General features: G+C 50.4%; 51 protein-coding genes, 2 tRNA genes and 1 other annotated feature (1 of these 54 running past the window's edge). Of the genes, 1 reads left to right on the plus strand and 52 read right to left on the minus strand.

What is annotated here, in order from left to right; translation table 11 throughout:
• Positions 1–94: 94 nt before the first annotated feature.
• The 21 genes from PXY01_RS23250 to lspA form a co-directional block, all read right to left on the minus strand.
• A complete protein-coding gene (locus tag PXY01_RS23250) occupies positions 95–505 on the minus strand; it encodes a Fic family protein (RefSeq protein ID WP_127568043.1) in 411 nt (136 codons plus the stop codon).
• Positions 489–755 (minus strand): Fic family protein, encoded by a 267-nt coding sequence (locus PXY01_RS03570; RefSeq protein WP_127567404.1) that lies wholly within the window; start codon positions 753–755, stop codon positions 489–491. Before PXY01_RS03570 ends, PXY01_RS23250 begins: the two co-directional genes overlap by 17 nt.
• Before the next feature lie 1,117 nt (positions 756–1,872).
• Positions 1,873–2,820 carry a tyrosine-type recombinase/integrase gene (locus PXY01_RS03575; RefSeq protein ID WP_218028206.1) on the minus strand — a complete coding sequence of 316 codons (948 nt, stop codon included), beginning with the start codon at positions 2,818–2,820 and terminating at the stop codon, positions 1,873–1,875.
• A gap of 155 nt (positions 2,821–2,975) precedes the next feature.
• Positions 2,976–3,064 (minus strand) — tRNA-Leu (locus tag PXY01_RS03580).
• Positions 3,065–3,085: 21 nt separating this feature from the next.
• Positions 3,086–3,162: transfer RNA gene (locus tag PXY01_RS03585), tRNA-Ile, on the minus strand.
• Positions 3,163–3,295: 133 nt separating this feature from the next.
• Positions 3,296–3,463, minus strand: a complete 168-nt coding sequence (locus PXY01_RS22260) for a hypothetical protein (protein ID WP_164744297.1) — start codon at positions 3,461–3,463, stop codon at positions 3,296–3,298.
• A gap of 249 nt (positions 3,464–3,712) precedes the next feature.
• A complete protein-coding gene (locus PXY01_RS03590) occupies positions 3,713–5,278 on the minus strand; it encodes an ABC transporter substrate-binding protein (RefSeq protein ID WP_127567406.1) in 1,566 nt (521 codons plus the stop codon).
• Between the two features lie 5 nt (positions 5,279–5,283).
• Entirely contained in the window at positions 5,284–6,162 is an 879-nt protein-coding gene (locus PXY01_RS03595; protein WP_127567408.1) for an ABC transporter ATP-binding protein, read from the minus strand.
• Between the two features lie 3 nt (positions 6,163–6,165).
• Positions 6,166–9,030: an ABC transporter permease gene (locus PXY01_RS03600; RefSeq protein ID WP_127567410.1), complete on the minus strand. Its 2,865-nt coding sequence runs from the start codon at positions 9,028–9,030 to the stop codon at positions 6,166–6,168.
• 3 nt (positions 9,031–9,033) lie between these two features.
• Complete coding sequence (locus PXY01_RS03605; protein ID WP_127567412.1) at positions 9,034–10,116, minus strand: efflux RND transporter periplasmic adaptor subunit; 1,083 nt, start codon at positions 10,114–10,116, stop codon at positions 9,034–9,036.
• Positions 10,082–10,924 carry an ABC transporter ATP-binding protein gene (locus PXY01_RS03610; RefSeq protein WP_127567414.1) on the minus strand — a complete coding sequence of 281 codons (843 nt, stop codon included), beginning with the start codon at positions 10,922–10,924 and terminating at the stop codon, positions 10,082–10,084. Before PXY01_RS03610 ends, PXY01_RS03605 begins: the two co-directional genes overlap by 35 nt.
• Positions 10,925–11,260: 336 nt before the next feature.
• Positions 11,261–11,908 (minus strand): orotate phosphoribosyltransferase, encoded by a 648-nt coding sequence (gene pyrE, locus PXY01_RS03615; protein WP_127567415.1) that lies wholly within the window; start codon positions 11,906–11,908, stop codon positions 11,261–11,263.
• Complete coding sequence (pyrF, locus tag PXY01_RS03620; RefSeq protein WP_127567417.1) at positions 11,905–12,642, minus strand: orotidine-5'-phosphate decarboxylase; 738 nt, start codon at positions 12,640–12,642, stop codon at positions 11,905–11,907. Before pyrF ends, pyrE begins: the two co-directional genes overlap by 4 nt.
• A gap of 140 nt (positions 12,643–12,782) precedes the next feature.
• The gene (carB, locus tag PXY01_RS03625; protein ID WP_127567419.1) at positions 12,783–15,995 is read right to left on the minus strand and encodes a carbamoyl-phosphate synthase large subunit; all 3,213 of its coding nucleotides are present in this window, start codon (positions 15,993–15,995) and stop codon (positions 12,783–12,785) included.
• Positions 15,982–17,127, minus strand: coding sequence for a glutamine-hydrolyzing carbamoyl-phosphate synthase small subunit (gene carA, locus PXY01_RS03630; protein ID WP_127567421.1), 1,146 nt, complete (start codon positions 17,125–17,127; stop codon positions 15,982–15,984). Before carA ends, carB begins: the two co-directional genes overlap by 14 nt.
• Positions 17,128–17,187: 60 nt before the next feature.
• Complete coding sequence (gene pyrC, locus PXY01_RS03635; RefSeq protein WP_127567423.1) at positions 17,188–18,477, minus strand: dihydroorotase; 1,290 nt, start codon at positions 18,475–18,477, stop codon at positions 17,188–17,190.
• 50 nt (positions 18,478–18,527) lie between these two features.
• Positions 18,528–19,427: an aspartate carbamoyltransferase catalytic subunit gene (locus PXY01_RS03640; protein ID WP_127567425.1), complete on the minus strand. Its 900-nt coding sequence runs from the start codon at positions 19,425–19,427 to the stop codon at positions 18,528–18,530.
• A gap of 65 nt (positions 19,428–19,492) precedes the next feature.
• A complete protein-coding gene (gene pyrR, locus PXY01_RS03645) occupies positions 19,493–20,035 on the minus strand; it encodes a bifunctional pyr operon transcriptional regulator/uracil phosphoribosyltransferase PyrR (protein WP_281277868.1) in 543 nt (180 codons plus the stop codon).
• A 393-nt stretch (positions 20,036–20,428) separates the two neighbouring features.
• A complete protein-coding gene (locus PXY01_RS03650) occupies positions 20,429–21,664 on the minus strand; it encodes an LL-diaminopimelate aminotransferase (RefSeq protein ID WP_127567427.1) in 1,236 nt (411 codons plus the stop codon).
• 131 nt (positions 21,665–21,795) lie between these two features.
• Positions 21,796–22,764 carry an RluA family pseudouridine synthase gene (locus tag PXY01_RS03655; RefSeq protein ID WP_127568049.1) on the minus strand — a complete coding sequence of 323 codons (969 nt, stop codon included), beginning with the start codon at positions 22,762–22,764 and terminating at the stop codon, positions 21,796–21,798.
• Positions 22,765–22,793: 29 nt separating this feature from the next.
• Positions 22,794–23,330 (minus strand): signal peptidase II, encoded by a 537-nt coding sequence (gene lspA, locus PXY01_RS03660; protein WP_127568051.1) that lies wholly within the window; start codon positions 23,328–23,330, stop codon positions 22,794–22,796.
• Between the two features lie 210 nt (positions 23,331–23,540).
• Here lspA and PXY01_RS03665 point away from each other — a divergent pair, with 210 nt between their 5' ends.
• Complete coding sequence (locus PXY01_RS03665; RefSeq protein ID WP_127567429.1) at positions 23,541–24,269, plus strand: TraR/DksA C4-type zinc finger protein; 729 nt, start codon at positions 23,541–23,543, stop codon at positions 24,267–24,269.
• Here PXY01_RS03665 and PXY01_RS03670 read toward each other — a convergent pair.
• The 31 genes from PXY01_RS03670 to rsmH all read right to left on the minus strand — a co-directional run.
• On the minus strand, positions 24,266–24,613 hold the full coding sequence (locus PXY01_RS03670; protein WP_127567431.1) for a DUF5665 domain-containing protein: 348 nt from the start codon (positions 24,611–24,613) through the stop codon (positions 24,266–24,268). The genes PXY01_RS03665 and PXY01_RS03670 overlap by 4 nt on opposite strands.
• Positions 24,614–24,712: 99 nt before the next feature.
• Complete coding sequence (gene ileS, locus PXY01_RS03675) at positions 24,713–27,814, minus strand: isoleucine--tRNA ligase (protein ID WP_127567433.1); 3,102 nt, start codon at positions 27,812–27,814, stop codon at positions 24,713–24,715.
• A gap of 51 nt (positions 27,815–27,865) precedes the next feature.
• Positions 27,866–28,188 (minus strand) — a binding site (T-box leader).
• An 85-nt stretch (positions 28,189–28,273) separates the two neighbouring features.
• The gene (locus PXY01_RS03680; protein WP_127567435.1) at positions 28,274–28,765 is read right to left on the minus strand and encodes a DivIVA domain-containing protein; all 492 of its coding nucleotides are present in this window, start codon (positions 28,763–28,765) and stop codon (positions 28,274–28,276) included.
• 83 nt (positions 28,766–28,848) lie between these two features.
• Entirely contained in the window at positions 28,849–29,637 is a 789-nt protein-coding gene (locus tag PXY01_RS03685; RefSeq protein ID WP_127567437.1) for a YlmH family RNA-binding protein, read from the minus strand.
• Positions 29,638–29,661: 24 nt separating this feature from the next.
• Complete coding sequence (locus PXY01_RS03690; protein WP_127567439.1) at positions 29,662–29,931, minus strand: YggT family protein; 270 nt, start codon at positions 29,929–29,931, stop codon at positions 29,662–29,664.
• 7 nt (positions 29,932–29,938) lie between these two features.
• Entirely contained in the window at positions 29,939–30,406 is a 468-nt protein-coding gene (locus tag PXY01_RS03695) for a cell division protein SepF (protein WP_127567441.1), read from the minus strand.
• Between the two features lie 4 nt (positions 30,407–30,410).
• The gene (locus PXY01_RS03700) at positions 30,411–31,127 is read right to left on the minus strand and encodes a YggS family pyridoxal phosphate-dependent enzyme (protein ID WP_127567443.1); all 717 of its coding nucleotides are present in this window, start codon (positions 31,125–31,127) and stop codon (positions 30,411–30,413) included.
• Positions 31,124–31,999: a peptidoglycan editing factor PgeF gene (gene pgeF, locus PXY01_RS03705; protein ID WP_127567445.1), complete on the minus strand. Its 876-nt coding sequence runs from the start codon at positions 31,997–31,999 to the stop codon at positions 31,124–31,126. Before pgeF ends, PXY01_RS03700 begins: the two co-directional genes overlap by 4 nt.
• Before the next feature lie 130 nt (positions 32,000–32,129).
• The gene (locus PXY01_RS03710; protein WP_127567448.1) at positions 32,130–32,408 is read right to left on the minus strand and encodes a YlmC/YmxH family sporulation protein; all 279 of its coding nucleotides are present in this window, start codon (positions 32,406–32,408) and stop codon (positions 32,130–32,132) included.
• 180 nt (positions 32,409–32,588) lie between these two features.
• Positions 32,589–33,371 carry an RNA polymerase sporulation sigma factor SigG gene (gene sigG / locus PXY01_RS03715; RefSeq protein WP_127567450.1) on the minus strand — a complete coding sequence of 261 codons (783 nt, stop codon included), beginning with the start codon at positions 33,369–33,371 and terminating at the stop codon, positions 32,589–32,591.
• A gap of 197 nt (positions 33,372–33,568) precedes the next feature.
• Positions 33,569–34,771, minus strand: a complete 1,203-nt coding sequence (locus tag PXY01_RS03720) for a hypothetical protein (protein WP_127567452.1) — start codon at positions 34,769–34,771, stop codon at positions 33,569–33,571.
• Positions 34,768–35,595, minus strand: a complete 828-nt coding sequence (locus PXY01_RS03725; protein ID WP_127567454.1) for a hypothetical protein — start codon at positions 35,593–35,595, stop codon at positions 34,768–34,770. The genes PXY01_RS03720 and PXY01_RS03725 overlap by 4 nt, the downstream gene beginning before the upstream one ends.
• Complete coding sequence (locus tag PXY01_RS03730) at positions 35,592–36,281, minus strand: ABC transporter ATP-binding protein (protein WP_127567456.1); 690 nt, start codon at positions 36,279–36,281, stop codon at positions 35,592–35,594. Before PXY01_RS03730 ends, PXY01_RS03725 begins: the two co-directional genes overlap by 4 nt.
• Complete coding sequence (locus PXY01_RS03735) at positions 36,278–36,679, minus strand: GntR family transcriptional regulator (protein WP_127567458.1); 402 nt, start codon at positions 36,677–36,679, stop codon at positions 36,278–36,280. The genes PXY01_RS03730 and PXY01_RS03735 overlap by 4 nt, the downstream gene beginning before the upstream one ends.
• A gap of 237 nt (positions 36,680–36,916) precedes the next feature.
• A complete protein-coding gene (gene sigE / locus PXY01_RS03740) occupies positions 36,917–37,639 on the minus strand; it encodes an RNA polymerase sporulation sigma factor SigE (RefSeq protein WP_127567460.1) in 723 nt (240 codons plus the stop codon).
• A gap of 35 nt (positions 37,640–37,674) precedes the next feature.
• Positions 37,675–38,628, minus strand: a complete 954-nt coding sequence (gene spoIIGA / locus PXY01_RS03745) for a sigma-E processing peptidase SpoIIGA (RefSeq protein WP_127567462.1) — start codon at positions 38,626–38,628, stop codon at positions 37,675–37,677.
• Positions 38,629–38,847: 219 nt separating this feature from the next.
• Positions 38,848–39,978, minus strand: a complete 1,131-nt coding sequence (gene ftsZ / locus PXY01_RS03750; protein WP_127567464.1) for a cell division protein FtsZ — start codon at positions 39,976–39,978, stop codon at positions 38,848–38,850.
• Between the two features lie 15 nt (positions 39,979–39,993).
• Positions 39,994–41,247, minus strand: a complete 1,254-nt coding sequence (gene ftsA, locus PXY01_RS03755; RefSeq protein ID WP_127567466.1) for a cell division protein FtsA — start codon at positions 41,245–41,247, stop codon at positions 39,994–39,996.
• 208 nt (positions 41,248–41,455) lie between these two features.
• Positions 41,456–42,223, minus strand: a complete 768-nt coding sequence (locus PXY01_RS03760; protein ID WP_127567468.1) for a cell division protein FtsQ/DivIB — start codon at positions 42,221–42,223, stop codon at positions 41,456–41,458.
• 182 nt (positions 42,224–42,405) lie between these two features.
• The gene (murA, locus tag PXY01_RS03765) at positions 42,406–43,692 is read right to left on the minus strand and encodes a UDP-N-acetylglucosamine 1-carboxyvinyltransferase (RefSeq protein WP_127567470.1); all 1,287 of its coding nucleotides are present in this window, start codon (positions 43,690–43,692) and stop codon (positions 42,406–42,408) included.
• Between the two features lie 15 nt (positions 43,693–43,707).
• Positions 43,708–44,613 carry a UDP-N-acetylmuramate dehydrogenase gene (gene murB, locus PXY01_RS03770; RefSeq protein WP_127567472.1) on the minus strand — a complete coding sequence of 302 codons (906 nt, stop codon included), beginning with the start codon at positions 44,611–44,613 and terminating at the stop codon, positions 43,708–43,710.
• Between the two features lie 221 nt (positions 44,614–44,834).
• On the minus strand, positions 44,835–45,941 hold the full coding sequence (gene murG, locus PXY01_RS03775) for an undecaprenyldiphospho-muramoylpentapeptide beta-N-acetylglucosaminyltransferase (RefSeq protein ID WP_127567474.1): 1,107 nt from the start codon (positions 45,939–45,941) through the stop codon (positions 44,835–44,837).
• 7 nt (positions 45,942–45,948) lie between these two features.
• Positions 45,949–47,046 carry a stage V sporulation protein E gene (gene spoVE, locus PXY01_RS03780; RefSeq protein WP_127567476.1) on the minus strand — a complete coding sequence of 366 codons (1,098 nt, stop codon included), beginning with the start codon at positions 47,044–47,046 and terminating at the stop codon, positions 45,949–45,951.
• A gap of 46 nt (positions 47,047–47,092) precedes the next feature.
• Entirely contained in the window at positions 47,093–48,550 is a 1,458-nt protein-coding gene (gene murD / locus PXY01_RS03785; RefSeq protein ID WP_127567478.1) for a UDP-N-acetylmuramoyl-L-alanine--D-glutamate ligase, read from the minus strand.
• Positions 48,551–48,651: 101 nt separating this feature from the next.
• Positions 48,652–49,614 carry a phospho-N-acetylmuramoyl-pentapeptide-transferase gene (gene mraY / locus PXY01_RS03790; RefSeq protein ID WP_127567480.1) on the minus strand — a complete coding sequence of 321 codons (963 nt, stop codon included), beginning with the start codon at positions 49,612–49,614 and terminating at the stop codon, positions 48,652–48,654.
• Positions 49,615–49,627: 13 nt separating this feature from the next.
• Positions 49,628–51,058, minus strand: a complete 1,431-nt coding sequence (locus tag PXY01_RS03795) for a UDP-N-acetylmuramoyl-tripeptide--D-alanyl-D-alanine ligase (RefSeq protein WP_127567482.1) — start codon at positions 51,056–51,058, stop codon at positions 49,628–49,630.
• Positions 51,055–52,542 (minus strand): UDP-N-acetylmuramoyl-L-alanyl-D-glutamate--2,6-diaminopimelate ligase, encoded by a 1,488-nt coding sequence (locus PXY01_RS03800; RefSeq protein ID WP_174721796.1) that lies wholly within the window; start codon positions 52,540–52,542, stop codon positions 51,055–51,057. Before PXY01_RS03800 ends, PXY01_RS03795 begins: the two co-directional genes overlap by 4 nt.
• A 163-nt stretch (positions 52,543–52,705) precedes the next feature.
• Positions 52,706–54,664, minus strand: a complete 1,959-nt coding sequence (locus tag PXY01_RS03805) for a stage V sporulation protein D (protein ID WP_127567486.1) — start codon at positions 54,662–54,664, stop codon at positions 52,706–52,708.
• 174 nt (positions 54,665–54,838) lie between these two features.
• The gene (locus PXY01_RS03810; protein ID WP_127567488.1) at positions 54,839–57,034 is read right to left on the minus strand and encodes a penicillin-binding protein; all 2,196 of its coding nucleotides are present in this window, start codon (positions 57,032–57,034) and stop codon (positions 54,839–54,841) included.
• A gap of 9 nt (positions 57,035–57,043) precedes the next feature.
• Positions 57,044–57,457, minus strand: coding sequence for a cell division protein FtsL (gene ftsL, locus PXY01_RS03815; RefSeq protein ID WP_164744298.1), 414 nt, complete (start codon positions 57,455–57,457; stop codon positions 57,044–57,046).
• Between the two features lie 84 nt (positions 57,458–57,541).
• Positions 57,542–57,671: the final stretch of a 16S rRNA (cytosine(1402)-N(4))-methyltransferase RsmH gene (gene rsmH / locus PXY01_RS03820; protein ID WP_127567492.1), read on the minus strand. Its footprint extends 821 nt past the window's final position; only the last 130 of its 951 coding nucleotides appear in the window; its start codon lies beyond the right edge, outside the window; it ends in the stop codon at positions 57,542–57,544.

The following is a 57,671-nucleotide window of genomic DNA, read 5'->3' on the forward strand; positions in this document are numbered from 1 at the left end:
CTTGATAAATCAAGACTTTTCAGTATCCGCTAAATTTAGCTCTACAGGATTAGTAATGTTTCACATTTTATTCATTCAAATCCTGTATGCTTAACTACACCTTGTTCAAAATACAATTCTCATATGTCCAATCAATAATAGCTTGATCATAATTCGTTTCATAGAACTCAGTAAGTAGTACATTCCATTGTTCTAAATGCTTTTCATGATTAATCAAAATACCTTTGCCTTTTTGAAGCAATAAATAATTAGCTGATAATATAGCAGTCCTCTTGTTGCCATCCCAAAACAATTGCTTTCTCATAGCATAGTACATATATTTAATTGCTTTATAGGTTTCAGAGACACTCATTTTCATAATACGTTCGATATCAGCTGCTACATCAGCCCTAACTGGAATAGTAGGCTTATAATTTACTCCACCAATACTAACCTCACCATTACGGATAACGCCCCATTCTAACGCTTCATTGTAAGCAACATAACCATTAATCCTTTCCGCTATCTCTAGCGTAAACGTTCTTGTTTCTTCTAATTAAGTAATTAACAGCATTTCTCATGTTTACGATAACCAAAATTTCATCGGCAGTAACATCATTAACGATATCCCCTTCAACGATTGCTTTAGTTTGAGCGTATGTTGTAGTTACTTTTTCAATTCTTGAAAGCTGATGTATTATATCCATCTTTGAATTTTCAAATACAAGCCTAGCTTCTTGATCAGTCAAATTATATTTATTTTTATTAGGAAACATCTCAGCACCACCCTCTGGACACTTATGTGTGAAGTAGCCGATGATATAGAGGTATAAGTGTTGTGGGCACTAAGTAATTATGTTCACTAATGAATTTGATGGAATTATCGTACTCATCCATTCTAACCACCTCAATAAGTCTATGAAGAATTTGTATCCTCTTGTCTTGTTTGATGGTATCTAACTTCTTAAAAAAAAAGAACTTAGAAGTTCTTCACTAAGTATGTTCATTTCATCAGTCATTTGTTATCAAACCCCTATCGCCATTTACTGTATCATATACTACCCTCACTCCAATATCAATATAATTATCGAACAAAATCAGTAAATTCCCAAAAATAGTTCGTGTTTAGATTTATTACAGTCTAGAATTTTACGTTTATTATAGTGTTGTCTACATCATACACGAACAATAGAAACTAATCCATTTATTCTGATCTAACCAAACCAAGGTACTATTAGATAAAATCATTCTAAACGTGTTGAAGTATATAAAGAGGTATAACAAAAAGCTTGAGGACATAACAATCCTCAAGCTATTATTTTCCGAAACAAATCACCTATAACTATATCTCAAACTCATTCAACGGATTGTGCTTCTCGTTCTCCCCTCTTAGCTCTGAGCCCCACATTGCCACGTAACGCATTGTAGTGGACACATCTGTGTGTCTTTAGCTTCTGAATCGCAAAGGCTGACATACGACTCATAGCTAGCATGTGACAATATGTATGCCTGAACGTATGTGGGCTTACTCTTAGTTCATGTGCTGCCTTAGGCTATCGAATAGCTGTCAGATCGAAAAGTCAGCATCGAAAAAGACTCCCCGGCGCAGAAAGCCAACAATCCGAATTTCACGGCAAAAAAAAAAGACGACCTCTAATAATGAAGGTCACCAATTAAACGAAGATGTTATACATAATAACGTTTCCCTGCTCTGCTCTAAGCAGCTTTATATCGTCCCTAAAGGCTTCTAACCGTTCAGGAATGTATTTTTCCTCCCCGTATACTCCAAAGCCAATTTAACGTGCCTAGAAACTTTTTGAACAAGTCTTGGCGGCGGCATCATCGTCATATTCGATTGCCAAGAATATTGAACGGTTATTCATATTGTAGCTCTCATTTCTTACCAAGGCCACGTAACCGTTTATTTTGTGGAGCAATCCTGTTTACTGGTGATGCCATTGCATGTTGCTCCTTAACATCTCCTGTCGTTAATCTCACATATCGCTTAGTCATGGTCATGTCAACATGTCCGAGCATCATTTGAAGCGCAAAAGCATTCCCTTTGCCACGCAAAAACATGATAGAAAAGGCATGACGTAACGCATAGGGATGAAACTTAGTTCCAAGCTTCTTACAGTACATCTCTACTCTATCTCCCCAAGAATGGCGATTCATTGCATTACCTTCATAGGTACAGAACAATGGTGCTTTCGCTTTCCATTCTTTAGGCCGGACAGCTAACATATCATCAATGGCTTTTGAAGTTTGCGGCGTAATGTGTAATGTTCTAGACATTCTCGTTTTTGCCTTTTCTTTGTCAACGAACAACTCACAAGACTTACTATTGAAGTCACTTTCCATCAAGCTGAATGCTTCCTTCGGACGGATACCACAATCAAGAAAAACTAAGAACAACGCATAGTCGCGCAATCCTGCATATGTGTTCTTATTCGGCAACTGAATAAGGTCAGTCAATACGTTCTCGTCTATATTAACAACCTTGCCTTCATCCTTATGCTTCTTAAACTTAGCCAGTGGGTTTTCTGATAGAACCTCTTGTTCAACACACCATTCAAAGAAACTCCGTAAATACACAAGACGATTATTATAAGTCGCTGGCTTAATCTTTTCTTGACCAAGATGCTCATAAACCGACTGTTGTAATAGTTCATACGAATCCTTTGCAGACGGAAAACGCTTGAACAACAAGTTTACATGTGTCGTGTAATCCAGAATCGTTTGATCGCTAATACCATTTGCTTTTTTCCAGTTCAGAAATTGTATTAACGCCTCATCTAAACTAGTTGGGGCAACCTTCTTAACTTTCATTAATCGAGACAAAATAAAAAACCTCCGTTTCAAAATCTGATCGTTGTCAGATACTGAAAAGGAGGTTCATCAATTTCTTTGCCTTAATCCTGTGTACCAATTTTAACTTTACAGGATTATCACTTTCATAGGTGTTTTCGATTTTGCAAAAACCCTATAAAATCAAGTGGTGCCGAGGACGGGGGTCGAACCCGTACGGTGATCACTCACCGCAGGATTTTAAGTCCTGTGCGTCTGCCAATTCCGCCACCCCGGCACGGGTGAAAACATAAAAAGATGGTGGGCCCTGAGGGACTCGAACCCCCGACCAATCGGTTATGAGCCGACCGCTCTAACCAACTGAGCTAAGGGCCCTCCTAACAGCGAAATCATCATTAGGGATGAATTGCTGAACCGAGACAAAAATTAATATACTATAAACCACTCCATTGCGTCAACCTTTTTTATGGAATGATGAGCAAATCATTTAAAATCAGATAGATAGCCTTCAAGGTACAAACCGAACCCCGTATTTCCCCTTGCGTGAACGGAATACTTCCACCTCAGAAGGGCTTTCGTAGCCATAAATCCACCAGTCATTCTCCATGCGCCGCACTAAGCAGCCAGCCTGAAATTTCGTATCATAAAGCCTTCCCCAGTAGACCCATTTCATCATTTCCGCCTCCTGAGCTGATGTAATAAGTATCATTGTCCATAATGTACCCAGATCCAGCGAAAACAAGCAGACCTAGCCCAATATTAATTCAATACCATCTTACTGTAGTACACTCCCTCTAAACGTCCATAATCGCTCATATTTGCACTCTTCATACCAGACCATATAAAAACAGCCCCCCGACCTGCCGTTCTTTATAACGGCCGTACAGGAGGCTGAAAAAGATTATTTATGAGTCCACTTCATATCTTATCCTTCAACGCTTGCTTCAGTCGAACTAGTAGTTGCTGCTTCCGTCTTGACTGCTTCCTCTTGTGAGATCTTTACGTCAGTCGACGTGCCGCTGCCGCTTTCTACATTCGTCTTGATCCTCGTCAACACTTCATTGCCTTTCGTTTCCCATTCAGCAAGTGCTTCTTTGACTGTCTTCGTTCCTTTGATGACTGCATTGAACAGCTCATCTCCAGGATATTGCGCTTCATAGATACCTGGCTTCGTCCGATACAACGCTTCTTGGTCAGTAGAAGCCGGCGGGGCTGGCTTCAATGTATAGAACGCCGCAGCGTTAAAGTTGACGCTTCCGTCAGCCGGTTTCAAGAACTCTTTGCGGGCTGACAGATCATACTGACTGCGCGACTTAAGCTTCGCCAATTCACGGCTATTGCTAAACTTAACAAACTCCCATGCATCATCCGCATTCTGAGCCTGAGCGTTAATGCCCATAAGCTGATTCAAGGACATATTGCCGCCTACGCCGACCGCTTCTTGGAATTGCGGGAACGTCACGACATCCCATTCGAATGGAGTAAATCCTTTAATGGTATCTGCACTAGCATTCGCCATCTGAATCTCGTTGACGTAGCCATATTCCGCAAGTACCATCGCTGTACGGCCTGACAGAAACCAATCATAATCGAGCGGGTTATAGCCGCCATTCGACGAATTCGACTCATTCACTTTATTAATATCGTCTTGATCCGGCGTAATATCATCTTTGTAAAGCTTAGCGACGGTACTCAGTGCATTTTCCCAGCTGGAGCTGTTAACGAGCATTTTCTCGCCCTTATCGTCCCACATTTTGAGCTGGAGTGCCGACGCATAGTTCGTGACATCATAGATACCGTAGCTGCCTGGCCAGCGCTGGAACATGAAACCATACTTCCGGTCTTTCCCTTCGCCCTTCGCTACACGGCTGGCAAGGTCAATGACATCAGGCCAGAACATATTATCTGTAGGGAACGTTACCCCAGCATCTTGGAACAACTTCTTGTTATAGAAGAGAGCCGAGCTGCTGAACGTAGGAGACAGCGCGTACAAGCTGTCATCGCCTACTTGCTTAATTCCATCAATTACAGTCGGCACATAGTCCGAAATATCGAACTTATCCTTCTGAATGAGCGGATCAAGCTGCTTCAACAGATTGTCTTGAACGAACCGCTTCAAATAGTTGTATTCCATAACGACAACATCAACCGGATTTTCTCCCGTCAGCAGCTTCTTGTACTCTTCATACGGGTCAGGCTCTTCCTTCTGAGGCTCATCCGGATCCCAGCTTTTGAATCGCTGATCATCCTGATTAATCGCAGGAACAATCTCCAGCTCGATATTGGGATGAGAGAATTCGAACATATCCGTATATTGCTGCCGGAAGTACGATTCGCTATCTGTACTGCCATACAAAGTTCCGATCCGAAGCACACGCTTCTCCGTCGAACTGCTCTTGTCTCCGCTGCTGCACGCAGCTAATGCTGGCACAATCATCGTTAATGCGACCGAAGTCACTGCCACACGTTTCATCCATACTTTATTCTTCATTGTCATTAACCCTCCAGTGATTTTGGCGGCATGATCACGATGCGCTCACCGTCGAACTCAATTGTCGCCTTATCTTTGATGCCTAGCGCTGACAAATACTCCTTCGGAACCTGAAGCCGTCCTACTCGGTCAACGACCACATAAGCTTCATGAACCTGCTGCAAGGCGCTGGCCCCTACAGCCATCATCTCTTCATCGAGATTCGGATTTCGCTTAATAAACTCAGTACTGGTCAATCCGTCACGAATCGCCACGACACGGTCCACCTTGCTCGCAAGCGTCAGATCATGCGTGACGATAACGATTGTGACGCCGAGCTCGCGGTTCATCCGACGAAAAATATCCATAATCATGTCGGACGTCCGCGTATCAACCGAACCTGTCGGTTCATCGGCCAGCAGCATCTTCGGTCGATTAGACAGCGAGATCGCAATCGCGACCCGCTGCTGCTCGCCCCCGGACAGCTGCTGCAGCTTGTTATGCATCCGATCCTTGAGACCGACCCACTCAAGCAGCTGCTTCGCATATGCGCGGTCCAGCTTGCCTCTTAGAATCATCGGCATCTCGACGTTCTCAAGTGCCGTTAAATACGGAAGCAGGTTTCTCGCATTGTTCTGCCAGATGAAGCCTACCGTATCCCGTTTGTATTCGACCAGCTGCTCCTCGGTAATTTTAAGCAAATCCCAGCCGCCGACCGAGACCGAACCGGCCGACGGCCGATCCAGTCCCCCCAATATATTCAGCAGCGTCGACTTGCCGCTACCGCTGTTACCGATGATCGCCATCATCTCGCCATCTTCGACGCGCAAGTTCAAGCCTTGCAGAGCAACGACCTCGAGATCATCCGTTTTATAAATTTTGACTAAGCCTTCACAATTGATCATCGATTAACGCTCCTCTCCCATTTTGACTGCTTGATGCACACGCAGCCTGCGAATATGTAGGAGCAGCAGCATTGCACCGATTAGCATCATGACCGTTACGACACCATACAGCTGATTCGTATCCTGCGAGTCGAATACAACGCGGAACGGCGGCACCGAATTGGCGACGTTATCCGTCGTCTGCAGGAATGGCAGAAACAGCTTACTTGCAATCTTGCCAATCGCGATACCTAGACCAATCGACAAGCCCGCCGTGAACAACTGTTCTAACAGCAGCATACCGGTCAACTGGATACGCGATAAGCCCATTGCCCGAAGTACACCGAACTGAACGACCCGGCCAGAAAGATTAAAGAACCAGTATAGAACATATCCGGTAAGCGAAATAATAATCGAGACGAGGAAGCCGAGACTCAATATACCAAATACACCGCCTCGAGTCGGGTGCTTCGATTGCGTAAGCAGTTCTGTCCTCGCATCCTTCACATCTGCAAGCTCGATGCCTTTCTGCTGGAGCTCTGTCATAATTGGACCGACCAAAGCATTCGGCTCCATCTTCAGCCAGACGTCATATGGTATGATTGGAACCTGATCATAAATATAGTCCAGGTTCGCAATGACGAACGGCGATTGATCCGGATATTGACTCGGCCAGTACGGCAGAATACCTGCAACAGCGAACTCGATCATTCCATCTGTCAAACCGACTTGTATCGTATCTCCAAGCTTCAACTGATATTTGTCTGCGACACTCGATGGAATGATAGCCGCTTGCTCGAACAATCCAAGATTGTTCAAGTAGTAGAACGGATGGACTGGATACAGATCGCTTCCGAACCAAGCCACCTTAGAGAAGTCGACGTTGTCGATTCCCATCAATGTGCCTTGACCGATAGACTTATTCGCGACAACCACATTGCCTTTGGTCTGCAAGACGCGGGCAGCGGCTTCGACGCCTTCCAGCTCCTTAAATACTTGGAACGGCGGCTCTGTATAGTTGATGCGAGATGGAAGATTGCTGCCGCCTCCCTGACCACCCTGTCCTCCCTGACCACCATTCTGTCTGCCGCCGTTAGACTTGGTCAAATCGATTTCAGGCGAACCGGTCCATACCGTCTGCATAATGACGTCCGTGCCAAACTTATAAAGCGTTCGCTCCGTCGAGTTCAAATCAATCGTACGTGCCGCAGAAGCATTATAAACTCCAAGACCAAGCGTCAGAATGAGTAAGATCATAAGCGGATAATAGCCTTTGGATGATCGTGACAGCTGAGTCAACGTCAAGTAGAGCGGCACCGGTAGCAGCTTGCGGCCCAGCCAATTAAACAGTTTAAGCAGCCATGGGAAAATCCTTAGGAAAAATAGTCCTAATGAAAAGATTGCAATGGCTGGAACGAAGAACAGAAACGGCTGTACGTTAAGTTGATCGGTCGTCATACCTGTCTGGAATGAAATCATCTGACGTTCATTAAATAAATACCAGCCGTACCCGGCGACACCGAGCAGCAGGACATCCAGAAACCAGCGCTGCCATACCGGTTGTCTGTCTGATCTAGCTAATTGCTGCTTGTAGCTTACAATGGACGAGCGGGCATACATGACAGCCGGAATGACGGTCGCCAGAATTGCCATCACTACGGCAGCAACTCCTGCAATTATTGCCTCATTCGAGAATCCAACCGGTATCGACTTCCGATCGACGAAGGTCAGGAAGCCATTCGCCGAGCCAATGCTTTTCGCCATAAACCATCCAAGCATCGGACCAGCAATAAGCGCCAACGCGCCAAGCAGTACTCCTTCGAGCAAATAAATCATAATGATCTGTCTCGTTCGGGCACCGCGGCTTCGCAGTACTGCTATGTCGGACCTCTGCTTATCGAGCGCTTGCCGAGCATTCATAGCGATGAAGTAGAACACCATCGCAATCATTGGTGCAGCCAGCGTGAATAACAGCGTCTGCAGCTGCAAGCTCTGCTTGCGGAATTCAGTTAGCGTCGAAGCGAACGATATTTCGATCTTCGTATCTTTCAGCTTCTGATATAAATCGATATTCAATCGTTCAAGTGTGCGTCCGAGCGGTGATAATTGACTCGTCTTAATCTCTCTAAGGTCGAAGGCATAGTACCAGTTCGCCATATGGAGCGGTACATTGCGCTGCTGCAGCAACCCTTTCACGAATGTATCAGATCCGATCTGGAGCCCGCTCATCATACTCTCCAGCCCTTGATACCAATAAGGGTCGGTATCCATTATCGGTTTGAAAGCCCCGACAATCTTAACCTTCAGCGTCAAATTGAGCCCGCCATATACGGGATACTCGAACTCATCGTCGATATGGATATCGTTACGGTACATCGCTTCTTCCAGCATGACCGCCTCGATCGTATCCCCTTCGCCCAATGATGCATTGTCCTTAAACCAGCGGCCCTGGGTAACCTCAACCTTATCCTTTAAACCGGACATCGTCGTCAGCGACATCTGACGAACACGGCTAGGATCAACCTTCGTAACGTCGACCGGAACAACTTCTGTGCTCCGTATCGAGTAGGTCCGAACCTCAGTCGACACCGGAAACCCGATTCGCTTCGGAACGTCTTCTTGAATATAGGAGTCAACGTCGTTCAATCCGTTCAAATCCGTCTTCGTGCCTGCTGCAGCTTGATTGCGGATCAGCAGAGAGCCGGCTGGCAGCCCTTCGCTCTTCTCCTGCAGCGATTGCGCCACGACGCGCTTAAGTGCACCATCGGTGTACATCGGAATACTCGTCGCGAACGCTACAGCAATGACGAGTCCGACGAATGTGCTGAACGTCAGCCAACGCGTGTTCCACATCTTGCGGAACAAAAAACGAAACAACGGAATTCCCATCGTTTATCGACCTACGACTTTCTGCCCCGGTGTCAATCCTTTCAGGATTTCTGCTTCCGTTGCGGTTTGCTGGCCAACCTCGACATCAACCTCGCGCTTAGTGCCATCGCTTTCCACGACTTGCACATAGTTTCTGGAACCAATGCTGCGTAATGCAGACAATGGAATGACGACCGCGTTCTCCTTGCGATTCACGACAATTTTTACCGACAGCGGCGTTCCGCGCTTCGCTTCTTTCGGCATCGATTCAAGCTCTATAAGCAGGAAATCTTCCGGACGTTCCTCCTTATTTCCTTGGCCGTTCTGACCAAAGTAACCACCGTTATTGTTGTCTTGTTCATCTGAAGGCAGTGGTAGCTGCTTTACAACCCCTTTTACTTCACCAACGCCGTTAATATCCGCTATGACGGGCATGCCAATTGCCACTTGCGCAAGCTCATCCTTGCCCATCTTCGCACCAGCCATTAAATGAGACGTATCTGCTACAATGCAGATCGGATCATAAGCCTTAATCTGATCCCCTTTCTTAACATTCAAGGATACGATCGTGCCGGAGAACGGCGCTCTAATAATGGCTTTATCGATCTCTTCTTGAAGATCGACCAGCGCTTGGCGCTCTTCTTCGAATTGAATGACCGCCTTCTCGAACTCAACAGGGTCCATCTCATCCTTCTGGCGCAGCGTCTGCTTCATCCGAACTTCGCTGCTGCGAATATCTAGCTGCTTCGACCGCAGCTGCTTGCGCAGCTCGTCAACGTCGAGCTCAGCAATCGGATCACCTGCGTTGACGCTCTGACCGTTCTTGACGTACAGCTCCTTCAGCCGCTTGCCATCGAGCGTAAAGAACATCGTCTCTTCCTGCATCGAGAGCATCTTGCCGACGGACGACACTGTCTTCTCCAACGTCGCTGTCGTCACATCGTATTCGGGCTTCTTCGATATCGTCGGCGGCGTAATAGCCGGAAGCACTTCTTCCTCTTGTTCTTCCGGCAGTAAGCCGCATCCTCCCGCTGTCAACAGCGAGACGGACAGCATAACTGCCGCTCCTCTCTTAAATAAACTTCCCGTCCACCATCTCGTAAACATGGTCGGCTACCTCCAAAATCGTAGGATCGTGTGTTGTCATGCATATTGTTACTTGTTCTGCTGCGATGATATTTTGAAATACCGCCATTATTTGCGCCGCCATCTGGGAATCGAGCTCCGCAGTAGGCTCATCCGCCAGCAGCAGCTTCGGCCGATGTGCAATCGCTTTCGCGATCGCCACACGCTGTTGTTCCCCGCCTGACAGCTCGAACGGGCGATGATGCATCCGTTTCTCCAGCCCAACTAGACGGAGACAATGCGCTACGCGATCCTTCCATTCCTTCTTCGGCACTCCAGCCATTCGAAGCGACAGCTCGACGTTCTCCCAAGCAGACAAGAGCGGCATAAGCGCAAACGCCTGAAAGATGAACCCGATATCTCGGCGTCTAATCAACGTTCTATCGCCGTCGCCCAGCTTATGGAAGGGCTTGCCGTCGAACCATATTTCTCCTTTGCTCGGCTGATCCAATCCTCCAAGCATATTAAGCAGCGTCGTCTTACCAGAACCAGAACGACCTCTAAGCATAACGAGCTGATTCGGCACAATTTGCATTGTGATGCCCTTCAGCACATGTAACGGCTGCCCTCCGACCTGAAAGCTCCGCTCGACACCGTTAACTGTCATGAGCGGCTCGCTAGATGCCGGCGACCTTCTTCTCCCTGCCGGTGCGGACGCTGCTGCATTGTTCTCGTCGATCGAAGCTTGCTCAGCTACTGCCTCCGAAGAATCTCCAGCTGCTGTTTCCATTTCAGCCGTTGAACTGCCCGTTTGTTTCGATTTGGTTCTCCACGCGGTCCACAAACCCATAGGCAGGCGGACACCTCCCCCTATCAGTCTTTCATTTTTCTCATTTATACTTTAGACGGCTTTGGTGGAAAAAAAGTTACGGTATTAAAGGAATATTTTTATAAAGAAATTTTTAGGTAAATCTTTTAACGCATTATCTTGATTTATAATAGAAGAGGCCTCTCACAGAAAGCGCATTGCAATCCTGTAAGAAGCCTTAGATCGTCACTCCGAAGCTCGTTATGAAACTTTGAAATAAGCTGCAGCCTACTTCATCCTATGTACGATCTGCTGCGTCCTATATAAAAAAACGCCCGCCAAGGAAGCCTTGCTTCCTTAGCGAACGGCTAATGGACATTATTTGCCGAACGATTGCGGATCTTCACGCCAAGATTGGAGCGCTGCGATATCGGCCTGCTGCACCTTACCGATCTCGACCGCTACTTCAATCAACGCGGAGTAGTTCGACAGCGTTTCAAGCGGAATGCCTGCATTCGCGAACGCTTCCGTAGCTTGAGCGAACTGATAGGAGAAAATAGCGAGCACAGCGTTCACCTTCGCGCCTGCCTCTTGGACAGCAATTGCCGCTTTGAGCGAGCTGCCGCCCGTTGAGATCAAATCTTCGATGACCACAACGTTCTGCCCCTCCGCAATTCGTCCTTCGATTTGGTTTTGTTTGCCGTGACCCTTCGCTTTATCGCGAATATATGCCATCGGAAGACCAAGCTTCTGCGCGACCCAAGCTGCGTGTGGAATGCCTGCCGTAGCAGTACCTGCGATTACTTCCGCATTCGGATAACGTTCGCGGATAATAGCCGCGAAACCGTCTGCGATCAATTCGCGAATTGCCGGATATGCCATCGTCAGCCGGTTATCGCAGTAGATTGGCGATTTCAGGCCGCTCGTCCACGTAAATGGCTCATTCGGCCGAAGCGCTACCGCTTCAATATCCAGCAAACTTTTAGCAATTTCACGTGGCAGCTGCTCTACAGATACCGTCGTCATACACTCATCAGCTCCTCAATTATCGATTCAAGCGCAGCGCGCGGACTAGGCGCCGACGTAATTGGCCTACCAATTACCATATAATCCGTTCCTGCTTTAACTGCATCTCCTGGCGTCATGATGCGCGATTGGTCGCCGATATCTGCACCTGCCGGTCGTATACCAGGCGTAATGGTCTTGAAGCTGCTGCCGCAGGCCGCTTTGATCGCTATAACCTCTTGCGGCGATGCGACAACGCCGTCCAAACCAGCTTCACGTGTAAGCTTCGCATAACGAATGACCGCCTCGTCCACCGGCCCGGCAATCCCAATCTCGTCATTAAGGACCGCTTGGCTCGTACTAGTCAGATGGGTAACGGCGATAACTGTCGGACGCTTCACGCTGGCCCCGCCTGCAAGAGCAGCCTCAACGCCCTCCATCGCTGCTTCCATCATCGCTTTGCCGCCTGCTGCATGAACATTGAATAGATCGACGCCAAGCTTCGTAATGCTGTTCGCTCCGCCTTTAACCGTATTCGGAATATCGTGCATCTTCAAATCAAGAAAAACATTATAACCGCGATCCTTCAGCATCGTTACGAACGCTGGGCCAGCCGCATAATACAGCTGCATCCCTACCTTCATATAACAAGGTATGCCATCCAGCTCACGAAGCAGCTTCTCAGCTGCCGACGCTTCTGGATAGTCAAGCGCGACCATTATGCGTCCAGCCGCTTGCTCTAGTGTCAACCCCATCCGCTTAGCTCCCCTTTCACGTTGCCATCGTAATCCGGCGCAGGCGCCGGACATGGAAGGCGGCCACCCGCCATCTACCTGTCCGACACTTTATAGAAGCGATCGGGCAGGCAGCCGAGCGTTGGCCGCTATCCGTTATCTTATTTGAACACCGGCATCGAACGAGACGAGAAGTTAAGCGTCTCAAGCATGCGGAGCAGTGCGCGTACCGTATCGAGCGACGTCAAGCATACAGCGCCGTTCTCGACTGCTTCGCGACGAATCCGGAAGCCGTCACGCTCTGGCGTCTTGCCTTTCGTCAGCGTATTGACGACGAAGTTCGCTTGACCCGTACGAATGAGGTCGAGAATATTTGGCGTACCTTCGCTCAACTTGTTCACGCGGGTAACACGCAGACCGGCCGCTTCAAGCGCCGCTGCTGTACCGCCCGTTGCAATCAGCTTATAGCCAAGCGCCGCAAAGCCTTCCATCAGCTCTACCGCGTCCTGCTTGTCTTTGTCCGCTACCGTTACGATGATCGCGCCTGTAGTTGGAATTTTCATACCGGCGCCGATCAAGCCTTTGTACAGAGCCTTCTCGTACTGTACGTCACGGCCCATTACTTCACCAGTTGATTTCATCTCCGGCGTCAAAGTCGGATCGACGCGGCGCAGCTTCGCGAACGAGAACACCGGTACTTTGACCGATACATACTCGTCTTCCGGCCACAGTCCGTCCGTATAACCGAGTTCAGACAGCTTCGTGCCAAGAATTGCTTTCGTCGCGAGGTTCGCCATCGGCAGATTCGTTACTTTAGACAAGAACGGAACCGTACGAGACGACCGCGGGTTAACCTCGATTACGTATACTTTCTCTTCGAAGATGACGAACTGAATGTTGACCAGACCGACTACCTGTAGCTCCTTCGCGATATTGATCGTAATATCGATAATTTGCTTCTTGATATCGTCCGACAGCGTTTGCGGCGGATAGACAGCTATTGAGTCACCGGAGTGAACGCCAGCGCGCTCGACATGCTCCATGATGCCCGGAATCAGAACCGTCTCGCCATCGCAGATCGCGTCGACTTCTGCTTCTTTACCCAGCATGTAACGGTCAATGAGAACCGGATGCTCCGGATTAATTTTGACCGCTTCCTTCATGTAGCTTAGCAGCTCCGTATCGGAATATACGATTTCCATTGCGCGACCGCCAAGGACGTACGATGGACGGACGAGCACCGGATAACCAAGTCCTTGTGCTACAGCTACCGCTTCGTCCACGTTTGTAACCGTGCTGCCTTTCGGCTGCGGGATGTTCAGCTTTCGCAGCATCGCTTCGAATTTTTTACGATCCTCGGCTGCATCGATGCTCTCGAGGCTCGAGCCGAGAATGCGTACACCTGCTTTAGCAAGAGGCGCTGCTAGGTTAATAGCCGTCTGGCCGCCAAATTGTACGATAACACCAATTGGCTTCTCTTGCTCAATGACGTTCATGACATCTTCGAAGAACAGCGGCTCGAAGTACAGACGGTCTGAAGTCGAGAAGTCGGTCGATACCGTCTCAGGGTTGTTATTAATAATTACAGCCTCGTAGCCAGCCTTCTGAATCGCCCATACAGCGTGTACAGTCGAGTAGTCGAACTCAATGCCTTGTCCAATACGGATCGGGCCAGAGCCGAGTACAAGAACCTTCTGCTTGTCCGTGTCAGTGACTTCATTCTCTGTCTCGTAGGTCGAGTAGTAATATGGCGTCGTCGCTTCGAATTCCGCTGCGCACGTATCAACCATTTTGTAAACCGGCTTCAAGCCCTGCTCCAGACGCAGCGCGCGAACTTCGTCCTCATGCGTATGCGACTTTGCGCCGCCCTCGCGGCGCAGCTCAGCGATCGAACGGTCAGAGAAGCCTTTGCGCTTCGCTTCGTACAACGTCTCGCGAGACAGCGTCACTTCTTTGCGGATGCGGTCCTCGAACGCGATGATGCCTTCAATTTTGTCAAGGAACCACCAGTCAACCTTCGTTAAATTTTGGATATCAAGCAATGCCCAGCCGCGGCGGAACGCTTCGGCGATCAGGAACATACGCTCATCGTCCGGCTTAATCAGGCGTGCCTTCAGCGTCTCGTCATCCAGTGAGGATGCCTCTTTCAAGCTGAGACGGTGTACGCCGATTTCAAGCGAGCGAACCGCTTTGTGAATCGACTCCTCGAACGTGCGGCCGATTGCCATTACTTCGCCGGTTGCTTTCATCTGCGTACCGAGCTTACGATTAGCCGACGTGAATTTGTCGAACGGCCAACGCGGAATTTTGGATACGATATAGTCAAGCGTAGGCTCGAAGCAAGCATAAGTTTGACCCGTTACCGGGTTCACAATTTCATCCAATGTGTAGCCGACTGCAATCTTCGCCGCCATCTTCGCGATCGGATAGCCCGTCGCTTTGGAAGCAAGCGCCGACGAACGGCTAACGCGCGGGTTAACCTCGATTACATAGTATTGATAGCTGTGCGGATCGAGCGCGAACTGTACGTTACAGCCACCTTCGATATTAAGCGCACGAATAATTTTGAGCGAAGCCGAGCGGAGCATTTGGTACTCGCGGTCGGACAGCGTCTGGCTAGGAGCTACGACGATCGAGTCGCCCGTATGAACGCCTACCGGGTCGAAGTTTTCCATGTTACATACAACGATGCAGTTATCGTTCGCATCGCGCATAACTTCATATTCGACTTCTTTCATGCCGGCGATCGATTTCTCGATCAAGCATTGGCCGATCGGGCTGTAGCGAATACCCGAAGCAACCGTCTCAAGCAGCTCTTCTTCATTCGCACAAATGCCGCCGCCCGTACCACCAAGCGTGTACGCAGGGCGAACGATGATCGGGTAACCGATCTCGTTCGCGAAATCGATCGCTTCTTGAACCGTCGTCACGATTACCGATTCCGGTACCGGCTGCTCCAGCTCACGCATCAGCTCGCGGAACAAGTCGCGGTCCTCGGCACGCTCGATGGCGTCGAGCTGCGTACCGAGCAGCTTCACGCCTTCACGCTCGAGGACACCAGCGCGAGCCAGCTCAACGGCCATATTCAGGCCCGTCTGGCCACCTAGCGTAGGCAGCAAGCCGTCCGGCTTTTCTTTGCGAATAATTTGCGAGACGAAATCGAGCGTAATCGGCTCGATGTAAACTTTATGAGCCATGTTCGTATCGGTCATAATCGTAGCAGGGTTGCTGTTGATCAGAACGACCTCAAAGCCTTCATCCATCAAGGCTTGGCATGCTTGCGTACCGGCATAGTCGAATTCTGCCGCTTGTCCAATTACGATCGGACCGGAGCCGATGACGAGAATTTTTTTCAGTTCATTATTTTTGGGCATACAGCAGTTCTCCCTTCAGCGTCTCCTGAAGCCGTGTCTGAAGCGGCTTTTTCGGTTTTTTCTTTTTGTGGTCACGAATCATGTCCAGGAATTGATCGAACAGGTAGCTCGAATCGAACGGACCTGGCGCCGCCTCCGGATGGTATTGAACCGTAAATACCGGATGTACTTTATGCTTCAAGCCCTCAATCGAGCCGTCGTTGTTATTAATGTGCGTGATTTCAAGGTCCGTACCTTTAATCGACTCTTCCATAACCGTGTAGCCATGGTTCTGGGAAGTAATGTAGCAGCGGTTCGTCGCCAGCTCTTTAACCGGGTGATTGCCGCCGCGATGGCCGAACTTCAGACGAGTCGTGTCAGCGCCGCTTGCCAGCGCGAACAATTGGTGTCCGAGGCAAATGCCGAAGATCGGATATTCACCGATCAGCTGTTTAATCGTCTCAACAGCATGAGGAACATCCTTCGGATCGCCAGGGCCGTTGGACAGCTGGATGCCGTCCGGATTGAGGCGGCGGATTTGGTCTGCTGTCGTATCATGAGGCACAATGATGACGTCGCAGCCGCGCTTGGACAGCTCTTTGACGATACCGCTTTTCGCGCCGAAGTCCATCAGCACGATACGCTCTTTGTTGCCTGGAGCTGAATACAGATGCTTCGTCGACGTGCGGGCTACCTGGTCGCGCAGCAGCGGCGTAATATTCAACCGCTCTTGCAGCTCCTCAATCCGTTCGTTACCGGTCGATAGAATGCCTTTCATCGTACCGAAGTTACGCAGCTTACGAGTCAGCATCCGCGTATCGATATCGCTAATACCGACAATGCCGTATTCCTTCAGCAGACGATCGAGCGAATATTCTCCGCGCCAGTTGGATGGCACAGGCTCGTGGCGGCGTACGACAAAACCGTGAATATATGGACGTACTGACTCAAAGTCATCGCGGGTAATACCATAGTTACCGATCAGCGGATAAGTCATCGTTACGATTTGACCGCAGTACGACGGATCGGACAGCACCTCTTGATAACCGGTAATTCCTGTATTAAATACGACTTCACCTGTCGATTGACCCTCAGCGCCGAACGCGAGGCCTGTGAACAGCGTTCCGTCTTCCAACAACAATCTCGCTTGCATCCGTATCACTCCTTGAAGTGGATAAAATTACATTTAGTTCATTGAATACAAATATGGGTGTTACGCTTTGTTAAATACAACGCTGCCGTTGTAAATCGTCGTCGTCGGCCAGCCATACAGCTTCCAGCCGCCGAATGGCGTATTATTGCTCTTCGAAGCGAATGTTTCAGGACGAACCTCGCGCTCGGTCTCCAGATCGACAACGGTCAAATCGGCTGGCGCACCTACCTCCAAACGGCCCGTAGAGAGGCCGAATACGCGAGCTGGGTCAGATGTCATCCGCTTCAGCAGGAAGCCAAGCGTCCAACGTCCCGTGCGGACGAATTTCGTATACAGCAGCGGGAATGCCGTCTCAAACCCGACGATTCCGAACGGTGCAAGCTGTGGTCCACGCGCTTTCTCCTCAGCGCTGTGTGGAGCATGGTCGGTAACGATGATGTCGATTGTCCCATCCTCTAAGCCTTCGATTACGGCTTGTACGTCGCGTGGCGTACGCAGCGGCGGGTTCATTTTCCAATTCGCATCATCAACGCCTGGAATATCCTCGTCCGACAACACGAGGTGGTGCGGACATACTTCTGCTGTAATATGGACACCGATCGATTTCGCAAGACGAATCAAGCGGACCGATTGCTCCGTACTGACGTGGCAGACATGATAATGGACACCTGTCGCTTCCGCAAGCAGTGCGTCACGGCCGACATGGATCGCTTCCGACTCGTTCGGTATGCCTTTCAGTCCGTGCTTCTTCGCGAAGTTGCCTTCCGATGCCCAAGCGCCTTCGACTAGCGAATCATCCTCACAGTGTGCGATGACCGGCATACCAAGCGAATGTGCAAGCGTCATTGCATTCTTCATCATTTGCGCATTCTGAACACCAACACCGTCGTCTGTAAAGCCGATTGCTCCCGCTTCCTTCAGCGCTGCGAAATCGGTCAGCTCGCGGCCGAGCTCGTTCTTCGTAATCGCGGCGTAAGGCAGTACACGTACGACACCTTCGCGTGCCGCTTTGTCTAGAATGTATTTGACGGTCTCAGCCGTATCCGTTACCGGACGCGTGTTCGGCATGCAGGCAATCGTCGTAAAGCCGCCCGCTGCTGCCGAACGCGTCCCCGTCGCGATATCTTCCTTATATTCAAAGCCGGGATCTCGAAGATGAACGTGCATATCGATGAAGCCTGCGCTTACCAGCTTGCCTGCCGCATCAACGATCTCAGCGCCGGTTGTATCCGGCGTTGTCGCCCCGTCCACGATTTCGGCGATTACGCCGCCTTCCGTACGCACATGCTTCTTCTCAACCGTGCCTGTCTCCTCGTTCCAAACCAAACCGTTCAGTATCCAAATTGCCATTCGTCTTTCGTCTCCCTTCCTTACTGCCCATTCGCCATATGCGATGCTAACTAGCTTAACGCCCGTTCAATAACTGCCATTCGAATCGGTACACCGTTCGACATTTGTGGGAAGATACGCGATTGCGGATGCTCGACTACTTCATCGTCAATCTCTACATTCCGGTTAACCGGTGCAGGATGCATTATAATGGCGTGCGACTGAATCCGCTTGGCACGATCGACTGTCAGTCCATAGCCTTCCCGATATTGCTCAGCAGACTTCATGACGCCGGTTGTATGCCGTTCCAGTTGAACCCGAAGCATCATGACAACGTCGGCGCGGATCGCGTCATCCATCGAAATGTACGGAGCATCCAGCTCTGGCGCCTGCATCTCGCTCGGTGAGCAGAAGCTTACAGTTGCTCCAAACTTACGCAGCGCCCACAGATTGGAACGGGCTACCCGGCTGTGGCGAACGTCACCAATAATCGCAACATTCAATCCTTTAAGCTCGCCGAAATGCTTGCGCATCGTGTACAGGTCGAGCAAGGCTTGCGTTGGATGCTCGTTGTTACCGTCACCTGCGTTGATCAGCGGCACTTTGACGTTCGCCGCAATGCCCTCAAGCATACCAACCGGCTTCAGCCGAATGACGCCTGCGTCAATGCCCATCGATTCCAGCGTCTTTACCGTATCGTATATCGATTCGCCCTTCTCGACGCTCGATGCGGCCGCCGCGAAGTTCATCACTTCGGCGCCAAGTCGTTTCTCCGCCATTTCGAAAGAGAATCTTGTCCGCGTGCTGTTCTCAAAAAACATGTTTGCTACAAATTTGCCCTGCAGCACCGGATTCAGCTTCTCTGGCTGGCTTTCCCAATAAGCCGCACGATCGAGAATCGATACAATCTCCGATGCATCCAAATCTTTCAAGCCCAATAAACTACGCTGCTTTAATGCCGTTGTCGTCATCTTGGCTTGCCTCCTTATATCTCATGCATATTAGCCGCTTATAGACCTGAAACAGACTGGAACGGTTAATGCGTTAGAGTCACCTTATCGCTGCCATCCACTTCCGACAGAAATACTCGAATCTCTTCCTGTCTCGAGGTCGGTACGTTTTTGCCTACATAATCAGGGCGGATCGGAAGCTCACGGTGTCCACGGTCGACCAGCACGCCCAGTTGAATGAGCTCAGGCCTTCCGCAATCCATAACTGCATCCATCGCCGCGCGAATCGTTCTTCCGGTGTACAGCACATCATCGAATAAAATTACTTTACGGCCTTCAACCTTCAGCCGTTCGTCCACCATTCCAGAAGCAGCCCGATCAGCTTTCTTAGCCCGTCGGTCATCTCGGTACGCCGTAATGTCCAGGTCGATCACCTCGACAGGCTTTCCTTCGATCTCTTCGATTAACGAAGCGACCCGCTCAGCCAAGTGAATGCCCCTCGTTCGAATGCCAATCATCAAGCAGTTATCGATACCTTTGTTTTTCTCGACAATTTCATGTGCAATTCGAGTCAACGCTCGGCGAATCGCTGTTTCATCCATTAAAATTCGATGCTGTTCCAACGTCACGGAAGCCTTCCTCCTCTCGCGCTATCGTTTCCTCAATGCAGGCAGGCACAAAAAAAATCCTTGCCATAGGCAAGGATTCAGCACGATAACCCAGCGCAGACCGCAGAGAAGACATGACACCGCTGTGTGGGCATAAGTATAGCCTTACATGCACAGCAGTCTCGTATCTTGCCGGCTGCGAACCGACCGAGAAACTCGTTATCACGCTACCTTGCCAGCCTCTCTGGACTGAATTAAAGGTACAACTTAATTAAAAAAATTATCACACATTCGACACGAGCTGTCAAGTTTATAGACGATTTTCTCGCTTATTCCGACGCCTTCCTAAGGATACAAAAAGCTGCCCCAAAAACCATTCGTGAAATGGCTTGTGGGACAGCTGCTATTCCATCATTAAAACTTAAGATTACGAATACGTTCGATTGCTTTCTCCGTATTCTCACGGCTGCCGAACGCCGTTAGACGGAAATATCCTTGACCGCTTTGACCGAAGCCAACGCCAGGCGTACCGACGATGTTCGCTTCCGCCAGCAGCTTATCAAAGAACGACCACGAATCCATGCCGTTAGGCGTCTTCAGCCAGATGTACGGAGCGTTCACGCCACCGTACACTTCAAGTCCGATCGAAGCGAGACCATCGCGGATAATACGCGCATTCGTCATGTAGTAATCGATCGTCGCTTGAATTTGAGCTTTGCCCTCAGGCGAGTAGATCGCTGCAGCACCGCGCTGCGTAACGTACGATACACCGTTAAATTTCGTCGTATGACGACGGTTCCACAGATCGTTAATGAGCAGCTCATTGCCGTCTTGATCGTAGCCTTTCAGCTCGCGAGGAACGACGGTGTAAGCACAGCGGATACCCGTAAAGCCTGCCGTCTTCGAGAAGCTGCGGAATTCAATCGCTACTTCCTTCGCGCCCTCAATCTCATAGATGCTGCGCGGTACGTCCGCCTCTTGAATGAACGCCTCATACGCTGAATCGTACAAAATGATGCATTTGTTCGCTTTCGCATAATCGACCCAACGCTTCAGTTCTTCCTTCGACAGCGTCATACCCGTCGGATTGTTCGGGTAGCACAGATAAATAATGTCAACCTTGCGCTTCGGCAGCTCCGGCGTAAAATTGTTCTCCGCCGTACATTCGAGATATTCGATATTATCATAACGGTTCGTATCTTTATTAAACTTGCCGGAACGGCCTGCCATTACATTCGTATCCACATAAACCGGATATACCGGGTCTTGTACCGCTACGATCGCGTCTTGGCTGAAAATTTCTTGAATGTTGCCGACATCGCACTTGGAGCCATCGGATAAAAACACTTCATTCAATTGAATGTCAACGCCGCGCGCTTTATAGTCGTTATCGATAATAGCTTGAATAAGGAAATCATATCCTTGTTCAGGTCCGTATCCGCGGAACGTTCCTGGCTGAGCCATCTCGTCCACCGCTGCATGCATCGCTTGAATGACCGCCTCCGGCAATCCGCGCGTTACGTCGCCAATACCGAGGCTAATAATCTCGGCATTCGGATTTTCTTGCATAAATTTCGTGCGGCGTCTTGCCACCTCGGAAAATAAATAGCTGCCCTGCAGTTCCAAATAGTTCTGATTAATTTGCGTCATCGCTTGATCACCTTTCCGTGACAGCCGCGGGAGATGGGCCCCCGAACCGATAGTAGTTATGTAATCAGCATAGCTTATACTACGCTCTCACATAAATATACGATTACGCAAAAAATTTGTACTATTTCACCTTATCGCTGCCGAAGGCTGTGGAGAACATGCTCCATATCCGCAGGGATCGGAGCTTCAAATTCCAAATATTCGCCCGTTCTCGGATGCTTGAAGCCAAGCACAGCTGCATGCAGTGCTTGCCCGTTCAGATCGACAGTCTTGCTCCGGCCATACATCGGATCGCCGGCAAGAGGATGCCCGATATATTTCATATGAACGCGGATTTGGTGCGTACGCCCGGTCTCGAGCTGCAGCTCAAGCAGCGTATAATCGCCAAAACGTTCAATGACGGAGAAATGCGTTACGGCATGCTTGCTGTTCTTATCTGTAACCGTGAACATCTTGCGGTCGCGTTCATCCCGTCCAATCGGAGCGTCAACCGTTCCCCTGTCGTGCGGCACGTTGCCATGAACGAGCGCAATATATTTGCGTGTTACGCTGTGCTCCTTCAATTGCTCAGAGAGCGAAGCATGGGCATTATCATTTTTGGCCGCCATCAGAAGGCCCGATGTATCCTTATCGATCCGGTGTACGATGCCCGGACGGATCGATCCGTTAATGCCCGACAAATCCTTGCAATGATAGAGCAGAGCATTCACGACAGTACCGGACGAATGTCCTGGCGCCGGATGCACGACTAGTCCGCGCTGTTTATTAATCACGATAACATCGGAATCCTCGTATTCGATCTCAAGCGGTATCGGCTCGGCAACGATTTCGGTCGGCTCCGCTTCCGGAACCTCCACCGTTACTACATCGCCTGCAAGCAGCTTATGTTTCGGCTTCGTCTCCGCACCGTTAACAAGTACTGCCCCCTTCTTGATCCAATCTTGAATTTGTGTACGGGATACAGCCTCGTCATCGAACGCTTCTGAAACAAATTTGTCCAGCCGTTCGCCAGCCGAATGCTCGTCAATTACCCATTCCAGAACGTCTTCCGACTCGGCAACCGAATCATCCTCATATATATATTCCACTTCTGTATTCATGATCTCTTCTCCGTAAAGCTTCTCATCCATTATTCCGTTCTTTCCTTCCGGTCATCATATTCTGTCTGCGGCTCGCCCGATACAGCTGCGGCTTGTACCGACGACGTTGACTCGGCTCTTGAACTGAGCAAAGAATCGAGCAATATCATTCCGACACCGATACAAATCGCCGTATCGGCTAGATTAAATATCGCAAAGGTGTAGCTGCCGAACGTAAACTGCAAGAAATCGACAACCTCTCCCTTCAGTGCACGATCGATAAAATTGCCCAGCGCGCCGCCAAGCACGAGCGCAAGACCCGTAAGGAGCAGTGCTTTTCCATTATTACGAACCGTGCGCAGCATATACCATACGATACCTGCTGCTATAATAATGGTCACGATCAGAAAGAACACGCGCTGATTCTCGAGCATACTGAATGCCGCTCCAGTATTTCGAATGGATGTGATAACAAAAAAGTCGCCGATTACACTTATTTCCTCGTGTAATTCAAGCTCATTTACGATTATCCATTTCGATATCCAATCGATTGCAAACACAATTCCGCAAATTACAAAATACTTCAATAAGCGCATGAATCCCTGATTCCTCCCTAATGAAAGTCTCGTCTATTGTAACATAAAGCCAGTCCCCCCTACCACAGGCGGCACAGCGGCTGGATTGGCGAAACTTCTCAATATAGGATGGAATCTAGGTCTTATCCTGCTGTTAAAACAGCGTTCATCAGTCCACTCTAATAGTTATAACATACCGCCAAGAGAGGAAGGGGCTAAAGCATGTCACCTCTGACGCAACAGCAATTAATCGAATTTCGGAGCAGACTTCTTCGCATGAAACAGTCCATTGAGCGATCGATGCATGACACCGAGCATGGCGGATTAGCCAACTCGTTAAAAGATCAGACTGGCGAGCTGTCGCCAATCGATAACCATCCCGGTGACGTCGGCACCGAGATGTATGAGCGAAGTAAAGATTTGGCGATTCATGAGCTGCATGATTTTAAACGAGAACGAATCGATTTGGCGCTTAAAGCTATCGATAACGGAACCTATGGCCGGTGTCTGACATGCGGTAAAGATATTCCGTACGAACGGTTGGAGGCACTACCGGATTCCCTTTACTGTGTCGAGCATGCGCCAAGACAGGAACTGTCCAATAACCGCCCGGCGGAGGAAGATTTTCTGCGGCCAGCCTTTAATAGAAGCAAACGGGACGGAGATGATGGATATAACGGCTTTGATGGCGAGGACGCCTGGCAGATCGTCGAGCATTTCGGCAGCTCTAATACACCGGCTATGTCGGACAATCGTGAAGTCGATTCCTATAATGAAATGTATACCGAGGCCGACGAGAACGAAGGCTTCGTCGAGCCGATCGAAAGCTTTCTTGCAACCGATATTACGGGACAAGTCGTATCCGTCGTCCGTAACCGCCAATATCACGAATATTTGTCACACGGCGAAGGTGATGACGAGCTTGCCGTCGATGATGAGCTGGAATATTAGTACACTGCTCCTTCAAGCTGTGCTTGCACGACCCGGACCAGATCCGCGATATAATCGCCGATAATCGGAAGATTCAAGGCGCCTAGCGCTCTAAGCACATACAAAATGGTCGCGGCGAACACGGAGAAGCCGACTGCAATACCGACGCCGCGCGCCGTTCCGGATAGAAAGCTGCGCCACATTAACAGAAATGGGCGTTGAAGAAGCTCAATGTAATCCCGAATATGCGACCTCTCCATATCTAATGCGACTCGTTGTAATTGCCGATCGACTGCACTCAACGAAATGGTCAGTGCAGTCAAATCCTTCTTCTCATCCGAATCTGTCGCTTTCAAATGCCTCATATCCCCCTTTCAATCAGCAAAAAAACGAGCCTCGACGTTCGGCCGAGCCGAACATCGAGAATCGCTCGTTTCTTTGTTTGCTTCTATTTGAGTTTGCCCCTAAACGAGAATTTGAATTCCAATTGTTTTCTCGCCAAGCTCGACTCGCTCCATCTCGGAAGAAGTGCCGAACGATACACTGTTCAATAGAACATTATCGCGCAGTACGTTATCGAACGTTTGAAGTGCCGATTGGAGCTCGCTATCCACGTCCAGAACCAGATCGATACGCTTCTCGATCGGCAAATCAAGCTTCTTACGCGTATCCTGAACGGCACGAATCACTTCGCGAACCCAGCCTTCTTGTTCAAGCTCTGGCGTAATATCCGTATTCAATGCAACCGTTAAGGAGTAGCCGGAAGCCGATGCGAAGCCTTCCTTCGCTTGCTTCTCAACAAGCAGCTCTTCGATCGTAATCGCGATCGTTTCACCGTCAGGAGATACAAAATTTAAGCTGCCTCCCTGAACCGCTGTACGCGTCTCATCAACCGTTAACGATTTCAGATAGCTTTGGATCGGTCCGACATTTTTACCGAACTTCTTACCCGCTACCTTCAGATTCAGCTTCAGAGCAAAGTTGACGAAGCCGCTGTCGCTGTGCTCGATCACGATCGTTTTGACGTTAATCTCATCCTTAATAATGTCTTCGTATGCCGCAACGTCGAAATCGCGGTCTAGCGAAACGATCAGCTCGGACAACGGCTGACGCGTCTTAATACCGGTTTCGTTGCGGACGTTGCGAGCAAGCTCGACGATTTGACGTGCTGTCTCCATATCACGCTCCAGCTGAACATCGATGGCCGACTCGTCTACCGTCGGATAGTCAGCAAGGTGAACGCTGCCTTCTCCACCCAGATTGCTGTAGACGTCATCCGCTAGCAGCGGTGCGTATGGAGCAATGACGCGCGAAAGCGTAAGCAGCACATGACGCAGTGTGCTGTATGCATCCAGCTTATCGTCCGTCAGGCCGCTGCCCCAGAAACGGTCGCGTGAGCGGCGAATATACCAGTTGCTAAGCTCATCAACGAACGTCTCGATCTCTTTGGCCGGATTGAGGAAGTCGTTGTCGTCCAGCCCTTTGACGACTTGACGAACAAGCGTATTCAAGCGGGATACGATCCAGCGGTCCAGCTTCGCTGCCGATGGACGGTACGGATGCTCAGCTGGGTTGTAGCCATCGATTGTTGCATACAAAGCGAAGAACGCATGCGTATTGACAATGGTATCAATTACCTTCGACTTCGCTTCTGCTACAATACCGCGCGAGAACCGTTTGCTATTCCATGGCGCGCTGTCAGCGAGCAGCGCCCAACGGAACGCATCCGTTCCATATTCATTAATAATTTCCCATGGATCAATAACGTTGCCCTTCGATTTCGACATCTTCTGACCGTTCTCATCAAGAATATGGCCTGTCGAGATGACCGCTTTATATGGCGCTTTACCATTGAACAGCGTCGATACAGCGAGCAAGCTGAAGAACCAGCCGCGCGTCTGGTCAATGCCTTCGCAAATAATATCTGCTGGATATTGATCTGCGAACTGCTCGGCATCGCCGAACGGATAGTGCTGCTGAGCAAACGGCATCGAGCCGCTGTCGAACCAGACATCGATCACCTCAGGCGTCCGCGTCATGACAGCTCCTTCGGCGAATGGCGATTTCAGCTTAATTTCATCGACATATGGCTTATGCAGCTCGATATCCTCTGGCACGAAGCCGACGGCCCGCTCACGCAGATCGGCGATGCTGCTTGGCGCATATTCTTTGCCAGTCGCTTCACACACCCACACATTGAGCGGTGTGCCCCAGTAACGATTACGGCTGATGTTCCAGTCAACCAGATCCTCAAGGAATTTGCCGAACCGACCTTCGCGGATATGGCTCGGGTACCAGTTCACCTCATTGTTATTTGCAATCAGCTGATCCTTAATTTTCGTCGTCTCGATAAACCAGCTTTCCGTTGCATAATAAAGCAGCGGCGATTTGCAGCGCCAGCAAAACGGATAACTGTGCTCGTATCTTTCCTTGCTGAACAGAAGTCCGCGCTCGCTAAGCATCTTCACAATATCGACATCGCAATCCTTCACGAAACGACCGGCTAGATCGGTTACTTCGTCAACGTAGCGACCCGCATTATTCACAACGCTCAACATGCTGATACCGTTAGCACGCGCCGCTTTGTAGTCATCGTCACCATGAGCCGGTGCGATATGAACGATACCTGTACCGCTCGAATCGCTGACGAAATCCGCTCCGATTACGATATGGCCTTTCTCTACAGGAACATAACGGAACGGCGGTTCGTAGCTCAAGCCGACAAGCTCTGAGCCTTGAACAGTTTCAACAAGCTCATATTCGCCGTCCTTTTCCTTGAACACGGATTCAACGAGAGCCTGCGCTACAACGTACGTCTCTTCTCCGCGCTTCACCTTTACATAGGTCAGGGATGGATTAACCGCCAGCGCTACGTTCGCCGGAAGCGTCCAAGGCGTCGTCGTCCAAGCAAGAACATATTCATTCGAACCTTTAAGCTTAAATTTAACCGTTGCACTCAAGTCTTTGACATCCTCATAGCCCTGCGCAACCTCGTGCGAGCTGAGTGTCGTCTGACAGCAAGGGCAGTATGGGCTGACCCGATGACCGCGGTACAGCAATCCTTTGCGATGAATAGTAGACAGGATGTGCCATACACTCTCAATATAATTATTATCGAGTGTAATGTATGGGTGATCCATATCCGTCCAATAAGCAATCGCTTCGGTCAACTCACGCCATTGCTTCTCGTATTCGAATACGCTTGCCTTACATTTCTTCACGAACTCTTCTACACCATATTTCTCAATTTCTTGTTTACCCGAAATACCTAGCTGCTTCTCTACGCCTAGCTCGACCGGCAGGCCATGCGTATCCCAGCCTGCTTTGCGTACGACGCGGTAACCAGACATCGTCTTATAGCGGCAGATGAAGTCTTTAATAACGCGGCCCAGCACATGTCCGATATGCGGTGCACCATTTGCGGTCGGCGGACCCTCATAGAATACAAAGTTTGGCTTACCTTCCCGATTGCTGATCGATTTCTTGAACGTGTCGTCCTTCTTCCATTGCTCTAACACACGAAGCTCACGGCTCCGTGCACGCTCCTTGACGTCTACGCGCTGCATACGTTTCATTCTCCTTTCAATATTGCCCTAAATAACAAAAAGACCCGCCCCATAAGGGACGAGTCATACTCGCGTTACCACCCTTGTTCCATCCGCTGTATTGCTGTTTCTTCTACACGAAACATTCGGCATTCATGCCGAAGCAGCGATTGGCACCTCTTTCACGAACAGCTTCCTGTAAGAATGCTCGCGTTCCGGGTAACGGTGGAAAGCCGTCGACGCTTAATAATGTCAGAGCGGAATCCCGTACTGCACATGTTCTGCGCCGCTTCTCGGAGAGGATATCCGATGCGCACCGAACGCCGGCTTTCAGCTTATACCGGCTCTCTGGAGAACGATAAACGCAACGAACTTGTTCTCGTCAACGAAAGTGAACATCATTCATAATATTACTAGTTATAGCCGAATGCATCGGAATTGTCAAATGATATTGGCCCACTACCAACAAAATACGAGCCATTAATCCTTCTCGTGCGACGCTGCAGCATTGGACGACTCCAATGCCTCCCAGCCCTCTTGGCTAAGCAGCTCAAGCTGTGCTTCGACCAGCGTACGGAACCGCGCCCGATAAATCGAAGCCTGCTTCTTCAGCTCTTCAACTTCCAGTGCGACCTTGCGTGATTTAGATAGCGACTCATTAATGATTCGATCCGCGTTCTTCTCCGCTTCCTTCACGATCAGCTGCGCTTCCTTCTTCGCGTTATTCTTTACCTCGTCAGCTGCTTCCTGCGCAACGATAATCGTCTTGCTGAGCGTATCTTCAATATTCGCGAAATGGTTCAGCTTCTCTTGCAGGGCAAGCACTTGATTCTGCAGCTCTTTGTTCTCGCGGATCAACGATTCATAATCCTTAATGACTTGATCCAGAAATTCATTCACTTCATCCTCATCGTAACCACGCAGTCTTCTTCCGAATTCCTTATTATGTATGTCCAATGGCGTAAGCGGCATTGGCGCACCTCCTATGGATATGACGGTCCTGTGTTAGTTGTAAAAGACTGTTTCGACAGTTCCGCACAAAATCCTGCATCATATCAAATAAATTTCCCGATGGACACACGAATCCTGCCTTTTTTTGTCACGCCCTCCACGTCTATCACCTTGAACCTGCCAAGTCCCTTCATCGAGACAATATCTCCCGCCTTTAGAACGGCCGAAGGGTTCTCTTCTACTTTCCAATTCACGCGGCAGCGGCCTGCCCGAATGGGTTCCACAATCTTCGTCCGGCTGATGCGGTATACATCGCTGGCAATGCCATCCAAACGTAGAGAAGCCACCGATAGACTCATCTCCTCCAGCTTCGGCTTCGTGATGCGAAGCGAGGATAACGGAATCAATTCCGTAAGGACATGGACTCGGTGGACTTGCCGAAGATGTATATTGATGTAATCGGCGATTTCTTCCGTCACTAAGCAGTGACAGCCATCCTCTAGAACATGAATGTCACCAATTAGCTCACGTTTGACCCCAAGTCCAAGCAGAGCTCCTAAATAATCGCCATGATCAAGCTCCAAATGCCCTTGAGAATCGGCCGTTACCGCTACAGCCTGAACGCCCATCGGTTCATCGTCCAAATAGGCGTAGTCCGGGGCAATGAGCACCCGCTGGCGTTCAGCATCCGGTGAGCCTCCGTCACATCGAAGAGCTACGTTACCGCTGCGATTCGCCAGAGAACGTACAATTTCAAGCTGCCTCGGATCCATGAAGTCGGTTCGCTTCCACTCATGTCGCTCCGCAGCCCGCTCAATCCATTCCTCCACCCGGTCTACAAACGCACGCTCGTCCGGATGGAAATGTTCATAAATTTTCTTATTCGAGAACATGCTGACCGTCCTTCGAGTTTATCTCTAGATGAATATATCAACCACGAAGAGAACCCCGTATGCGACAAAATTTAGCGCGAACACCGCAACGATCGGGGAGATGTCAAGCATACCGCCAATAGGCGGAATAAAACGCCGAAATACAGACAAGTAAGGCTCGACCAGCTTACCGAGCAATTGACCGATAAAGCTGTCCCTTGCATTCGGCAGCCACGACAGCAGCACATAACCGATAATCATAAACGTATAGATACGTTCAAGCAAAAATACAAATTCTGTTACACTATTGCTCAAATCAAGGTCACCTCATTCGTTTGTAATCCTGTTCGTCCACCAGCAGTTCGGAGATGGTGCCTTGAATTTCCACATTCTCAGGAGCACAGAAGAAAATGCCCGGACCAATCCGGTTCATCGTTCCGCTGACTGCATACAGCGTGCCTAACAGAAAATCGAAAATCCGCTTAGCCACGTCATTCGGTACACGCTGCAGATTCACAACAACTCCACGACGAGCCTTCAGATGGTCAGCAATCTCTTGTGCTTCTTCGAAGGAACGCGGTTCATTCAATACGACACGCACGTTCTTCTGCGAATGGATGCTCACAATGTTGGAGCTATTGCCGCTTTTAGAATGTTTACGTGCTTCGAATGGAGAAGTTTCAAATTCGTGTTCTGGTTCGTCCACTTGCGAGTCAACCTTCTCACGCTCTACGACTTCTTCTTCGTCCTGAAGACCAAAATAGTTCATAAACCGATTAATAACACTCATTGTCTCAAACCTCCTCTTTCCCTACTAGTATCGTACCTAATCGTACCCATGTTGCGCCTTCCTCAATCGCAACCGTAAAATCATTCGACATGCCCATCGAAAGCTCTGTCAGCGGCTCGTCCAATATGCCTGATGCATTAATCTGGTCTCGAAGCTGCCGTAAGCCGCGGAATACTGGCCTAGTCTCCTCGGCCTCCGCTTCGAAAGGCGCCATCGTCATGAGTCCAATCGGCTTGATGGAAGGATATTGGCGAATCGTTCTCAGAAACTCAGGCACCGCCTCCGGTGTAAGCCCCTGCTTGCTCTCTTCGCCCGACACGTTCACCTGCACGAAGCATGGAACCGTAATCCCCAGCTTGTCCGCCCGCTCGGCGATTGCTTGCGCAAGTGATAGCCTGTCCAGTGAATGGATGTATGTGAACTTGCCGATGACGTCTTTCACTTTGTTCGTCTGCAGCGATCCGATATAATGCCAGATCGGCTGCTCCGATGGAGGTAACTGCTGGAGCGCTTCCCATTTCGGCTTTGCATTCTGCCAGCGGTTCTCACCCAAATGTACGATATGCTGCTCTACAACTTGACGAACGGTATCGACCGATACGTACTTGGTCACCGCAACAACTTGTACCTCGTCTCTCTTGCGGCCGCTCCGCTCGCACGCAGCTGTAATTAAATTCTCAACATCTTGTATCCGTTCCGTTAACGTCGACAAGAGGCTCACCTCTTCTCTATGCCAATCCAGCTCGCCATCCGGCCTGTTGCTCCATGCTCAGCGCGATGGGAATACAGCAGGTCGTTGCTGCAGCTAGTACACCAATTGGTTAATTCGATATGGATCGGCAAAATTCCTGCTTTTATCATAATGTGTCGGTTGATTTCTTTCAAGTCGAGCATCGCCTTGCCGCCGCCCTTATGCTGTACCATTCGCTCAATAGCAGCGGCGCTGCTGTCGAAAGTAGCAGTGTTATAGCTGAAGCTGCGGCACAGCTCCTCCATTCTTCCGATAACAGCACCATCCACCTCGTAGCAGCAGACGCCGATTGCCGGTCCGATCGCGCCGTACAGCTTCGCTGGATCAGTGCCGTAATGCTCGCGCATCGTCTCTACCGTACGAATTGCGATCTCGGCAGCCGTACCCTTCCACCCCGCATGAGCTAATCCGACAGCGTTATTCTCCGGGTCATAGAAATATAACGGTACACAGTCCGCATAAAAGGATGCAAGCAGCACGCCCGGCACGTTCGTTACGAGGGCGTCTGTATGTTGAAAAGCGGTCTGTCTCGAATCGCGCCCCCTTCCCGCATCCTCTGCCTTGACGACCTGCACATGGTCGCTATGCACCTGCTCGGCACATGTGAACGATTCGAAAGGCCATCCGATCGCTTCCGTCAGAAGCCTCCGATTCTCCACAACAGCTTCGTTCTTGTCCCCGACATGTAATCCCATATTAAGCGAAGCCCAAGGCTTTCCGCTTACGCCCCCCAGCCGCGTCGTAAAGCCGGCTGTTAAGCCGGCGTACCGCCCCGTCCAGCTGTCGAGCATGAGCAGCGACGCCCCGCTCCTCTGAGCTTGATCCCATACGAAAGGCTCCATCGTTTCCACCTCATCATTGTGTTCACATAAGTGTACCATAGGGCCGATGGTTGGAAAAGCGAGACATGTTAAGCATCCCCGACATTCGCGATCTAATCGTTCCTCGTCTAGCCTCTCGCCTAGGTCCCGCTCATGTACGTACTTGCGCTTCCTCTTCCTCGCGGTAAGCGGCTTTCGCTTCATCCAACCGAACAAGTACGACATCGGCTCCAATCTTAACAATGTTGCGCCATGGAATGATGACGTCGGTACCGCCGCCGAACATCCCAAAAAAACGGGTGAACGTCGGCACGACAATTGAGTCAATACGGCCATGCCTTAGATCAAGCTCAAGATCGCTTACTTGACCAAGCTTCTTGCCATCGACGATATTAATGACGTCCTTCGTCTGGAAGTCAGAAATTTTCACGAGATATCACCGCTTTCTTCACTGGATGGAAGACAAGAGCCGATAGGCTTATGTTACTACTATATGACCGCCGTGCCCAAAATGTCCTAACCAGCACAAAAAAACGGCGCTCCATGCGCCGCTGGTTGATCGATCGGCAGCCGGGGGCGTTGTGCACTTCCGGCTGCACGTTGCTCGTTATTAAGTTTTTACATGCTTTTGCATTTGTTGTATTGCTGATTTCTCCAGCCTGGACACCTGCGCCTGTGAAATGCCGATTTCGTCGGCTACTTCCATCTGCGTCTTTCCCTCGAAGAAACGCATCGACAAAATCATTTTTTCCCGTTCGTTCAGCTTATGCATCGCTTCGCGAAGTGCTATCTCTTCAATCCACGAAATGTCCTTGTTCTTATCATCACTAATTTGATCCATCACATAGATAGGATCGCCGCCATCATGATATATCGGCTCGAACAACGATACCGGGTCTTGAATCGCGTCAAGAGCGAAGACAACATCCTCTTTCGGCACGCCGAGCACCTCTGATATTTCGAAAATCGTTGGCTCCCGTGAATTCTGGTTCGTCAAACTATCGCGTACTTGGAGCGCCTTATAGGCAATGTCCCGCAGGCTTCGAGAAACGCGGATCGGATTGTTGTCGCGCAAGTAGCGACGGATTTCACCAATGATCATCGGAACGGCGTAGGTGCTGAATTTAACATTTTGGCTCAAATCGAAATTATCGATCGCCTTCATCAGGCCGATGCAGCCGACTTGGAACAAATCGTCCACATATTCGCCGCGGTTGTTGAACCGCTGAATAACACTGAGCACAAGTCTCAGGTTGCCGTTCACCAATTTCTCTCTTGCTGCCCGTTCGCCACGCGTTTGCAAGGCCGTAAACAGCTCGCGCATTTCCGCATTCGTCAGGACAGGCAGTTTCGCGGTATCCACACCACAGATCTCGACTTTGTTTCGGGTCAACGTGATTACCTCCCAAGGAGAAACATTAATGTTCATTATCTCCTTGGCCCCCCGAAATATTCCTGACAGCGACATCGTTCGACACGTTCTTACGGAGCAAAATATTGACTACAGAAAGAGGCTGTCAGGAAAGTCAATCCTTTCTCTGACTTTCCTGACAGCCCCAGCTTCTTCCGGCACATACCTGCTATCTCTCTCTATTCGCGCAGTGCCAAGCCGCTGATGTAATTGAACTTAAGCAAAGCTTTTCGCTGCTCCTCGGCCGTTCCGTCCGCTTTCACTTCGCCTCGGTATACAGCGTTACCTGTAAGCTTATCGACAATTGCAGCGCCGATGATTGGAAGATCAGCCTCTCTGTTCTCATATACAATACTTATGTTTTCATTATCAGCTGCTACAGCCCGGGAAACTTTAGCGTTCCACTGGGTAGCATCGATGACGAGAGGTTCCGATTGTGACTGTCCCGTTTTCATATCGAACATTTGATAATGAATCCGAGCACCGTCCGAATAAGCATAATGGAGCTTGTCGCCAACAACATCCCACATCGTATACATTTCCTCGGCGTCAACATCGGACTTCATAATCGGCTGAAGTTTATCTGCTTGCGTATCATAGGCGTAGTAAAACCATTGGTCATCCTTCGGCGCCTCAATCAGCATGTATGGCAGCGGCTTGAACACTTTGCCTGTACCGATCAGCCCTAATCTTCGGCCTTCTTGTTCCGGCGCTGTAATTACCGTTGATTTGCTCGTAACTGCTTGCTGTTCCACGCTAATCTCAAGCCTTACCAGCTCATCGTACCGGTTACGGCCTTCTCGAGCATCATCTCGAATATGATGAGAGACAAGTACGATTATTTGTCCATCATCCTTTCGTTGGATAGCCTCAGTGTACCAATATTCATTCGATGAACCCATTGGAAAATCAACTTCGAAATCGGTTTGTTGGTCCTTATCTTTATCTAAGAATGAGAGTTGAAGCACCCATTTCCCATATGCTTGCTCACTGTTCGCATACGCAAGCGCATTATCATCCGCGTAATACGTTCCGTAGCTCTTCTTGCCTCTCAAAAAATCGGTATAGCCATCGAACAACTGCCAAATATTTTGATCAGCATCAATAATCCAATCGAAGTCAGCGTCGAGTATTGAACGCTCCTTATTGTGCACAATCCCCTTCTCATTGAGCTCGATTCGGACTGCTATATACCGCGAGTATTGATAATCTCCCTCTATGGACCATTTCGCGGCTGTTGCAGCATCGCCTTCGAGCACAGCGAGGCGAAGCGGCGCCTCACCTTCCTGTCTCCAGCCTGACTGAATGTACAGATAAGTGAATAGCAATACAAGCCCGATCATCACATATAAGATCCAATATTTCGTAATCACTCTTATCATACGGTAATCTTCCTTTTCAGCAGATAGAGACTAAGCCATAACGACAACGCGCCAATACCTATTACGATTACGGCAAGCAAACGGATAATCTCATGCGAAAACCAATTGTCGTCGAGCATGAACGGAATGGATACTGCAGCCAACATAACCGCCGCATACAGCAGTGCTCCGAATAATCCACGTAATCGAAAGCTTCTTTCTAACAATACAGCCGTATAGAGAACAATTACAGCAGCGATTCCGCTGCCATAATAAAAAACGAATCGGTCAGCCGATAACGGGAGAATCTTGTAAAGGGTCGAATTAACCAGAATAGCATAGCGTAGCGGAGTATGAGTACGCATCTCAGCCGGCAGCAAGGAATAATAATAGCTGCTTTCCAGCTTCAAGAGCACCATCTGAACGGCTAATAACGAGAAAATAACGATCAAAGGAGCGACAAGCTTGGCGAAGTATATATGGTGTCTCGCACCTGGTATCATCAGTAGTCTGTAGATGAAAGGATGCTTTCCGAGAAAATCGCGATACCAGATGAATAGGAAATAAAACAGCATAAATGCTATACACAACCCGATCGATAACGTTATCCATCTCGTGTCATAATGTACTGCATCCGCGAACCCGACAAGCTGATGGACCTCCTCGAACTGTTGGATTGATGTCAAATGCTCAAGCTTCATCATTCTTTCTGCTTCATTTAAGGTATGGTCGGCCATAATATGAACACCAATCAATTGAACAGCTGTCACGAACACGACCATTATTACAAAAGGGATGGCAAGTCGTTTGACTTCAATGTTCAACAGCTTCCACAATGTGATCATGACTCATACACCTCCCGCATCACATCAACGACCGACTTCCCTTCAGACATCCGCACATCATCACAAGCGAACTGTCTGGTCACTCGCCCGTCATCGAGCATTACGACATGATCGAGCAAATGCTCGACCTCTTTCACTTCATGCGTCGTCAGCATAACGCCGCGACCTTCCACCATTTCACTAGAAAACACAGCTGCAATCTGTTCGCGGCTGAACATATCGATGCCAGAGAAAGGCTCATCCATCAGCATGTAGTCTGCATCCATCGCCAAGGCAAGAAGCATATTCAGCTTTGCCGCCGTCCCTTTAGATAACGAGCCAACCCGATCCTTCAGATTGAGCTTGAACATGCTGATTAACTCCGCTGCCCGCTCCTCATTCCAGTTTCGATAGAAGTCGTCCATGAAAGTTAGGCAATCCGAAACCGTCATCCGCCCTGGCATCGGCAGCTGGTCAGGTACGAAGACGACACGTTCATGGGCGGTAAAATGAAGCGGGTTACCGTCAATCATGATCTTGCCGCCGTTGATCGGCGTAAGCCCCATAATCGCTTTCAAAATTGTCGTCTTGCCGGCCCCGTTCAAGCCGGTTAAACAGGTAATCGCACCTTTTGGCACCTTGAAGCTTACATCTTTCAACACACTGCGAAAACCGAAGCTTTTGCTCACATTTTTCAATTCGATCATGTCGGGTCCACCTCTTCATTGTGTGACATGCTCCACTTAGCCTCCAGCCTTTGCTGGACGAGCGAAAGAAGCTGCTCAGGCGGGACCTCAATGTTACGGACCGAGGCTAAGAACATATCGATAGCCTCCGTCAGCAGTTCATCACGAATGCGTCCGAGTATGGCAGTGTCTCCGGTAATCCGACTTGGCGAATTGCCTTCTGTAACGATCAAGCCCTGCTCCTCCATTTCTTTGTATGCCTTCTGTGCCGTGTTTGGGTTAATGCCCAATTGTCCTGCAAGCTCACGTCGCGACGGAATCGTCTCACCTGCCGTTAGCTTCCCTGTTGCGATCCGCTCTTTGAAATGCTTGACAACCTGTAAGTAAACGGGATCACGATTGTTAAACATCAGCTCCATCGGCGCTGCTCCCTTTGTGAATATAACCAGTATTTAGTGTGTGTACTACGTAGTTCATACACTCTATCTGTATTATGCATATAATACACTTTCTCGTCAACCTTTTTTTGTTTAATTGCCCTTAATCAACCCTTGTCATGAAGAGGAATAGTAATCGAGGACTAGTTTACCTGCTTAAGATAGAAGGGGCTATCCAAAAAATCAGTGAAAACTGACTTTCTGGATAGCCTCCCCCTCTTAGACCATCTTATTAAACTCTTTACGCAGCCTCTTAATAATCCGCTTCTCCAGACGCGAAATATACGACTGTGAAATGCCAAGCAGATCAGCTACATCCTTCTGTGTCTTCTCCTCTCCGTCCGCCAGCCCAAAGCGGAGCTCCATAATGATCCGCTCCCGCTCCGTCAACTTATCAAGCGCTTTATGGAGCAGCTTGCGATCAACCTGCTCCTCGATGTTCCGATAGATCGTATCGTTCTCCGTTCCGAGAACATCCGACAGCAGCAGCTCATTGCCATCCCAGTCAATATTCAGCGGCTCATCGAACGATACCTCCGTACGTGTCTTGCTGTTACGGCGCAAGTACATCAGGATCTCATTCTCAATACAACGGGACGCATAAGTGGCGAGCTTAATCTTTTTGTCTGGATCAAATGTATTCACTGCTTTAATCAGCCCAATAGCGCCGATAGACACCAAATCCTCAATATGTATGCCCGTATTCTCAAACTTGCGGGCAATATATACGACGAGTCTCAAATTACGTTCAATTAGCATAGCCCGAATAGCAGTGTCGCCAGAAGGGAGCTTCTCAAGCAAATATTCTTCCTCTTCACGGGTTAAAGGAGGCGGAAGCGCTTCACTTCCACCAATATAATAAATTTCATCGCTCTTCAGTCCGAATAAAAACAGAACACGATAATAATATAGCTGAAGAATCAATTTCCATTTCACTAGCATGGCTCTATGCCTCCCCGTCAAGATGGTATGCGCCGTTACACTCCGCTGCTCCGCTCCGCCATCGACGGATGGATGACTGCACGGTACGCACGGTCCGATGACAATTGTCCGCCGTCCAAGCCAATCAATGCTCTGCGGGTTGTGATCGTGTCATCGCCTAACTGAACCGTAACGGCATCCGGCTTCAATGCGAGCATAAATTGCGTACCGCGATTTATGCCACGGTAAGGCACCAGCCGCAGCCGGTCCTGCCATTCAAATTCATCTTCTCCCGATTCCCCTGAATCACCAAGCACTAGCTTATCGACCTCGGCCTCTCGAATTCTTCTCATCCAGGAAGACGGCAAATCCGCTTCCAGCAGCGACGCCTCGATGATCGTCACCGGCGTCCGCGTCAGCGGATCGTACAACTGATTGCCCGTATCGATTAGCCCTTCGCATTCATACTTCCGTTCTCCGATCGTCACCGTTATCTTCGCAACGTGCGCTTGAATTAGCGCCTTCTCCCGACGTTGAACAATTACAGAGCGCGCTATATACAGCCCGACGCATATCGCCGATCCGACAAACATAAATCCTATCTTGAGCTCAGACCGAACGCCGCCATCCATAAACTGCAGTCCCCGCCATAAAGCGTTCGAACCCTGCTGCATGATCAAATAATAAAAGCCTAACACAGCACCTGCAACGATAAAATTTATAGCATAGAATGCAGCCATCGTTCTTGCGAACGGCCGCATTCCGCCGTAGCCGAAAGCAATGAGCAGCATCACAACCGATATTCCAACCTTAACTAGAATCGTATACAGAAACGACAATGACGGAACGAACAACAAGGCGACATATAAGGCGCCGACGGCACTTGCTCCGACAATGCGGTACCATGCGGCACGAATTCCTCTAACCCATGCGGTTACAAGCAGCAGTGACCCGTCAATTAACAGCTCCTTCATAAAAAGTACATCTACATATATCGCCAGGGCATTCACCTGCCTGCCAATTCTTTGCCTTACGGCCGTACGTCCGTATACCAGCAGGAACGATTGAGACTAGTATATTGTAATCGTATTTCAATGTCTGTCTATTCATGACGCTCGCAACATTCTTTTTTTGTCGTAACTTGATACGCTCTGACAGACAGCAAAAAGCCACTCTTAAGCGAAAAACCGCTTGTTGAGTGGCTTAATCAATTTACTGCTTATTAGTCATTACCGATCACCGCGCGGGCGATTTCTCAGAAACGCTGGAATGTCCAATTGATCGCTGGACGTTGGTACGCTGTAAGTCGATCTCGACGGCGTGCTCTGTGTCGAAGCCGGTGCAGCAGAACGCGGCTCTGCCGACTCTAACGGCGCGCCAGGACGACGAAGCGGCTCAGGCGCAGGCTTATGCTCGAATCCAGTCGCAATAACAGTTACTTTAAAGTCTTCTTTCAAGTTCTCATCAATGATTGCACCGAAGATTAGATTAACTTCCGGGTCGCATGCGGCGATGACGATCTCTGCCGCCTCATTCACTTCGTACAACGACAGGTTCGCTCCGCCCGTAATATTCATAATAACACCGCGAGCACCATCAATCGACGTCTCAAGCAGCGGGCTCATAATTGCTTTGCGTGCAGCCTCTGCCGCACGATTCTCCCCCGATGCCATGCCGATGCCCATAAGAGCGGAACCGCGCTCTGTCATAATCGTCTTCACGTCAGCGAAGTCGAGGTTAATCAGACCAGGAACTTGGATCAAGTCAGAAATGCCTTGAACCGCTTGCAGCAACACGGTATCCGCCACGCGAAACGCTTCCAACATTGGCGTCTTCTTATCGACAATTTCAAGCAGTCGATCGTTCGGAATCACGATAAGCGTATCGACCTTCTCTTTCAGAGCTTCAATGCCGTGATCAGCTTGTCCGGAACGTTTACGTCCCTCGAACGTGAACGGACGCGTAACAACGCCGACCGTGAGTGCGCCGCACTCTCGTGCAATCTCAGCAATAACAGGCGCTGCACCTGTACCCGTACCGCCGCCCATGCCGGCCGTTACGAATACCATATCTGCACCTTTAAGCGTGTTGCTGATCAGCTCGCGCGACTCTTCCGCTGCTTTCTTGCCAACCTCCGGGTTTGCCCCGGCGCCAAGCCCGCGCGTCAGTTTGTCGCCAATCTGCAGCTTATGCTCCGAAAGCGCCAGGTGAAGCGCTTGTGCATCCGTATTGACCGTAATAAATTCGACACCTTTAACGCCATTCTCGATCATTCGGTTAACGGCATTGCTGCCGCCGCCGCCTACGCCGATTACTTTAATTTGTGCTAGTTGTTCCATATCCATATCGAACTCCAACATCTCCGTTTCCCCCGATCAAATGAATTCGCTAAAAATATTTTTGAGTTTCTCGAACAATCCGGGTTTCGGCGATGTTGAGACGCTGCTGGCCGTTGCTTTGCGGGAAGCCGTTTTCTTAGCTGAAACGGACGTATTCCGGCTTCGCGACATTCGAAGGGCGTAATGCAGAATGCCTACGCCGTTATTGAATGCTGGATCGCGTACACCGATAAAGTCCGGCACCGCAATACGGACCGAAGATTCCAGCTCCTGCTGAGCTAGTCCAAGCGTTCCCGGCATCGACACCGTCCCGCCCGTCAGCACATAACCGTGCACCTTGTCAGCATAACCGAGACGTTTAATCTCCTGCCGGACAAGGTGGAAAATTTCCTGCATTCGAGGCTCAATAATGTTCGCCAAATCCACTTGCGAAAATTCTTTCTCTACATTGCTGCCCATTCGCATTACTTTGAACTTCTGATCCTCCGCCGCATCACTTACGAGTGAGCAGCCGAATTTCAGCTTAATCTTCTCCGCTTGCTCTGCATGAGTGCGCAATCCGTACGATATATCATTCGTTACGTGCTCACCGCCAACCGGAAGCGTAGATGAAGCGACTAGGCCGCCGCCTTCAAAAATCGAGATGCCCGTAGATCCTGCTCCAACATCGATAAGCGCCGTACCGATCGATTTCTCGTCTTTCGTCAGTGACATCGAGCCGGAGGCAAGCGACATCAGAACCCGGTCTGCGATTTGCAGCTCCGCTTTCTCTACGCAGCGAAGTAAGTTATGTAACGATGTCTTGGTACCAGTAATGATTGTCGCTTCAACCTCAAGACGAACGCCAATCATACCTCTCGGGTCAGAAATTCCCTCCAAACCGTCAACTAAAAACTGTTTTGGCACAACTCCGATAATCTCGCGTTCAGGCGGCAGTGCAACAACCTGTGCTGCCTGCATAACACGTTCAATATCTTCCTCGCCAATCTCACGATCTTCATTCGATACTGCTACAACACCGTGATTCGTCTGTAATGCGATATGATTGCCTTGGATGCCAACATATACTTCGTCTATTTGAATGCCGACCATTCGTTCAGCGTGATCGATCGCATTGCGTATCGACCGTACCGTCTGATCAATGTCGACGATAGCACCCTTGCGAATTCCTTCCGAGTCGGCAGATCCAACTCCAATAATATTAATGGTTCCATTCGTCACTTCACCAATAATAGCACGAATTTTGGATGTACCGATGTCCAAACTGACGATGATATCATTATTGCTCATCGCGCGGCACCTCCATTTCAACAGAAAGTAGGACATTCAGTCTTTAACAACTCTACATATTCAACATAATTGACAGCTTTCCTCTTTTTTCTACAAAAATTTCGACAGATTTACAGCTTCCAATTTCCAGCAAGCCAAAAGCACGTCCAATACGCAGCAAGACTGAACCAGCCTGAATTCATAACTAAAATTTTACCATCGATTGCAGCTATTGAGTAGACTCTTTTTCAGCGGATTCCATATTTTCTGATGAGTCGTTAATATATGGCTCATACGTATCGGCCAGCAGCATGGTCACTTTGCCTGGCTCTTGGGTTTCTGTAACTGCATTTAGAGTTTCCAATTTCTCCGCTAGGACGGATATGGCTGTAATGACTTCGAATCGGGTTCGAGTATAAATCCGGATACGATCAGGATAAGCCTTCGTCGGGTCGGGTCTAATCTCGGACAGATCGGACAGTTGCTCAGCCGGTATTGCTGCCAGCTGCTTTGAGAGTGCCTTCTTAACTGGATCATTCTGCTTCCAGCCCGAAAGCAGCGGCTTATCGACCACGAAGTCACCATTTGTCGCACTAACGCTTGTCCCACTTGACAGTATGGCCATAATTTCCCCTTTAGCCGATAGCTCATAGGCAACTGCCGCATATTCCTGAACGTGTATCGTGACGTCGCCCGGAAATTTCTTCGTTACTTTCACCTGCTCGATAGCTGGATTCGTGCGCAGCCTTCGCTCAATGGAGCGCTCCGTGAAGCCAAAGAACGCATCTCCGAGTGAAACACCAGCCGTCTTCTGAATTGTATCCGCACTGATGAACCGCTCGCCCTCAACCGTAATTCGAGAAACCTTGCTTATAGATGAATTGAAGAATAACACTGACAATACAACAATAAACAACAGTAATAAAACGATTTTCAGCTTGCGGCCGCCACGGCGCTTCACCACGGGCTCCCGCAGAACGGGCATCGGTTGTTTCATGCTTGTCCCTTCCTTTGTGAGAAACCTTATACCGAGCCGCTCTTAATAAGGAGAGGCAGCGGTATAAGGCTTGGTTGTTAAGCGATAAGAATAACCTTCTCACGAGAATGCATCAGTGGTTGAGCTTATTTAAGGGTCTAACTCATCGGCTTAACACAGCCGCCAGTCTGCTGTTCGATCACTTAGCCATTCGTTACCGCCCGGTCATCCGGGACCGGCGTACAACGGGTAATCCGTGCGCCAAGACGAGACAGCACCTGCTCAATTCGATCATAGCCCCTGTCAATATGGTGCACCTGTTCGACGACTGTACGTCCTTGTGCGGCAAGGCCAGCAACGACGAGCGCCGCTCCAGCACGTAAATCGGTTGCTTCTACAGTCGCACCATACAGTCTAGGCACGCCGCGAATGAACGCTGCGTTCAGATCGACTCGAATGTCGGCACCCATACGGGTCAACTCGCCCACATGCTTGAAGCGTCCTTCAAAAATCGTTTCTTTCATGATACTTACCCCGTCGGCCAATGTTAGAAGCACCATGACGAGCGACTGTAAATCAGTCGGGAAGGCCGGGTAAGGGGATGTTACGATACGCTCAATTGCTTTCGGCCGAGATGAGGCGTTTACTTTTATTATATCACCGTCTGTTAATACCTGAATACCAGACCTGCGCAAGACGTGAATGAGAGAAGATACATGCGACGAATTCGTATTCTGCAAGACGACCTGACCTCTTGTTGCCGCTGCCGCAACCATCAGCGTACCTGTCACGATTCGGTCCGGGATGACCTGATATCGGCACGGCGTCAGCGTATCAACGCCTTCAATCGTGATTGTATCGGTGCCGGCCCCCATTATGCGCGCTCCCATCGTATTGAGAAACCGCTGCAAATCTTGGATCTCCGGCTCACGCGCCGCGTTGCTTATCGTCGTGCGGCCTTCGGCGAGTACGGCTGCCATCATTATATTTTCCGTTGCACCGACGCTAGGGAAGCTCAGATGAATATCAGCTCCGACGAGCTTGTCGGCTTGGCATATAATTTTGTTGCCGGTTTCGCTAATCGATGCCCCAAGCGCCTCGAGACCCGATAAATGCAGATCGATCTTCCGTTCACCGATCGCACAGCCGCCCGGTTGATAGACGTGTACTTCGCCGAATCGCGCAAGCAGCGGTCCCATAAGGAAGATCGAGGAACGCATCTGGCGCATAAGCGTTTCCGGCACGTGCGGCGAATGCGCTGACGACGTATCCAGCACAACCTTATCTCCAATGTGGTCAGCCTTGCAGCCAAGCTCGCGCAAAATGCTGAGCATAACCTCAATATCGAGCAGCTTAGGCACATGTTCGATCGTTACCGTGCCGTTAACAAGCATACTCGCGGCCAGTATCGGCAAAGCGGCGTTTTTCGCTCCTTGGATCGCAATGGTTCCTGAGAGAGGTTTCCCGCCTTCAATCACCAATTTGTCCAATGTATCACCTCCGAATTACCGCTCACCCACCACCAATACTTCCGGCACTAATTCAACGCCGTAGCGGTCTTGGACGGTGCGCTTGATTTGCGCCATTAGGGTGAGTACGTCTTCGGCTTTCGCTTGCCCGGTATTGACAATGAAATTGGCATGCAGCGGAGAAACTTCAGCGGCGCCGACGCGAAGCCCTTTAAGCCCGGCTTCTTCAATGAGTCTGGCGGCATAATCGCCCGGCGGATTTCGAAATACGCTTCCCGCGCACGCTAGCTGCAGCGGCTGCGTATTCAGTCTTCGTTCTTTATATGCAGCCAGAACGGATTCAATCTGCGCTCGGTCGCCTTGCTCCAGTTCGAACGTCGCTTCCACTATGATGCCCTGCTGCTCGTGAAGAATCGAATGGCGGTAAGAGAATGCCATATCCTCCAGTCCGTACGTCACGATTTCTCCTGTCTCCCGAACAATGACAGCCGATTTGAAAATACGCGATACATCCGATCCGTGCGCACCTGCGTTCATGTAGACCGCGCCACCGACCGTTCCCGGAATTCCGCCTGCAAATTCCAGTCCGGTCAATCCCGCTTTGCTGGCCATGACCGCAAGCTTAATGAATGAGTATGCTGCACCAGCTCGAACAGTCGTTCCGTCGAACTCCACGAAATCAAGTCCAGCGCCTGTTTTGATGACAACGCCTCGAATCCCCTTATCGGAAACGAGCATATTCGAGCCGCGGCCCAAGCTGGTCCAAGGAACGTCATGTTCGTTCAACAGACGGATGGTCGACACAAGCTCTTCGATTCCGTTAGGTATGATGAGACAATCGGCAGGACCGCCGATTTTCCAAGTTGTATGTTTCGCAAGCGGCTCTTGGAACAGAACCTTCCCCCATCCGTTCCGCTCCAATTCCGCCATAATTGCATCCATTATGTCGTACCTCCCCCTTCTGTCCGTAGAACGCTATGCCATCATAATACTTGTCAAGACATAGCGCAGCCGAGCGCATCAAATTCGTCATTCTAATCGTCCCGCACGGTAACGGTCGCGATTTATAACGTATCTTATGCCCTCGGCATTTGGAGTGTGACAGCCGCCTAGACCTGTCACGATTGCCAAATTGCGCTGTATTCGGGATATATATAATATCGTTATCTGATGCCTTGCAATCGCCGAAGCTCGTTGACGATTGTTACAGCGGCGTCCGGCATGCCGAGCTTCGCCGCCGCTTGCCCCGTCTCGGCTAGTTGTTTCTCATCTAGCAGCATCGTCCTGATCGTGTCGAGCAGCCGTTCTCCGCTCAACTCCCGTTCTAGAATCATCCGGGCGGCGCCAGCGTCAACTAGACTGCGGGCATTCGCCTCCTGATGGTTATTCGTCACGTTAGGCGACGGAATAAGAATCGACGGGATGCCGAGCGCCGTCATCTCCGCTATCGTCGAAGCGCCAGCACGGCAGACGACAAGCGAAGAAGCGGCAAGCACATCCGGCATATTGTGCAAATAAGGTACAATATGTAGTTGTCCGTTCTTGTAAGCCGGAAGCGGCTTGACTCTGGCAAGTGCGTCCTCGTAATAAATTTCGCCAGATACAAACACAAAGTGTACACCAGTGAGCCGATCGAGCGATGGCGCCATCGCATACATCGCTTCGTTGATCGCCTTCGCCCCACGGCTGCCTCCGAATACGAGCACGATCTGCTTCGCGCCGCTAAGCTCCAGCGACGTTCGACCTTTACTTGCATCAGCGCGCATGACGTTCGTAGCGCACGGGTTACCGGCGTATACGGTCCGTTTCGCGCGTTTGAAGTAACGCTTAGAATCTGGAAAGCTGACCGCTACGCAATCTGCATAACGGGCAAGAAATTGATTCGTCAGCCCTGGGATGACGTTCTGCTCATGAATGAGCGTCGGAATGCCGAGCTTTGCCGCTGCATAGACGACAGGGCCGCATACGTACCCGCCCGTGCCGACGACGGCATCCGGCTTAAACTCGCGCAGCAGCCGCTTAGCTTTCTTAACGCCCTTCAAAAACCGGAGTACAGTTTTGAAATTATCCAGCGACAGCTTCCGCTTAAAGCCGGTAATCTCAACCGCCTCGAAAGGGATGCCCATCTTCGGTACGATCCGGCTCTCCAGTCCCTTCGTCGTGCCAATATACAGCAGCTCGGCACCCGACTCCTCTTGAGCCTGTCTTCCGACGGCGACGGCGGGGTAGATATGCCCGCCAGTTCCTCCCCCGGTTAATACGATACGCATGAACTCGTCACCTCGAATAACGGGATATATTAAGTAAAATGCCCAGCGCCGTCAGCAGCAGTGTGAGCGAGGAGCCCCCGTAGCTGACCAGCGGCAGTGTAATGCCGGTAACCGGCATCATGCCGATGACGACACCGATATTAATCAGCACTTGTACGCCGACAATGCCAATAATTCCTACTGCAAGCAAGCTTCCGAACGTATCCTGCGATGCGATCGCCGTCCGGATGCCGCGCCACACAAGAATAAGAAATAAACAGATAAGGAGCGTTCCACCGATAAAACCGGTCTCCTCCGCGAGAATGGAGAAGATGAAGTCCGTCTGCGGCTCAGGCAAATAGTTATACTTCTGCCGGCTCATGCCAAGACCTAGACCGATCAATCCTCCAGGTCCAACCGCATACAGCGACTGGATCGATTGGTAGCCGGCACCGAGCGGATCCTGCCAAGGATCGAGAAACGCGGTAATACGCTGCAACCGATATGGCGCAATCGCAATCAGCACGACGAGCCCTGCAACGCCGACGAGCGCAAGCGAACCGAGATGCTTCAGCCGAGCGCCTGCCGAAAAAATCATGATCAATGAAGCGCCGACCATTACTGCACCGGTGCCTAGATCGGGCTGCATCATAATGAGACCGAATGCGGTGCCCATAAAGCCAAGCGGAGGCAATAGCCCCTTCGTAAAATGCGTGACCTTCTGCTGATTGTCCGACAGCCAGCGAGCTAGAAAAATGACCATCGCCAGCTTCATAAACTCTGACGGCTGAATGCCGAACGAGCTGATGCCAAGCCAGCTCCGCGCACCGCCGCGAACGACTCCGACGCCAGGTATAAGCACGATAACAAGCAGGCCGAAGCAGATGAGCAGGCCGATGCCTCCCCATCTTTTCCATATGCCGTAGTCCAAATTCATCGTGAAGAGCATAGCGCCGACTCCGAGCGCGGCGAACAGCAGCTGACGCTTCACATAATAGAACTTGTCTCCGAATTCATGAAAGGCGAGAACAGCGCTTGCGCTGTATACCATAATGATGCCGATTGTCAAAATTAACGCTATCGAACCGATCATCCATACGTCCGGGGCGGACCGAGCTTTTGCCATCGCGCTGACACCTCTGAACCGTCAATAGTAGGGACATGCCCCCTATTTACAAGGTATGCGCCGATTGTTTAAAAATGCGCCCGCGCTGCTCATATGATTTAAACATATCCCAGCTTGCACATGCAGGCGACAACAGCACGACATCGCCTGAGCCGGCCAACGCTGCAGCGCGCCGCACCGCCTCTTGCAGCGTCGCTTCGGCGTCCTCTAAAGGTTCGACCGTTTCAACTGCGGTTAAACCTGCAAGGCCTGCTACACCCGCCAGCTTATGCCGCGTCTCGCCGAGCGCTACTAAAGCTTTAAGCCCACTAAACCATGGAAGCAGCTCCATATAATCAGAGCCGCGGTCAAGTCCGCCGGCGATGAGAACGACACGGTCAAGCTGAAATGACTTTAAGCCGGTAATCGTTGCGACAGGATTCGTCGCCTTCGAGTTGTTATAGAATGACACGCCGTTACGCTCGCATACGAACTCCAGACGATGCTCGACCCCGCGGAACGAGCGCAGCGGCCCTTCGAGCGATTGAAGCGGTGCGCCTGCGGCAATTGCAGCAGCAATAGCTGCCAAGGCGTTGGCAACATTATGCCGTCCTGGAATACCGAGCTCCGAGACCGGTACTATAACCGTCTCCACTCCGCCAGCATCGCGATAGATAATAGAACGCGTCAGCCGCTTTTGGAGCTCGTCTCCTTTACGCCCTTCCTCCGGCTGATCCGATTCTACCGGGAACGGCGGGTCGATATAAAGGCCGTAAGGGAGCTTCTCAATTAGTGAGAACGGCAGCAAACGTGCGTTAATCTGCTTGGAGATTGCCCGACATGTCGGGTCGTCCCAGTTCAATACAGCTGTATCAGCAGCCATTTGATTGGCGAACAATTTAGCCTTAGATGCAATATAATCGTCCATTCCGCCGTGATAGTCAAGATGCGTCTCAACCACGTTAAGCAGCAAAGCGATGCGCGGACGGAATGCCGTTGTTCCTTTCAGCTGAAAGCTGCTCAGCTCCGCAACGATAATGTCGCTTTCCTTCGCCATTTGAGCAGCCTCGCACAACGGAGTTCCGATATTACCTGCGACGATTGGCGACAATCCTGCTCCTTTAAGCAACTCACCAATCCATGTCGTCGTCGTCGTCTTACCGTTCGAGCCTGTTATGCCGATCATCGGCGCAGGCGACAACAAATAGGCAACCTCAACCTCCGTCACAATTTCAACGCCGTGAACCTCCGCTTGCTGTACCGGGCTTGCCGTATACGGGATACCCGGATTTTTCACGAGCAGAGCAGTGTCGGCCGTAACGAGATCGTCCGGATGATAGCCGCATATAACAGGGATGCCTAATGCCTCCAGCTCTGCAGCCTCCGGGCTTTGCTCCCGCTCCTTCTTATCGTTTACGACGACGTCTGCGCCGAGCTGATGAAACACTTTCGCAACGCTGACGCCGCTCTTCGCAAGACCGAGTATGGCGACACGGCGATTACGGTACAATGACGGGTGATCCATAAAATTGACCTCTCTCTCTATCGAATCATGTGTAGTATATCTGAAAACGGCTTCGCCGTCCTCTCGGCATGCGAAAGGACGGCGGGCTGATTCGTACTGCCTTAGAACACGTCACCAACGAATAGACCGACAGCTGCCAGAATAAAGCCCGCGATCCAAAACGTCGTAACGACCCGCCACTCCGACCAGCCAGACAGCTCGAAGTGATGGTGGATCGGGCTCATTTTGAACACCCGTTTGCCCCGCAGCTTGAACGACGTCACTTGTATAATAACCGACAGCATTTCGAATACGAATACGCCGCCGACTACGATAAGAATAAGCTCCATCTTCGTCAGCATCGCAACCGCCGCCAAGCCTCCGCCAATCCCAAGTGAGCCTGCATCGCCCATAAATACTTTCGCAGGATGTGCATTGAATACGAGAAAGCCGAGCACGGCACCAATCATCGCCGCCGAGAATACAGCTGATTCATATTCATTCACGTGCATGGCGAGGATGGTGAAGGCACCGAATGCAATCGCGCTCGTACCTGCAAGCAGACCGTCCAGACCGTCCGTGAAGTTAACCGAGTTGCTTGTCGCGAACATAATGATGACCACGAACACATAATAGAACCAGCCCATATCGATAGAAAAATCGGTTCCTGGCAGCCCGATCTCCGTGCTGTGGCCCATCCGGTGCAGCAACACGCAGACGACGACGCTGAACAGCAATTGACCAGCCAGCTTCTGCTTCGCCGTCAGACCGAGCGAACGCTTAAACACAATTTTGATGTAATCGTCAAGAAAACCGACAATACCGAAGCCTAACGAGGCGACTAGCAGCACCCAGAACTCTTCGGTTTTATCGGAAAATTTCAAGAACGCAATTAACAGGGCCAACATAATAATAATGCCGCCCATCGTCGGCGTCCCTTGCTTCTTCAGATGGCTTTGCGGGCCGTCCGTCCGGACCTGCTGTCCGAACTTCATTCGGCGCAAGAGCGGGATGAACAAAGGTCCCAGCAGCACCGCTAGAAGAAATGAAGCCCCAATTGTAAGCAATATGACCTTAGTATCCACTGTTTCACCCCCGTCAGCTCTCCAAAGCTTGGACGACTTGCTCCATTCGCATGCCGCGCGATCCTTTCACCAACACAAGATCGTCACTATGCAGATGCTCCCGCAGCCATGACGCCAGCTCTTCCTTATGCGCGAAATGACGAACATCGTCTGCACGGCCGGCTGCCGCGAATGCCTCTGATGCTCCCTCAGCAATATATTGCGCAAGCGATCCCCATGTGAGCAGGGCATCCGCCTTTTCCGGCGTAACGTATGAACCAACGCTGCGGTGCATCTCAACCTCCTGATCACCAAGCTCCAGCATATCGGCAAGCACAACCCATTTGCGCCGATAGCCGGTCAGCTGTTCAACCAGATCTATGGCGGCTCTAGTTGCCGTTGGATTAGCGTTATATGCGTCATTCAGCAGCTTGGCGCCGTTGAATGCCGTCACCGGCTGAATGCGCATGCCAGTCAGAACAACATTCGACAGCCCCTCCCGAATGGAAGCAGCCGGCACGCCGAACCGATAGGCAGCGGCAATAGCTGCCAGCGCATTCATTACATTATGCTCACCTGGTACAGGCAGCAACACACCGCGCAGCGCCTCAGCTTCTTCAGCCGTTAATAACGGCGACACGACATCGAACGTCGAAGAGTCGACGGACACCTTGATGTTAGCTGCTGACCATTTACAGTCCGGTGCATCTCCGAACGGAACCAGCTCCGTGCCATCAAGCAGCTCCATCGAAGCAAGCCGTTCACGCAGCAGCGGCTCGTCGCCGTTAAAGATTAATGCTCCGCCATCCTTCAGTCCTTCCGCAATTTCAAGCTTCGCCTGCGCAATGCCGGCCCGCGAGCCAAGCTGCTGCATATGAGCGTCGCCGATGTTCGTAATAATAGCAGCATCCGGAGAAGCGATCGTCGCAAGAAGCTCGATCTCACCGAAATCGCTCATCCCCATTTCAAGCACGGCTGTTTCGGTTTTCTCGTCTAGCTGCAGAATAGTAAGCGGAACACCGATATGATTGTTCAGGTTGCCTTCCGTTTTATGAACTCGGAATACGGTGCCCAGCACCGCCGCCGTCAAATCCTTGGTCGTCGTCTTACCGTTGCTTCCTGTAATGCCGATAACACGCAATCCGAGCTCATCGCGATACGCAGAAGCGAGCCGCTGGAGTGCAGACAGCGTGTCCGGCACAAGAACGAGCGGAGCGTCCTGCAGTTCGTCCGGGATAACAATTCCTTCCTCCCAGAGCGATGCCGCCGCTCCCTTAGCAAGCGTCTCCGCCGCAAAGTCATGTCCGTCAAAATTTTCACCGATGAGAGGCACGTACAGCTCTCCGGCTCCTGCCGTCCGGGAATCTCTCGTTACGCCGGCAATCTCGATGTCCGAGTCCCGTTGGCCATGTGCTAGTGTTCCACCACACATGCGGGCAACTTGCCCCAAAGTTCTTCTAATCACAGTACCGTTCCCCTTATCGCTTCTTCGGCCACAAGACGATCGTCGAACGAGAACGTTTCCCCGCCGATAATCTGATACGTCTCATGACCTTTCCCCGCAATCAATACTACATCTCCCGGGCTTGCCATTTCAACCGCTTTTTCAATCGCTTTGCGGCGGTCTACGATCATCACATAGCGTTCCTTCGGCACGCCGCTGGCTTTAAGCCCCTCTTCGATATCAAGCAATATAGCCTCTGGCTCCTCCGAGCGCGGGTTGTCGCTTGTAACGACACACAGGTCGGAATATTTCGCTGCAATGCTGCCCATAATCGGCCGCTTCGTCCGGTCACGGTCACCTCCGCAGCCGAATACGCAGATGATTCGTCCTTCGGCGAACTCCTTCACAGCACGAAGCACGTTCTCTAGTCCGTCTGGCGTATGCGCGTAATCGACGACGACTGCGAACGACTGACCTGCATCGACTGATTCGACGCGCCCAGGTACGCCCGGCAGCGCCTCTAGACTAGCCCTGATTTGCTCAAGAGGCAGCCCTTCCAGCAGTGCGACTGAAGCTGCAGCTAATGCATTGTATACATTGAATTTGCCAACCATTCGGATCGTAATGTCCGCTTCGCCGCGGAATGAATGCAAATGGAAGGAAGTACCTTTCGATGTGATTCGGATATTAGATGCACGTACGTCAGCCGATGCATCAATGCCGTAAGTAATCGTCTCCGCAGCAGTCAGCTTGGCGTAGACTGCTGAAGCCTCATCATCCGCATTCAATACGGCATAGCTGCGTTCGGATTCAGACGCGCCGAACTCATTGCCCAGCCTTGAGAACAGCAGTCCTTTGGCTGCCGCATATTCTTCCATCGTATGGTGGTAATCCAGATGATCCTGCGTTAAGTTCGTAAATACTGCGGTACGGAACCGGCAGCCGAGAACGCGTCCTTGATCGAGCGCGTGCGACGACACTTCCATCGCGCATACTTCCACTCCCGCCTCTGCCATATTAGAGAGGTGCTTTTGCAGCTCTAATGCGCCCGGCGTCGTGCCAGACATCGGCAAGGTACGTCCCGCATACCGGGTTTCGATCGTGCCGATAACGCCTGAAGAGCGGCCTGCGTCGGCCATGATACGTTCGATCAAATACGTCGTCGTCGTCTTTCCATTCGTACCTGTCACGCCAATAAGACGAAGCTTGCGGCTAGGGTGGCTGTAGAAACGGTCTGCGATGACAGCCATCGCGAGTCTGCTGCTTTTAACAATGAGCTGCGGAAGCGCAATATCCAGCTTTCGCTCGACGACAAGCGCTGCCGCTCCGTTCTCAGCCGCCTTCACGGCAAAATCGTGTCCGTCCGTTTTATAACCGGGAACACAGAAAAATAAAGAGCCTGGCTTTACTTTGCGGGAATCGTCCTCCAGATCCGTTACTTGAACGCTGCCATCCCCATCTACTGATGCGACAGCAAGCCACTGTGCAATATCATTGAGAGTCATATCGTGCATCCCCTTCCGTCGACACGTACTGTATTAGATCGACAATTCTCACTTCATTGCTACTGTCGTTATTACACCATTATGATCGATCTTAACCGATTTTCAACCATTCATTTGCGGCGCTCGGCAATTCTACAGCCCTAGCACCGCAGTAAATTCCATATTAAGGATGAGAATGGCCTTCTGCTCCATCCTTCAGCAGCTCTTCGCTGCCTAAGTAAATCCGAATAGTGGAGCCTTTCTCTACACGCGCTCCAGCGGCAGGAGCCTGCCGGATGACCGTCGTACCCGTGCCGGCAGACGACAGGTTAAAATTGGTATTCATATCCTCGTAAATATCAGATACCGTCTTACCAACTAAGTTCGGCACAGTAATAATTTTGTTCTCGCCAAGCTTATATTCCTTCTCAATCTGCTTCGCTCTTGGCGGAATGCCGAGGTAATGGAGCGAATCTTCCAATATATTACGTACAATCGGTGCAGCGACGACACCCCCAAATTGAATGCCCTCCGGATTATCAACAGCTAAGTAGACAATAATTTGCGGATCGTCAGCTGGTGCGAAGGAGACGAACGAGACAATATGCTCATTCGGCGAATAGCGGCCGTTGACGACCTTCTGCGCCGTACCTGTTTTGCCTCCTACCCGATAACCGTCGATAAAGGCGTTGCCGCCTGTTCCTTGAGCGACGACGCTCTCAAGCGCCTCCCGCACTTGCTGGGACGTCGATTCACTAATAACGGTACGGACCGGCTCTGGATCGAATGATTCAATCGTTTCGCCTGTTTCCGGATTAATCCAACCTTTGGCCAAATGAGGCTTATACAGCGTACCGCCGTTTATCGCTGCAGCCACGGCTGTAATTTGCTGAATCGGCGTTACCGAGACACCCTGCCCGAATGCGGTCGTTGCCAGCTCAACCGGTCCAACGCGGCTCAGCTTGAACAGAATGCCGTTCTCCTCGCCGTTAATATCGATGCCCGTCTTCGTCCCGAAGCCGAAGCTGCGAATATATTCAAACAGCTTTTCTTTGCCGAGACGCTGGCCGAGAGTGACGAATCCCGGATTGCAGGAGTTCTGCACGACTTCAAGAAACGTCTGGCTTCCATGTCCGCCCTTCTTCCAGCAGCGAAGCCGCGCTCCACCAACCTCGACTGCACCTGGATCGAAAAACCGCTCATTCTTCAGATCAACTTTGTTCTCTTCGATCGCCGCAGCAAGTGTAATAATTTTGAAGGTTGAACCAGGCTCATATGTCATCCACACCGGCAGGTTACGGTTATAAACCTCCGTCGGCACCTCCCGATACTGATCCGGCTGGAACGTCGGCCGGCTAGACATCGCCAGCACCTCGCCGTTATTCGGATTCATGGCTATAGCAATGATGTGATCCGGATTTAATCTAGCCATGGCGGCATCAAGCTCCCGCTCCACAATGGTCTGAATATGTTTGTCGAGCGTAAGCTGCAGGCTAAGGCCGTCCTTCGGCGCATTGTACGTATCGCCGGAGCCTGGCATCAAATTTCCGGCTGCATCGGACATATAAGCAATATTACCGCTTATCCCTTCCAAATATTTGTTGTATTTAGCTTCGACCCCCGTCAGGCCTTGATTATCGATACCTGTTATCCCGAGCACATGCGCTGCAAGCGTTCCATAAGGATAAAATCGTTTGTTATCTTCTCCAATCATAATGCCTGGCAGGGCCAGTGCCCGAATTTCCTGCGCCTTCTCCAGCGTAATTTTCCGGCCTCCTGGCTGCAGCTTTACGCTGGACTGCTTCTTGGAGAGCATCGGCAGCAGCTTTTCCTCCGTCATGCCTAGTACGGGAGCAAGCGCACGTGCCGTCGCCGCCTTATCCTTGATTTGAACCGGTATGGCCCAAATGGTAGGAGAACTGATATTATACGCAAGCCGGTTCCCATTGCGGTCGAGAATTTCTCCCCGCTTCGCTGTAAAGGGAACTTCCCGCCGCCAAGAATTTTCTGCTTTGGCCGCAAGCTCTGCGCCTTTCCACAATTGGACGAATGCCAAGCGTCCGATCAGCCCCGCGAATGCGATAATACCGAATATCAGTACGATATACATTCGCCTTCGCACGGTCACATTAGATACTTTCACTTTCCTTGTCCCCCTTCCGTCACGGCACATACCGTCCGGACCGGACAGACTGTACGCCGCTTACAGCCATCGTATTCGGGACAAGAGAGCAATAGAACAAGCCCGCGCTCGAAAAAGAGCACCGGGCTTGTCGAATGAATGATAACCGCTGCGTGCAGAAGTCTAAACGTCAGCCTAATTGCTATTTTCGCCAGCTTCGCTGATATGCGGCTTGAGAACCAGCTTCAGCACCCGTTCACCGTTTAGCTTTGCTATCGTCTGCGACACGACGTAGCCTTCACCTTCGGTCACCGTTCGAATGTCAAGCAGCGTGCTCACTTCCATCGCATCGCGAAGCGACAGCCCTTTCAAATCCGGAACGGCCAGCTTATCCCGCTTCTCGGTAATGAGATAGACCCGCTGTGAGGTCGGCACAATGGAGCCTGCGCGCGGAATTTGCTGCTCCACCTTGGTACCGTTGCCTACAATAACGAACTGGATGCCTTTGCTTTGCAGCTTCGACTTCGCCGTAGCCGCGTTCATTCCGTTAAGATCCGGGACCTCGATCGTCGGCGCCTTCTTGTCTTTCGCATTATCTCCTTTTTTAAGCGCTGCCTCTTCCTCAGCAGTTAATTGAGGCTTCACGCCCAAATGGCGTAAGCTCTGCTGTACGATTTCCTTAAATACTGGAGCTGCTGCAGCACCGCCGCCGACGTATTTGTCATTCGGTTCGTCAATTATGACGTACACAAGAATTTTCGGATTGCCGACTGGCGCGAAGCCAATGAACGAGACGACGAATTTATCGCTCGAATATCCTCGTTTCGTATTGTCCCACTTTTGCGCCGTACCGGTCTTGCCGGCAACGCGATACCCTTCGATATAAGCATTCTTACCCGAACCGATCTCTCGGTCGGCGACGACCTGCTCCAAATATTCGCTTACTTTACGGGACGTTTCAGCCGAAATAACCTGCCGAACGACCTCCGGCTTGCGCGTCTCCACTTTACCGGTAACCGGATCTTCAATTTGCTTAATAATTTGCGGCTTGAGCAGCTTCCCGCCGTTCGCAACTGCGGATACGGCAGCAACCTGCTGAATTGGCGTGACGGATACGCCTTGGCCGAATGTAGCCGCAGCGATCTCGGTCGGATAATGAAACCGAATCGAACCGACTAACTCGCCCGGCAATTCCACGCCTGTCTTCGCCCCGAAGCCGAAATTGGTAATGTAGCTGCGCAGCTTATCTTCTCCGAGCCCTTCGTAGCCAAGATGAACGAAAGCGACGTTACTCGATCGCTTCAACCCTTCTAGGTACGTAATTTGACCCCAGCCGTTACGGTTAATATCATAGATTCGTTTGCCCGGAACTTGAATCGAGCCGGACATATATTCCGCATCCGGATCGAAGATCCCTTCTTCAACTGCGCCAGCAAGCGTAACGATTTTGAACGTCGAGCCAGGCTCATACAATGAACGAGTCGCATGATTATAAAAACCGCTCGAATCCTGTGTCCAGTAATTATTCGGATTCGCGCTCGGCAAATTAGCCATTCCAAGAATTTCCATAGTATTCGGATCGACCGCTATCGCAGTAATACTTTTCGGATTATATTTGTCGTAAGCCTTCTGAATCGCCTGCTCAACATAGTTTTGAATATCATAATCGATCGTTAACGTAATATTTTTGCCGTCTCGAGCCGGCTTGTATTCGACCTTGCCGCCATCGATTTGAATCCGGTTGCCGTCCTTCTGATATTTGCGGTAACCATCCTCGCCGCGAAGCACCTCATCGAAGAACGATTCCAGTCCGTAGTTCGCTTTGCCCTCTTTGTCGACGTAACCAAGCAGCTGTGCGGCCATCGAATTTTTCGGATAATAGCGTTTCGTTTCATTCAGCAAATAAATCCCGACATCTACACTTCCCGTTTCGGCCGTCAGTTCTTTCTTGAATGCCTCAATTTTATCGCCCAGCTCCTTATCGATCTTCCAGCCTTTCGAACGCACCTCGCGCTGCGCATACAAAGCATTGTTCTTATCCGGATTTCTTGCGGTAGCAATCGCTCTCAAATCAGATTCATTCATCCCGAGCAGCTCTGCAAGCTTCGCAGTTACTTTATCGACGATGCCGAGCTTATCCAGCTGCGCTGGACTAACCGCTACCGTATAGGCTTTGCCATCCATCGCAAGCACGTTACCGTCCCGGTCTGTAATATCCCCCCGCTTCGCGACAAGCTTCTCCGACGCCGCCCAGTACTGCTCGGCATTGCTCAGCCAGAAGTCAGCTTTGACAACTTGAACCCAGTATAGCCTGCCAATTAAGACAACAAAAAGGAGGGTAATTAGCCCTCCGATCAAAAACAGCACGCGTAGTTGGATTCTTCGTTTCATATCGATCACCTAATTTCTTGCAAGTTCCGACTCGGCGGCTTTCTTTCGTACTTTGATAGCCTCTTCTTCACTTTCCGGATAATAGAACCCCTGCTTGGCGGCCGCAAGCGCGATCGTCTTCGGATCCTTCAGCGTCTCGACCTTCTGTTGAAGGTCACCGAGCTCAGCGTTCAGCTTCGCTTGTTGATCCGTCACCTGCTTTACTTCGTATTTCAGTTGATAAACTTGTGCACTGCGATATATAACCAGGAAAGCCACGAGTACAGCCGCCGCTATAATAAGCAATACGAGCAGCCGTTCTTTCGTAGGCAGCGTTTTACTTACGACGACCTTCCGTTTCGTCTCACGATATAGCTGCTGCTGCCGCTGCTGCGGCTTCTTCTTCGGCTTAAGCGCCAAGTTACCGTTCGTATATGCCATCATAATCCCCCTCTCTCTATACGGCCCATCATTCCGGCTCTGCTCTATGTCGTCCTTTGTCATCTGTTACAGTTAATTAGTTCTCCTTTACAGCTTCTCAGCTACCCTCAGCTTTGCAGAACGAGAACGCGGGTTGGCTTCCAGCTCTTCCTCGCTCGGCGAGATTGGCTTCCGGTTCACAAGCTTAAGCGTCCCTTGACCTCCGCATACACACATC

The sequence above is a fragment of the Paenibacillus xylaniclasticus genome (genome assembly GCF_004001065.1).
GTDB lineage: Bacteria > Bacillota > Bacilli > Paenibacillales > Paenibacillaceae > Paenibacillus_T > Paenibacillus_T xylaniclasticus.

Bases quoted from the DNA above. Each gene is read 5' to 3' on its own strand.
- PXY01_RS03810 (WP_127567488.1), bottom strand. From the start codon at position 57,034: ATGAAACGAAGAATCCAACTACGCGTGCTGTTTTTGATCGGAGGGCTA.
- PXY01_RS03595 (WP_127567408.1), bottom strand. From the start codon at position 6,162: ATGATCAATTGTGAAGGCTTAGTCAAAATTTATAAAACGGATGATCTC.
- PXY01_RS22260 (WP_164744297.1), bottom strand. From the start codon at position 3,463: ATGATGAAATGGGTCTACTGGGGAAGGCTTTATGATACGAAATTTCAG.
- carA (WP_127567421.1), bottom strand. From the start codon at position 17,127: ATGCAAGCGAGATTGTTGTTGGAAGACGGAACGCTGTTCACAGGCCTC.
- pyrF (WP_127567417.1), bottom strand. From the start codon at position 12,642: ATGGGGTTGACACTAGAGCAAGCGGCTGGACGCATAATGGTCGCGCTT.
- PXY01_RS03720 (WP_127567452.1), bottom strand. From the start codon at position 34,771: ATGATAAGAGTGATTACGAAATATTGGATCTTATATGTGATGATCGGG.
- ftsL (WP_164744298.1), bottom strand. From the start codon at position 57,457: ATGATGGCATATACGAACGGTAACTTGGCGCTTAAGCCGAAGAAGAAG.
- PXY01_RS03640 (WP_127567425.1), bottom strand. From the start codon at position 19,427: ATGACGACAACGGCATTAAAGCAGCGTAGTTTATTGGGCTTGAAAGAT.
- PXY01_RS03610 (WP_127567414.1), bottom strand. From the start codon at position 10,924: ATGGGTTTGTGGACCGCGTGGAGAACCAAATCGAAACAAACGGGCAGT.
- PXY01_RS03800 (WP_174721796.1), bottom strand. From the start codon at position 52,542: ATGACTCTCAATGATATTGCACAGTGGCTTGCTGTCGCATCAGTAGAT.
- pyrC (WP_127567423.1), bottom strand. From the start codon at position 18,477: ATGGCAATTTGGATACTGAACGGTTTGGTTTGGAACGAGGAGACAGGC.
- PXY01_RS03655 (WP_127568049.1), bottom strand. From the start codon at position 22,764: ATGAATACAGAAGTGGAATATATATATGAGGATGATTCGGTTGCCGAG.
- spoVE (WP_127567476.1), bottom strand. From the start codon at position 47,046: ATGGCAAAAGCTCGGTCCGCCCCGGACGTATGGATGATCGGTTCGATA.
- carB (WP_127567419.1), bottom strand. From the start codon at position 15,995: ATGCCCAAAAATAATGAACTGAAAAAAATTCTCGTCATCGGCTCCGGT.
- PXY01_RS03650 (WP_127567427.1), bottom strand. From the start codon at position 21,664: ATGACGCAAATTAATCAGAACTATTTGGAACTGCAGGGCAGCTATTTA.
- pgeF (WP_127567445.1), bottom strand. From the start codon at position 31,999: ATGGAGCCTTTCGTATGGGATCAAGCTCAGAGGAGCGGGGCGTCGCTG.
- PXY01_RS03680 (WP_127567435.1), bottom strand. From the start codon at position 28,765: ATGCCGCTTACGCCATTGGACATACATAATAAGGAATTCGGAAGAAGA.
- PXY01_RS03760 (WP_127567468.1), bottom strand. From the start codon at position 42,223: ATGAAACAACCGATGCCCGTTCTGCGGGAGCCCGTGGTGAAGCGCCGT.
- murG (WP_127567474.1), bottom strand. From the start codon at position 45,941: ATGCGTATCGTATTAACCGGGGGAGGAACTGGCGGGCATATCTACCCC.
- ftsZ (WP_127567464.1), bottom strand. From the start codon at position 39,978: ATGTTGGAGTTCGATATGGATATGGAACAACTAGCACAAATTAAAGTA.
- PXY01_RS03600 (WP_127567410.1), bottom strand. From the start codon at position 9,030: ATGGGAATTCCGTTGTTTCGTTTTTTGTTCCGCAAGATGTGGAACACG.
- PXY01_RS03695 (WP_127567441.1), bottom strand. From the start codon at position 30,406: ATGAGTGTTATTAATCGGTTTATGAACTATTTTGGTCTTCAGGACGAA.
- PXY01_RS03605 (WP_127567412.1), bottom strand. From the start codon at position 10,116: ATGTTTACGAGATGGTGGACGGGAAGTTTATTTAAGAGAGGAGCGGCA.
- ileS (WP_127567433.1), bottom strand. From the start codon at position 27,814: ATGCAGCGCGTAGACGTCAAGGAGCGTGCACGGAGCCGTGAGCTTCGT.
- PXY01_RS03590 (WP_127567406.1), bottom strand. From the start codon at position 5,278: ATGAAGAATAAAGTATGGATGAAACGTGTGGCAGTGACTTCGGTCGCA.
- PXY01_RS03670 (WP_127567431.1), bottom strand. From the start codon at position 24,613: ATGAGGCATTTGAAAGCGACAGATTCGGATGAGAAGAAGGATTTGACT.
- PXY01_RS03665 (WP_127567429.1), top strand. From the start codon at position 23,541: ATGTCACCTCTGACGCAACAGCAATTAATCGAATTTCGGAGCAGACTT.
- pyrE (WP_127567415.1), bottom strand. From the start codon at position 11,908: ATGACGACGGTATCTGTAGAGCAGCTGCCACGTGAAATTGCTAAAAGT.
- ftsA (WP_127567466.1), bottom strand. From the start codon at position 41,247: ATGAGCAATAATGATATCATCGTCAGTTTGGACATCGGTACATCCAAA.
- PXY01_RS03685 (WP_127567437.1), bottom strand. From the start codon at position 29,637: ATGTTCTCGAATAAGAAAATTTATGAACATTTCCATCCGGACGAGCGT.
- sigE (WP_127567460.1), bottom strand. From the start codon at position 37,639: ATGCTAGTGAAATGGAAATTGATTCTTCAGCTATATTATTATCGTGTT.
- murB (WP_127567472.1), bottom strand. From the start codon at position 44,613: ATGGATGCAATTATGGCGGAATTGGAGCGGAACGGATGGGGGAAGGTT.
- PXY01_RS03730 (WP_127567456.1), bottom strand. From the start codon at position 36,281: ATGATCGAATTGAAAAATGTGAGCAAAAGCTTCGGTTTTCGCAGTGTG.
- PXY01_RS03735 (WP_127567458.1), bottom strand. From the start codon at position 36,679: ATGGAGCTGATGTTTAACAATCGTGATCCCGTTTACTTACAGGTTGTC.
- PXY01_RS03725 (WP_127567454.1), bottom strand. From the start codon at position 35,595: ATGATCACATTGTGGAAGCTGTTGAACATTGAAGTCAAACGACTTGCC.
- murD (WP_127567478.1), bottom strand. From the start codon at position 48,550: ATGGATCACCCGTCATTGTACCGTAATCGCCGTGTCGCCATACTCGGT.
- PXY01_RS03570 (WP_127567404.1), bottom strand. From the start codon at position 755: ATGTTTCCTAATAAAAATAAATATAATTTGACTGATCAAGAAGCTAGG.